Genomic DNA, 57,671 nt, shown 5'->3' on the forward strand with positions numbered 1-57,671 from the left:
GTCAATCTCGTCCTCCTCCAGTACCTCCTGACGCAACATCGGCAGCAGGTGGCGAGCGAACACGCAGAGCCGCTCCAATGATTCGTCATCAAAGGCGGTGATCTGGGAGACAAACTCATAGAACCGCACATAGCTGTTGAGATCTTTCTTGAAGAGATCCAGCTCACCCCGGGCTTCGGTCGCTTCTTTGACCCGCCGTTCGGCATTTACCTTGTCAGTCGCAGATCCCCCTTCCCGTTCGATGCGTTTGAGCATCTGGCGGCACTCCCGCACAGCCTCACTGGCCAGCTTGTAACGCTTGGTGAACCGCTCGACAGCCGGTTTGATATAACCGGGCAAGGCTTGCGCCCCGCGCTTGGGATCGAAATAGGCATCACTAAACGCCTCCACCTCACTCCAGGTAAAGATGCCCGTCGCTTTCAGCTTGTGGAACAGGTCATAAACCAGATTGGGATCGGAGACGGTATCGAGGGTGGCTGTCTCAAAATATTTCTGGAACTCCTCCAGCACATCCAGCGGGTCATTGACGAAATCGAGCACAAAAGTGCTCTCTTTACCGGGGTAGGTGCGGTTGAGCCGTGACAGAGTCTGAACGCAATCCACCCCTGTCAGCTTCTTGTCCACATACATGGCACACAGCTTGGGCTGATCGAAACCGGTCTGAAACTTGTTGGCCACCAGCATCACCTGATAGTCCTGGGTATCGAACGCCTTACGCATGTCCCGCCCATTGAGCTCGGGGTTCATGTTCCGCTCGTTAAAACTCTGCCCTTCTTCCTCGATATCGCCAGAGAACGCCACCATGGCACGAATAGCACCATAGCCTTGCTCCCTTACATACTTGTCAAACGCCAGCTTGTAGCGCACCGCCTCCAACCGACTCGAGGTCACGACCATCGCCTTGGCCTGTCCCCCCAGGAGAGTGGCCACGTTGGAGCGGAAATGCTCAACGATGATCGCCACTTTCTGACCAATATTGTGCGGGTGCAGCCGCACCCACTTGGATAGCCGGATGCGAGCATTCTTAGCGTCCACTTCCTGCTCTTCGCTACCAGAGATGGCCTCTTCTGCCTTCATGGCGAGTTTGTAGGCAAGCTTGTAATTGGTGTAGTTCTTGAGCACGTCGAGGATAAAACCCTCCTCGATCGCCTGACGCATGGAGTAAACATGCAATGGCTTGGGTTTGTTATCTGGGCCAAGCGGCATCGCCGGGTTCGCTGGGCGGCCAAACAGCTCCAGCGTTTTACCCTTCGGGTTGCCGTAAAGGCGAAATAGCTGATGTTCTGGCTGCCGCCACGAGCGGCCAGCGTCATGTTCATCACATCTTCGCCACTGAGCTCCTCTTCCACATCCAGCTGCTCGGCCATCAAGACTTCACGCAACTGGCGCGCAGTGCTGCCGGTCTGGCTTGAATGCGCTTCATCGGCAACCACCGCAAAGCGAGAGCCTTTCAGCGTGGTCGATTCCTGAATGGCCTTGAGTACGTGCGGGAAGGTTTGAATGGTGACGATGATGATGGGCGTGCCACTGGCCAGAGCCTCGGTCAGCTGTGCCGACTTGGAGCCATCTCCCTCTTCGCGGTTGATGCGGCTCACCACCCCATCAGCATGGTCAAACTGGGCGATAGTCTCTTGCAACTGGCTGTCGAGCACCGTTCTATCGGTAATCACTATCACCGAATTGAACAGCTTCTCCCCCTTATCCAGGTAGAGCGAGGCCAGCTGATGAGTCAACCAGGCAATGGAGTTAGATTTGCCTGATCCAGCCGAGTGCTGGACCAGATACTTCTGACCAGCCCCCTCCTGTGCCACCGTGGCCAACAAATTCTGAACCACTTTCCACTGGTGATAGCGAGGGAAGATCATCGTCTCTTTCTTGTTCTGCCGCCCCAGCTCATCCTCTTCCACCTTGACCTCAAGGTGCAGATAGCGGCTCAGTATCCGCAGGAAGTTATCCGGCTGCAGGATCTCTTGCCACAGATACCCAGTGGCGATGCCCTCTTCTCCATTCACTGACAAGGGCTGATCATTGCCCGCCCCACCCTCATGGGTGCCCTGATTGAATGGCAGGAAGAAAGTCGAGTCGCCCGCCAACTTGGTGGTCATCGCCACTTCGAACTGATTCACTGCAAAGTGCACCAGCGCCCCGCGGCGAAAACTCAGCAGTGGTTCATCACGCCCATTGGTCTTGGGCAAGCGATCTTCGCGATACTGCTTCTTGGCATTCTCCAGCGACTGCTTGAAGCAAGATTTGAGTTCCAGTGTCGCTACCGGGATGCCGTTCAAAAAGAGGGTCAGATCGATACGGCCATCATAGCCATGGGGGCTATAGACCAACTCGGGTACCACCCGCAACCGGTTGGCTTGATAACGAGCCAGCAACTCGGGATTCAAGTCATGATCCGGCTTGAAGCTGGCCACCTTGAGTCGATGGCCGCGATCTTCAATCTGATTACGCAGCAGCCACAGGGTTCCCCCTTCACTGCGTTTCAACTGGCGCACTGCACCATCCAGCAGATGACGTTCTGGTTGCTCGCCATAGGTCTTGCAGAACTTCTGCCACCCCTCAGGCTGGCTCTGTTGCACAAAGGCGATCAAATCTTCCGGGTAGAGAGCTCGCTCTTTGTCGTAATGAGCCGACTCACCCACCAGCCAACCCGAAGCGGCCAACTGCTCGATAATATAATTCTGAAACACAAGCTCCCTGGCTTTGGCATCCATACTCATCAGTTTTCCTCAAATGCTTTCATGATGAACGGTTTTGCTTTCTCCAAGTCATCCACAACCCTCAAGGTCAACTCCAAGTCACCGGTTCCCCAATGGCCAATGTCACTTACATCGCGACTGAATCCCTCTTCTATATCTACTGTCTTCGGATCGAGCTTAAGCAGCAGCTGCAGCTTGGGATCTTGTTTAGGTAGTACGATAACAGAGACGAAATTCTTAAGTCGCCTGAAGGCTCCATACAACTTGAGTTGTTTGTAAAGTACGTCATCCCCAAGACTGGATGTAAAATCCACAACCCCTTCATAGAGCAGCCTCAACGTTGGTGGCGCAAGCTCTAGCTGCTCGAGATGAGTCTTCATCCCGTAAACCCCTTTTTGCTTATCAACTCTAGTTTGAGCATTCTGCTCGCTTGCCTGGTATTTAACGAACTGACTTGATGCCGCTACCACGTTAACCAACTCAAGCATCAACAAATCCTCAGCAAACAACTTGTACCGTAGCAGCTCGATATTGCGGTTTATCTGCTGGACTGCATGCTCGTCATATTTGGTGAAATCACCGGCAATACAGAGTAATCGAGTACCTTCCCATTCGATACTTTCGGAGACAACTGATCCAAGCGTCTTCATCACCAGCAATTGAAACTCAGCCTGATGATCGAGTAACCAATCAAGGTAGAAGAGCCCTTGGTTGATGACATTCTCGTTGCTGTAACGCTTGTACTCGATAATTACTGGACAACCATTTTCATCGAGACCTAACGAATCGATACGGCCCTTATGGGTTTTACCTGTGTTGTATTCACTGGCTAGAAAACGAATCCCTAGAAAGGATTCCATGTGGTTTTCAATCAACTGCTGCAACTGTTTTTCGACCACTGCAGCCTTGCCCTCCAACTCGCTCACCCCCTGGTGGCCATAACGAAACAATTTGATGTCGCTCATGCGGCTACCTCATCCGCTGGCGGTATCCAGCCACGCAGATCTATCTTGCCGGTGACAGCTGCGGAAATCAGGGCTGTGCGGCGTTCTTGGAGAAGTGAATACTGTTGTTTAAGCTGGTTATTCAAACTATCAAAAGTACGCAATCTTGTTGTTACATACTTTAGGATACCACCCACTTCATCAATCGGAGGAAATGCAATGGGTAGTTCTTTAACCGTGCTTTGGCCAATATTCTGCATCGAATCGCTAGCACCAGAGGCAGATAACTCGATTTGACCTCTATAAGCTAAGGTGCCGAGTAATAAAGCTATAAACTCTGGGCTGACATCAGATGATAATTTAATACGATATAATTTATCGCAAAGTAAAAGCTGATCATAATCAGCATCAACGACCGCTGCACTACCCACTAACTCACGGGTATTCGCTCGCGACATCAATAACTGACCTTTTTTCAAACGATATTCTGCCTTAGGATCTAAATCTGCGGGTAACGCTTTATGTTCCCCCGCTCGGAATATGCCACCATTGACACAACCAACTTTCATCACACCAAATTCACCCATTTCAGCAAGGCGAGCCTCACATTGAGGTGACCAACCTTGCTCCATTGAAATAATGTGATGTTTAAGCCTCCGGATGTGCCAATGCTCTGGCACTTGACCGAGCCACTCAACACCGGAGTCTTTCATTGGAGCATCGGGGTTCATACCCTTGGTGACGGCGTGGGAGATCACCGCCTGCCGCTTCTCTTTGAGTAGCTCAATCAACCGTTGCTGCTGGACAATCAACCGATCAATCCGGGCGGTTTCGTAGTCGAGAAAATCGGATATTTGTTCGCATTCTGTCTCTGGAGGCAGAGATAACAACAAACTTGCGATCTGCTCAAAATTTAGCCCCTCTCGAGCAGCACCGGTCTGAGCATTATCAATTTGTGCCTTAGTTGGTTGTGCTTTCACAGCCCAAGAGACAAAACGAATAAGCTCACCTTTATTCAAACGAATAATACAAACATGCTGATTGACGTTTGCAGAACCGATTCCTAGCGGAACGATACATGTCCGGCCGATAGATGCCCCAGTAATATTTATCAATATGTCCATCGGCTTGACACGTGAATGTGCCATTTCAGTATCAACATCTGGAGTAATATGGACAACATCATCTAAACGCAAACCATCGTCATAAACATTTTGGCTTCGAAGAAAGGTAATACCTTCATCGACATATACTGTTGCACCACCAGATGGTGTCTTACCACTACCAATTTTTGTGGCCAAAAAACCCAGCTTTATGACTCGCCAATCAGTAGGCAAATACCCCAACCACTCAACCCCCGAATCCTTATATTCCGGATACGGCTGATACTTGGTCATATTTTTATTTTCGGCAGCTATCATCTCTGCTCTCCTTGTTGTAATACCTGTTGCCAGAAGGGATCTTGCTGCCAGTTCACCGGCATTCCCATATGGGCTAGGGAGATATGGGGGTATTTGGCAAATAGGGCGAGCAAACGAGATGACCAGGCACTATCCGGGCTAACTCTGGCCAACAGACTCTCGATGATCACCAGCAAAAAATAGAGACGTTTGCGACCATTAAGCTGTTGCTCAGCATTGACTTGCAGTCCCTCCGATACTGCAGCCAATCGTTCAGCACTCTTTCTCGGCCAAAGAGGGGCCGTACCGAGTTCCCGATTCCAGACGCGGCTATGGTGGGCACACCAGTTACGCAAATCTGAGAGCGAGCGAAACCAGGACTTCAACACGGTATAGGGCCAGCCGAAGTGACCAGAAATATCCTTTTGCACCTCAGGTGATAATAGATTGGCAAAGAGGCAGGAGATTTGAGCAAAGGTCAGCAGCTCCATCGCCATCCAGATTGGCGGCTCCTGTGGTGCATCTGGATATCGCTGCCTATAGTGAGCCATAAAATGTTCCATCTTATGACCCTGAGCTTTCTTTCTTAGCTCCGCCAACAACCAGCCGTGATCATAGCGACTATCAAACAGAGTCTGATCTAGATAACAGAATGGGTCCTTGTAATGGGTTGCCAACACTTCTGTTAACCGGGCTCGCAGTGCGACTTCCAACCGCTCAATCGCATCAAGCAGTAACAGGCGAAGCTCCCGATCAAACACATAGAGCTCAAGGACTTGCTCAAAATGAGTACCGTCGATAAAGCGATGTTCATCTTGATCCGGCCTGTAAAAAGGTCGGGTGTAGGCGCTGAGCCGAAAGTAACTGATATTGGCCAGATAGTGGCGAGCGCTTGCCTCATCAGTAATCAGGAGGCCGCGTTCGGCAAGCAAGGCCAACTGTTCATCCAGCGACAGAGGAGGTTTAGGGTAGCTGTTCACTGAAATCTCCAGCTCATTGCGACACTGTAAATTTCAGGCATAAAAAACCCGCCAAAGTGTGCATCGTTGAGAGGCATGGCGGGTGTGTTACCCGCGATACTAGATATCGGACGTCCGATAGTCAATCTCTTTGCGTCATATTGCGTGCTATTGCGCCCAACTGTGTCAGCTATATCTGAGTGGCCTGTATGAGTCGCCATCATGAATGCACCTCCGCCAGCAATTGCATAATCTCCTTGGCTACCGCATCCAGATCGGCATCGATGGCCGCCAGCTCGCGGGGCGGCTGGTACTTGTAGAAGTGGCGGTTAAAGGGGATCTCATAACCGACCATGCCAATCTGACCATCCAGCGGATCGGTTTTGCTGGTGTCGATCCAGGCATCCGGCACATGGGGTAGAACTTCTCGCTTGAGGTAGTCATAGATGTCCTCCCCTAGCGGCACATTCTCGTTATCCCGCAGATCCGGGTTGGCTTCCGGCTCCCCCTTGGCTTTACACACTTCGGCAGCATCGTCCTGCTCAGCAAGATGGCTCACCAGCAGCTTGAAGGCAGGAGCAGGCAGCTTGACCTCCCCCAGCAGCTTGGTCAGCTGCTTTTTGAACTTGTCGCGTGAGAGCAGTTTGGCCTCAGGAAACTGGCCCAAGGCAGTCAGGATGGTGGACTGCAAAGTGCCATCGAGCTTGGCCCATCCCTTGTCGGCAGTGAGGCTGGCAAGACGCTCGGCATCCTGCAGATAGAACGCCAGTTTAAGCGGTCGTTCAATGGTCAGACGACGATAGCCAAAGGCGGTGGTGGGGAAGATCTTGGCGATCGGGCTCTCTTCGTAGCGGCTATAGAGGCTAACGATCTCGCTTAACGCTTCATCGCTCAGCTGCTTGCGCTTGGAGCCCAACGATTTACGCATCGGGCTGTGCATATCGCTGGCGTTGATCAGCAGCACCTTGCCCTTACGCTCGGCCGGTTTGTGGTTGGAGAGCACCCAGATATAGGTGGCAATGCCGGTGTTGTAGAACATATCGGTGGGCAGGGCCACCAAGGCATCCAGCAGATCGTGCTCAAGGATATAACGGCGGATCTCGCTCTCGCCACTGCCCGCCCCACCGGTAAAGAGCGGTGAGCCGTTGAGGATAATCCCGATCTTGGAGCCCACACACTCGGCCGTGGGTTGCTGCATCTTGGCGATGAGGTGCATCAAAAACAGCAAGGAGCCGTCAGATACCCGTGGTAAGCCGGGGCCAAAGCGGCCGTTAAAGCCTTGCTTGGTCGCTTCATCTCGCACCTGCTTTTCGACCTTCTTCCAGTCCACCCCGAATGGCGGGTTGGAAAGACAATAGTCGAAACTCTTGTAGGGCAACTGGTCATCAGACAGGGTATTGCCCAGCTTGATGTTGCTGATCTCCTGCCCCTTGATCAGCATGTCGGCTTTACAGATAGCGTAGGACTCGGGGTTGAGTTCCTGGCCGAAGGTAGCCAGCCGTGCGGCGGGGTTCAGCTCGTGCAGATACTCCATGCCGCAAGAGAGAAACCCACCGGTCCCCGCCGTGGGGTCATAGATGGAGCGCACAATCCCCGGCTTGCCGAGCGCCTCGTCATCACCGGCAAACACCAGGGAGGTGGTGAGCCGCACGATATCGCGAGGGGTAAAGTGCTCACCGGCGGTTTCGTTGGAACTTTCCGCAAAGCGGCGGATCAGCTCTTCAAACACCAAACCCATGTGGTAGTTGTCTACCGCTTCCGGGGAGAGATCCACGTTGGCAAAGGAGCGAACCACCTTGTAGAGCAGGTCGGCATCTTCCAGCAGGTTGATGCTGGCATCGAAGTTGAAGTGCTCGAAGATCTCACGAGCATCCTTGGAGAAGGCCCGCACGTAGGCATCCAGGTTGTCACCCACATGGGTTTCACCCAGCTTGGCCAGTTCCAGCGGCGAACTGTTGTAGAAGGCGTGGCCGCTGGCATTGAGCAGCAGCTTCTCTTTGGCCAGCTCCGGCATGGTTTTGGTGGTATCCACCATAGCCAGCACCTGGGTCTTACTCGGTGCAAGCACACACTCAAGACGACGCAGCACGGTAAAGGGCAGGATGATGCGGCCATACTGGGACTGTTTGAAATCACCGCGAAGCAGATCGGCAACCGACCAGATCAGGCTAGCCAGGGAAGAGATATTGGTGGTCATCAGGATTCTCAAAATACGGGGAACTGCCGAGGCATATTCAGGACCAAACGGAAATGCGGGCAGTTTACCACAGGGGACATGGTGTTTTCGTGAGCCAGGCTGTTTGGTGAACCAATACCTCTCTTGCTTCTCACCGTCATCCATCGCCCCCTTTCGATACAGCAAGGTTCAAGGGCGCTCTGCAAATGATCACTCGTAACGGGACAAAGGATTTTGCATTTTGGGGGGGCAGTCGAAGAGGCGTGTGCGATCGCCCCTACCAGCAATCCCTTGCCAGGACTGGGCTTGCGGTGAATTAGGGGACTGGTGACTACAAAAAACGATCCTGGCTAGCCAGAAAAGCGATCGCCGAGAGCAGAGAAAAAGGATCGTTATGCAAAACGATCACTTTTAATAAAAACCTTTATTTTACTGTGTGTTACCACGATTTGTGACGCGAGTAAGCGATCCTGCTTTTGCATCAGAACCACTCTGCCAAAAGTGATCGCTTTACCGTATTTGGGGACGTAAGCTGGGCTGTAGCACAGCATTATCATTGGCTTATCACAACCACATGGCCACGCAGGGCAATAATGATCGCCTGTAACACAAAAAGTGATCATTTTAGGGATGATCACTCCGGGATGATTTCCAACTCCCAACCCCATGGCTCATTTGGTGAGCCCCTAGGGTATGAGGCGAAACGCCAACCCAACGGCTTCAACACTGTGTTCAAGCGACGGAACACCATCCTGTGATTTGAATGGCTCAGGTTGTAGAAGTCAGTCAGCTCCTCACAGGTCACGCCGGGATCTGTTGCGACGACCAGAATGTAGGCATGGTGCGGGTGCCACTCCATTGCAACGACAAGAGCAGCCAAGTGATTAATCGGCCCCAGCTTGGCTATGGCATGGTCTCGCTCTGCTCGTTCCATCAATCGACGGTTAGACTGCCCGACATTCCGAGCCCAGGCATTACGATACCGAAAAATGTCCTCAACTCCTGGCGCAGGTTTACATAATCGTTCTAACTTCTTGCGTTGGCGCTCTGCTCGTTTTTTCTCCTTTAGCCGCTGCTTTTCCTCTTCCGCTATGTCTTTGGCATACATCTTCAGAACTTCGTCGATCATTCGCTTCTGCTTCACGTTGGGCTTGGTGGATCATCATTGGCTTGGCCCGCTAATCCCCCTGAATTGTTTTACCGCTTTTTTGCTCCTACCCAGCCTACCTCCGTGGCAGGCCTTACCAAGACTGGCTTGAAACGTGTAGGGTTCAACATTCATTCCCTACCCATACCCTACCCCGGCAGCAAGATCTCATCCGTTTGGTTAATCAGAACAGCGTAGATTTGCAACCAAGCCAAATCAGCCATGACGGTAGGGATAAAGATGACCAGTAGGGTTTGGGTAGGGTTAGAGAATACTCACCCTACCTCTTTACATCCCTTGCCTGGCAAGGCTTTCAGCTGTGCCGGGTAGGGAGGGTAGGGTTTGTAGATGAAAGTCCTACGTATCATCAGGTACAGCGGCCAAGATCATCATTCTGTCATCACTGTTCCGTCATTACTGATCGGCATAGACAGCTTGGGGTAAGAACATCTCCGCTACCTCGGTCAACATAATGTTGGTTTGTGACTTGCCCTTGATCACCCTGCTGCAGTATTGGCGGCCATACTCTTTGGCTGCTGCCTTGAGCGCACGGCTAAAACCTTGAACTGATAGCGGGCGCCCCAGGCCGTGATACTCCATGAAGGCAAGGTAGGCATGATAGAGATAGCGCCGGGGTTCCCGTTTGATCTCCGGATTACCACCCATCATCAATCCCTTGGGTTCATCCAGAAAGAGCACCATCCCACAAAGGTCGATCACGGGGTCAGTGGCTCGTTTGATGGTCAAGGCGTCATCAGAGTTACGCTGTTCCAACAATAAATGACGGGCATTCTCCGGCTCAGCGAACTGGGCTAACAGATGGCGGATCACCACCGGCAACTCGGCGGCAATCTTGTCGCCGAGCAACGGGTCTTTATCCGCTTCGGCAACAACCCGGTCAAAGGTAAAGATCACCCTGCGCCTTGAAACTCCCCCATTGCGTTCAGTAATGACCATGGGTTCGTTATTGGTTGCCAGCACAACAGCCTGGATGACAGTGGCAAATTGTTTCTCATACTTCCCATCGATCTCGACCAGATCTCCCCCGGTAATCGCTTTGATCCCACTGCCATCACCTATGTATTTGGGCTGATCAGGCAGCACAATCAGCCGTTTATCGACAAACTGGTAGCGACTTTTAGCGTGGTCCAGTGAGGCCATGTTGCCGGAGCCAGTGTTCCGTTTTCCACCAGCTAACAGGATTGCCACATTGGCAAAGATGCTCTTGCCGCTGCCCCCCTCACCGGTAACCTCAAGGAATAGCTGCCAGTCATAACGGTTTGCCAGCACCATATAGAGGGCGGCATTGATGCGAGCCATCTTGGGGGCGTTGTTATCGGCGGCATGGCATAACCACCTAGTGAAGTTGGGGGCATCCCGATCGAGACATTCATCAACGAGCGGCGATGCATAGTTGATACCGTTATGCGTGAGCAGTCCATCACTAGGCGAATGTGGCCGAAACTGGCGAGTTGCCATGTCATAAACCCCATTAGCAAAGCCGATCAGCTCTTTGGTGGGCTGGCCCATGGTTGGGATCATCAGCTTCATCGTGGAAACTGTGGCGGCAATACCTTTGTCACTGAACGGAACGCCATGCTCGGTAAAGATGGCTGCCATTTCGCGGCGCAGCTCGGTATCTGTCCATGGCGTCCATAGGCTGCCGTCATAGCGATAGACACGCTCGGCCTCAAGGCTGATAGCAACTTGCCCCAATCGTTCGACCAGCAATACAGCCCGCTGACTAGCACTCATCTTGTCGATCATGGTGGCTGGCGGCTCATGCCCCCGTTGGGGCGGGTTCACTTCGATCTGCCAGAGTTCCTCTCCCTTCTGGCTGGCGTTTTGGTTTTGGCTGGAAGCCGGTATGGTGCTGGCGCTCATGATGGCCTCTTGTGTCTTACTCAGCCCATGAGCTTGGTGGTAATCGTTCCAGTCCCCGGCCTCTGGTGGAAATATTGCACGCCCGCCCACGGCCAGTGCTGCTTGCTCAGTCTGGTGCTTGGTAGTGCCATTACGCTGGCCTGTTGCATTATCCAAGTCGTGATCACCACAGATAATGATCTGGGCGTCTGAGTGCTGGCTTCTGGCAATCTCAGCCACGTTCATCAGATTGTTGGCTGTCATCGCGCAATAGACCGTTGCCCCTGTCGCCTGCTGGACTGATAGCCCGGTGGCGTAGCCTTCCACCACGGCCACCAGCGCCCCACCATCAATGCGATGGTATACACCAGCCTTACGGCAACCACCCAAGGTGTGTTTCAAACCATCTTCGTTGCGGATTAGCTCCACGTTCACCAGCGCCCCTGCATCATCGAGCAAGGGAATAATCACGCTACCGACAGGAAACTCCTCACCGTTTATCGTCTCCTTGGAGTTGCTCATCGAGATCTGGTGCCCCACAAAACCTTTCCTGGATAGGTAAGCACTACCACCAAACGAATGCGCGTTCATGATACGACTGGCGCGTTTTGCCGCCCTCTTGTATCCATGTTCCCTCTTTCGGGCTACCTCTTTGGCCTTGGCCTGTTGTTGCTGGTGGATGCGCTCCCGTTTGGCAGGATCTAGCCCACCGGCAGCCAACCCCACCATAGGCGCTATCAACTCGGCGGCCTCCTTGGGGCTCTTGCTCGTCACCCGACATACCAGTTCCAACCCATCCCCGGCGCCGCACTGGCTACAGATGAAAGTCCCTCGTCCTTCCTTGTCATCGAGTCGAAAGCGATCTTTGCCACCACAGGCAGGGCAGGGGCCATGCTTGCCATGACGCGGAATGTCGAGGCCAAGACCCGCCAGCAAATCCGGCCAGTGCCCTACAGCTGCGGCGGCCACATCAGAAACAAACCTTACAGTGCTCATACCTCGCCCCCAACCAGAGCGGCTACCAGCTCATTGAATGCCCGCTCGTCTAAGCCTGCCTTCATTTGGCGAGCATAGGGGCGAGTTACAACAGCCACGGCCCGTTGGCTTTGCTCTATAAAAACGGATCTCGCTTTTCGGCTGGTGAAGGCACTCAATACTCCGACACGGGAGCGTTTGCCGGTTCTGGGATTGGGTGGTCCATAGAAGGTTTCAGTCTGGCTATCAGCGGCCCATGCAAAATAGATCATCGCTTGCCCTCCGAGTCAGAAGAAAGAGCATGGATCTCGGCCAGCAAGCCTTGATGGCCTTTATGGATTAATAAGTGAACTTTCATGTTAAAATTACCTCGCACTCACTGGCTCCTTGGTCGCCAAACTGTCAGAGTCAGTGAGTAATCCGAAATGCCCTTACTGTCGCAGGTAAGGGCTTTTTTTCATGTTTTCCCCATGGGTTTGCACACCATGTTTGCCTATATCCGATAACAGATGGGTTCCCTGCGGTTTAATCATCCGTCGGGTGTTGTTCAGGCAGTCCACCAGCCATCCACAAGCTGAAGAGTTTGGTATTCACAAACATCCGCTTGCCGACAATTCGGCAGCAACGTTCTAAGCCGGGCTTCTCTGCTCGCTTCCAAAACATGGCCTTCAGTGTGGGATAGTTAAATTGGGGGTAGCGCTTGGGGATTTCGGTCACAGGCAGCCAGTTGTTTAGATCTTGACTGATTGCGATGAGGTTGAGGTCTTGCATACTGCTTATACTCCCTTTCCTATTGCTCTTAATGTTCTGCGGTTTGGTCGGGGAGTATTTAACGCGATGTGATAGGTTTTATTTTAGAACAGAAGTCAGCGAACTTCTGTTCTTGACTTTTATTCGTCTATTTGCTTAGCAGCACTGACGACGTTTGAGGGGGTTACCCCCCAGGCTTTGGCAATAAATTGAGTCCATTCCTGAGCCATCGTTTTTGTCTCACATTCTATTCCTAAGGCCATTAACTTAATCTTCGCGGCCTTTACTGCATCTGGCTGTGCCATTCGATTAATTGCTTCAATCTGGATATCACGCCGAATTGACGCGATTGAAATCTCTAAACTCGAGATCTCATCTCGATACCATTCATCATAAAGGTCATTACATTCCTGTTGGCAAAACAAGTCTGTGAGCCTGTCCTCCAAGGACTCCAACGTCATTTCCAGAGCAGTCTTAGGGCGCTCACTGGAACGATGACCCTGCCGGGTGTACTGCTTTCCCCAAGGCCTTCCCAGACACGGATTGATCAGCGCAATGTAGAGGGCTAATCTCATTACTGTATCTGCAAGCTCCCCCTCATTTATCTTTTTTAGCGGTACTTTAAAGCCCTTTCTCGGACCGAAACCTTGGTAATGCTCATAGGCCTCCACAGCTAACAATGGGATGTCATCTTGCTGGGGAGAAATTCTATTTCTCGTACAGATAGCAGCCACCAACTGATCCGCAGCACTAGGGTCAGTTACACTTTGCGCAAGGCAGCTCAATTCCAACTTGAGGCGTTCATCAGTCCACCCGATTTTCCTTAGCTTTGCGCTATACCCCATCGCCCTCTTAATCGCCTTCCGGGTGACCATCAGACGAGGAGTTTTATTTTCCCAGCTCCCAATATGACATTGGTCATTTTGGCTCTCGACCTCATCATCGGATGTTACTTTTTTTGCTGTGATATCGATTGATACAGAGTCTAATAATTGACCATCTTTTGTAATGGCCAGCCTCGGGCAGCCATTTGGGGAGAAGTATGGTATGCCCTCCTCCTCATTAACGATGATGGGTTCATCATCTGGTGATTTTTGCCATACAACCAAACCCTCCAGAAAATCACTGCTTATATATTGATCACTCATCTACTGTACCCCAGACAAACAAAAGCCCCCCGCATCAATAGATACGGGGGGCTAAGGCTAACATATTCAAAATATCTAGGCGGCAAGGCCGACTTGATTAACCACCCATCAGATTCCCAAATACCCGCTCTGTGAGCTTGGCCGTGTGGGCATTGCACAGATGGGAATATCTTTGAGTCATGGTGATCGACTTATGGCCTAACACCTCTGCGATCTCCAGAATGCTGGCACCATTCATCGCCAACAAGCTTGCACAGGTATGCCGAAGGTCATGAAAATGGAAATCAGAGAGCAACGCAGCTTTCTTCGCTGCCTGCCAGTGGTAGTCAAACTCGGTAAATGGTCGATTTAGGCCAGAGGGGTGAGGGAAAACAAAGCTGGCACCAATCTCGCGAAACTTTGAGAGCTCAGTAAGCAGATCAGCCGTCAGAGACAGAACCCTCTGACTACCATTCTTGGTCACCGCCAAATGAGCTGTTCGCGTGTTGAAGTTGATATCTGACCATTTGAGGCCTATCAGCTCGCCCCTCCGTGCTCCTGTGGTCAACGCCATATGAACCAACATATGAAGTCGCTCCCACTTGCTCGACTTGGTGGCCTTCATCAATCGAGCAAGTTCATCTGTCGACAAAAAGCGTGTGCGAGCATTGTCTTCCCGCTTCTGTTTCACTTCCAGGCAAGGGTTCACTTTGAGGTCATAGCGATCGCACATGTAGGCAAAAACCGCCGACAACGCCGCTTTGTACCGATTAAGAGTCGCAGGTGCTTTCCCTTCCGCCTCCAGAATCGAGATGGCGTTCTTGATCCGCTGGCGGTGGACCTTGTTCAACGTCTTGTCGCCGATATGCTCAGCCCACCAGCTCAGACGCTGGGGCACAGACTTGTCTCGTCCCTTGTGCTGTTCAAGGTACTCATGGATAGCTTGTTGAATGGTGGTACTGGTGAGGGTGACGTTGGTTAAGGCATCTGCCAACTCGTCAGATACAGTGATCTGAGCTAGGAACTGCTCTGCGTCTTTTTTGCGGGTAAAAACTTTGGATACGCGGTTGCCGTTACGCATGAACTGAACGCGATAGGACTTGCCGGTTTTTCGAGTCAGAACTTGGATGCTTGCCATTGGTTGAAACCTCTTGCACATATTTGCACATGAATGAGTGTTATCAACCGCAGAAACTTTGAGCAGGAGCGCTCTTGAGCGCTGTAACCTGTTGACCAAACAGGGAAAATAATGGTGCCCGGGGTCGGACTCGAACCGACACGATTATTCATCGGCGGATTTTGAATCCGCTGCGTCTACCGATTTCGCCACCCGGGCAACTGCGAGGGATTATACGAATGGTGCGATGCCATGCAAGGGGTTTTTCTATTGAACACGCTCGTTTGCTCATTTATTCAACGCCTTGCCGATGCAGGGTCAGTTACATAGAATGCCCGCATCATATTAATGGAATAAGAACGATGGCCAAGCGTAAACCAGTCCAACCCGCATCCACCTCCCACACAGTCCCCCACTACCCTTCGGCGGGCCTGTTGCGCCGACTCGGCGCCCTGCTCTATGACTATCTGGTAGTCATCTCCTTGCTGATCATCGCCGGCTTCATCGGGATGGGGGTGGCACACCTGCTGCTGGCAACCGGCGCGGCCACCCTGCCGGAAGGCAAAGATGCCTCCTGGCTGCTGACCAGCCCGATTTACAGTGCCTGGCTCGCCTTCATCATCTGTGGTTTTTACACCTGGTTCTGGACCCGTGCCGGTCAGACCGTCGGCATGCGCGCCTGGCGCCTGCGCATCCAGAATGCGGATGGCAGCAACATCCGCATCACCCAGGCCCTGATCCGGCTGGCGACGGCAGCATTCGGCCTCGGCAACCTGCTGTGCCTGTTCAACCGCAAGGCACCGCGCGCATTTCAGGACATCTGGTCCGAATGCGAAGTGGTAGTGCTCGGCAAACAGGAAAATCTGGAGATGCTGAACAAGTAATTGCAGGTCAACGCTGCAACGAAAGAGGGCACCAACAGGTGCCCTCTTTGCATTACCGCACAGCGTATTACTGCTTGCGACTGAGGATATAGAAAGAGATACCGCCAAACAGCAGACTGGGCGCGATGGCGGCCAGGATAGGCGGCACCGCATACACAAGACTGACGGGGCCGAACACCCGATCGCTCACGTAGACGGCAAAGCCGGTCATGATGCCCATCAGCATCCGCGCCCCCATGCTCACCGAACGCAGCGGGCCGAAGATGAAGGAGGAGGCCAGCAGTATCATGGCCACGACGGAGAGCGGCGACAGCAGCTTGCGCCACATCTCCAGCTTGTAACGCCCGGAATCCTGCTTGTTGGCATCCAGATAGCCGATGTAGTCGAGCAACCCGGCCACCGGCAGATTTTCAGGATTGATACTCACTACCCCCAGCTGCTTGGGGGTGAGTTCTGAAGTCCACTCCATCTGGGCCTGCGTCTCGCTCTGGATCTGCTTGGGATCGTCAAAGCGGGTGACCATGACCTGCTTGAGCAGCCAGTGGTGCTGTTCAAACACCCCTTCCTGCGCCTGGAGGATATCGATCAGCCTGCGCTCGGGCGTGAAGCGATAGAGGGTAATGCCGGTGAGGGCGCCATCGTTGCGCACCCCGTTGATGTTGACAAAGTTATTGCCATCGCGGGCCCACACCCCGTAGGCAGAGACCGTCAGTCGCCCCTCAGACAGGGCGCCCGCCTTGATATCATCCGCCATCCGCTTGGCGATGGGCGCCACATACTCACCCATCAAGCCCACCAGTATCATCAAGGGGATGGCAGTCTTGAGCGCCGCCATCACGATACTGATCTTGGAACGCCCCACCGCCTGCATCACAACCAGCTCCGAGCTGCTCGCCAACTGGCCCAGCCCGATGAGCCCACCCAGCAGGGCGGCCAGCGGGAAGAACTGAACCGCCTCCTTGGGCATGGAGAGCATGACGAAATAGAGCGCATTAATCATGTCGTAGTTGCCTTCCCCCACGGCTCTGAGCTGCTCAACATATTTGATGAGCGCAGCCAGCCCGACCAGGGTCAGTTGACACAACAGGATTGCCATGAAAATGACCCTGCCGATATATCTGTCGAGAATGCCAAACATCAGCCGAGATTCCTAAGTTGCAGCATCATACTGATTCGCCTTGAAATACTGTGCATAAAACAGGAGCGGTACCGCGCGGACCCATTTTGATATGCCTGTCGAGAATGCCAACCATCAACAGAGGCTCCTAAGTGGCAGCATCATGCTGATTTGCCTTGAAATACTGTGCATAAAACAGGAGCGATACCGCGCTGACCCATTTTGATATGCCTGTCGAGAATGCCAACCATCAACAGAGGCTCCTAAGTGGCAGCATCATGCTGATTTTCTTTTGAAATAGAGAGTTTTGATCCCGTTCCACCAGCTGGTGCCCTGCAGGTTGAGCGGCAGACCGATCAACAGCAGATAGGCCAGCGGCACCAGGAACATGCCCGGCCAATGAGGCAGGCGTCCGCTGTCGATGGCCGAGCGCGCCGCACTGAGCAACAGGAAGTAGGAAAGATAGAGCAAGATGGCAGGCAGCAGCTTGGCATAGCGCCCCTGACGGGGGTTGACCCTGGCCAGCGGCACCACCAGGAAGGTGAGCACCAGGATGGAGAGCGGCAACGACAGGCGCCACTGCAACTCGGCCATCATGCCGTTGTCCTGCGTACCCAACAGATCCAGAGTCGGCTTGGCAGCCGCCTTGCGGCTGGAGCGCTCCATCTCCTGCTGGCGGATCACCAGGCTGAACTCATCAAATTCGGAGATCTGGAACTGCTTGCTGCTGAAGTGGCCCTCGTAGCGGGATCCGTCCTTCAGGGTCAGCCACTGCAGGCCGTTCTCATCGACCGTCACCACCCCTTCCGTCGCCACCACCACAGAGGGCGGTTTGCCCTCCTGAGAGCGCTGCAGCACGAAGATCTTCTGCAGCCGGGAGCCCTTGTCGTTCAGCTCCTGGATGTAGACAACGAGCCGCCCCTTGTCGAGCTCCATGAAACGGCCCGCCTGCAGGAAGGAGATACCCGGATCGGCCTTGAATTCGTCGATTACCTGATACTCGCGCTCCTTGGCCTGAGGGGCGATCCAGCCGGTATTGAAAGCGGCGATGGCCGCGGTCAGCAACGCCAGCAGCATGGCGCTGTGCATCACAAAGCGGTGGCTTAACCCCACCGCATGCATCACAGTCATCTCACTTTCGGCATACAGGCGACCGTGAGCAAACAAGATGGCTAAAAACAGGCTGATAGGCAGCATCAACAGCGCCATATTGGGCAAGTTGAGCAGCAACAGGGTAGAGACCAGGCGTGTTGGCACCTCGCCATCGGCGGCATCACCGATGATCTGGATAAATTGTTGACTGACAAAGATAAGCAGCAGCACGAACAACACTGCCAGCTGGGTTTTCAGGGTTTCCCTGAACAAATATCGGAAAACGATCACAGTCATTCCCAAGTAAACTTGTGTTTTTAGTTGAATGCCTGAAAAATAGGGCCGTATATTGGATTTTTACCAGTTTGAACTGCGGAGCCTATGGCTGTTCGCTCCGCCTCTGATACCCCAACAAGCACCGCATTATTCAATAAAAGGTGCCTTTTGTCTTTAGGATGTAGGAGATTCCATGGAGTTCAGTGTAAAGAGTGGCAGTCCTGAGAAGCAACGCAGTGCCTGCGTCGTGGTCGGCGTGTTCGAGCCGCGTCGTCTCTCTCCGGTTGCCGAACAACTGGACAAGATCAGCGATGGCTACATCAGTTCGCTGTTGCGCCGTGGCGACTTGGAAGGGAAACCAGGCCAGATGCTGTTGCTGCATCAAGTACCAGGCGTGCTCAGCGAGCGCGTATTGCTGGTCGGTTGTGGCAAGGAGCGGGAACTCGACGAACGCCAGTACAAGCAGATCATCAACAAGACCATCACCACCCTGAACGAGACGGGTTCCATGGAAGCGGTCTGCTTCCTGACAGAACTGCACGTCAAGGGTCGGGATACCTATTGGAAGGTGCGCCAGGCGGTGGAAACCACCAAGGCGGGCCTCTACAGCTTCGATCAGTTCAAGACCAACAAGGCCGAGCCGCGCCGTCCGCTGCGCAAGCTGGTGTTCAACGTCCCGACGCGTCGGGAACTGACCATAGGTGAAAAAGCCATCTCCCACGGTCTGGCGGTGGCGAAAGGGGTGCGGGTCTGTCGTGACGTGGCCAACATGCCGCCCAACATCTGCAATCCGGCCTATCTGGCTTCCCAGGCTCGTCGTCTTGCCGATGCCTTCGACAACATCACCACCAAAGTGATCGGTGAGCAGGAGATGGCCGAGCTCGGCATGAACTCCTATCTGGCAGTGGCCCGTGGCTCCGACAATGAGGCCATGATGGCCATCATCGAATACAAGGGCAATGCCGATGCCAAGCCCATCGTGCTGGTCGGCAAGGGTCTGACTTTCGATTCCGGCGGCATCTCCATCAAGCCAGCCGAAGGCATGGACGAGATGAAGTACGACATGGGTGGCGCCGCCTCCGTGCTCGGCACCATGCACGCCCTGGCTCAGTTACAGCTGCCCATCAACGTCATCGGCGTGCTGGCCGGTTGCGAGAACATGCCAGGTGGCAACGCCTATCGCCCGGGTGACATCCTCACCTCCATGTCCGGCCAGACCATTGAAGTGCTGAACACCGATGCGGAAGGTCGTCTGGTGCTGTGCGATGCGCTCACCTATGTGGATCGTTACGATCCCGAGACCGTCATCGACGTGGCGACCCTGACCGGTGCCTGCATCATAGCGCTGGGCCACCACACCACGGGTCTGCTGGCCAACCACAACCCGCTGGCTCACGAGCTGCTCAACGCCTCCGAGCAAGCTGGCGATCGCGCCTGGCGCCTGCCGCTGTTCGACGAGTATCAGGAACAGCTGGAGAGCCCGTTTGCCGACATGGCCAACATAGGCGGTCGGCCCGCTGGCACCATTACCGCTGCCGCCTTCCTGTCACGCTTCACCAAGAAGTACAACTGGGCCCACCTGGATATCGCCGGGACCGCCTGGAAGAGTGGCAAGGATAAAGGCTCCACCGGTCGTCCGGTGCCCCTGCTGACCCAGTTCCTGCTGAACAGGGCTGGCGTGGATATCGAAGAGAAGGAGTAACTCCCCTGCTCCTTCCGATGGCTGCATCGGAAGCGCGGGAGTTGCCCAGTACCACAAGGAAGAGGCCCGCCTCTTCCTTGTTTCATTCTTGAATCAGTGAGTGGCAGGCGGGAAAACTCCCTGTCAGCCTCTTCGGCGGTCAATAGTCCGTCACCGCAAACGGGATCAACCTGATGAGCCAAGTGACCTTTTACCTGATGAGCGAGCCGGATGACGCGCAGGCCACCGCCGTCGAGCGGCTCGCCTGTCAACTCGTGGCCGATGGCTGGAGCGCGGGCCATCTCTACCTGCTGTGCGACGATGAGGCTCAGGCCCTGCGCCTGGACGAGCTGTTGTGGCAACTGCCACCGGAGCGCTTCGTGCCCCATCAGTTGCAGGGTGAGAGCGGTCAGGCACCGGTGGAGATCGGTCATCAACCGCCGAAGCGGCGCTATGCTCGCCTCATCAATCTGGCCAGTGCGACACCTTTGTTTGCAGGACACTTCGCTCAAGTGGTAGATTTTGTCCCCACTGATGAAACTCAAAAGCAGCAAGCCCGCGAGCGCTACAAGCACTATCGCCAGGCAGGCCATACCCTCGAAATGAGGGATCAGCCCGTCCTTGCCGCACCGGATCCAGCGCAGCCCTGACTGCAACCTATTGATCCAAAAAAAGAATCAACACCAGACTCCATCCATCCAGATTACGGCGAGACCATGGAAAAGACTTTTAATCACAACGCCATCGAACAGGCGCTCTATCAGCACTGGGAAACCCAGGGTTACTTCAAGCCCCACGGCGACACCAGCAAAGACTCCTTCTGCATCATGATCCCGCCGCCGAACGTCACCGGCAGCCTGCACATGGGCCATGCCTTCCAGCAGACCCTGATGGACACCTTGATCCGCTACAACCGCATGCAGGGCAAGAACACCCTGTGGCAATCAGGCACCGACCACGCCGGTATCGCCACCCAGATGGTGGTTGAGCGCAAGATCGCTGCAGAAGAGGGCAAGACTCGCCACGATTACGGCCGTGATGCCTTCATCGACAAGATCTGGCAGTGGAAGGAAGAGTCCGGTGGCACCATCACCCGCCAGATGCGCCGTCTGGGCGACTCGGTAGATTGGGAGCGCGAGCGCTTCACCATGGATGAGGGTCTCTCGAGCGCCGTGCAGGAAGTGTTTGTCCGTCTCTACGAAGATGGCTTGATGTACCGCGGCAAGCGTCTGGTGAACTGGGATCCGAAACTCAACACCGCCATCTCCGATCTGGAAGTGGAAAACCGCGAGATCAAGGGCCATATGTGGCACCTTCGCTATCCGCTGGCCAACGGCGCCAAGACAGCCGAAGGTCAGGATCACCTGATCGTCGCCACCACCCGTCCGGAGACCATGCTGGGCGATACCGCCGTGGCAGTGAACCCGGAAGACCCGCGCTACAAGGCGCTGATCGGCCAGCACATCCTGCTGCCGCTGGTGAACCGTCTGATCCCCATCGTCGCCGACGAACACGCCGACATGGAGAAGGGCACCGGTTGCGTGAAGATCACCCCGGCCCACGACTTCAACGATAACGAAGTGGGCAAGCGCCACAGCCTGCCGATGATCAACATCTTTACCTTGGACGCCCACGTGCGTGCCGAGGCCGAAGTGGTCGATACCAACGGCAACCCGAGCACCGCCTACGACGCCGCCCTGCCGGGCGAGTTCGCCGGTATGGAGCGCTTCGCCGCCCGCAAAGCCATCGTGGCCAAGCTGGATGAGCTGGGCCTGCTGGCCGAAATCAAGGATCACGTACTGCAACAACCCTACGGCGATCGCGGCGGTGTGCCCATCGAGCCGATGCTGACCGACCAGTGGTACGTGCGCGTGGCACCCATGGCCAAGACCGCCATCGAAGCGGTGGAAGATGGCCGCATCCAGTTCGTGCCCAAGCAGTACGAAAACATGTACTTCTCCTGGATGCGTGACATTCAGGACTGGTGCGTCTCCCGTCAGCTGTGGTGGGGTCACCGCATCCCGGCATGGTATGACGACGCCGGCAATGTTTACGTGGGCCGTGACGAGGCGGAAGTGCGTGCCAAGCACAGCATCCCGTCCGTGACCGTGCTGCGTCAGGACGAAGACGTGCTCGACACCTGGTTCAGCTCCGCCCTGTGGACCTTCTCCACCCTGGGCTGGCCGAACAACACCGAAGCACTCAAGACCTTCCACCCGACCGACGTGCTGATGAGCGGCTTCGACATCATCTTCTTCTGGATAGCCCGGATGATCATGATGACCATGCACTTCATCAAGGACGAAAACGGCCAGCCGCAAGTCCCGTTCAAGACCGTCTATATCACCGGCCTTATCCGTGATGAAGAGGGCCAGAAGATGTCCAAGTCCAAGGGCAACGTGCTGGATCCGCTCGACATGATCGACGGCATCTCACTGGAAGATCTGCTGGAGAAGCGTACCGGCAACATGATGCAGCCGCAGATGGCCGAGAAGATCGGCAAGCGTACCGCCAAGCAGTTCCCGGAAGGGATCGACGCGCACGGTACCGACGCCCTGCGCTTCACCCTGGCGGCGCTCGCCTCTACCGGTCGTGACATCAACTGGGACATGAAGCGCCTGGACGGCTACAACAACTTCTGCAACAAGCTGTGGAACGCCTCCCGCTATGTGCTGATGAACACCGAAGATCAGGATTGCGGTTTCTCTTCGCAAGGCAATGGCGGCGAGATGCAGTTCAGCCTGGCGGATCGCTGGATCCAGTCCCAGCTGCAAGTGGCCATCCGTGACTTCCGCACCGCGCTCGACACCTACCGCTTCGATATCGCGGCAGGCGTCTTGTACGAATTTATCTGGAACCAGTTCTGTGACTGGTATCTGGAGCTGACCAAGCCGGTGCTGGGCAAGGGGTCCGAGGCTGAGCAGCGTGCCACCCGTCACACCTTGGTGACTGTGCTGGAAACCCTGCTGCGTCTGGCGCACCCGATCATCCCGTTCATCACCGAGACCATCTGGAAATCGGTGGCACCGCTGACTGGCGTGCACGCAGACACCATCATGCTGCAAGCCTTCCCACAGTTCGATGCCGCCAAGGTAGACGACACCGCCATGGCGGATCAGGAGTGGGTGAAGGAGTTTATCGTCAGTATCCGCAACATCCGCGCCGAGATGAATGTGGCGCCGAGCGTTGCCTTGAACGTGCTGCTCAAGTGCGATGCCAAGGATAGCCAACGCGCCGGTGACAACGAGGCTTTCCTCAAGTCGCTGGCCCGTCTGGAATCCATCCGCGTACTGGCGGACGGTGAAGTGGCGCCCCTGTCAGTGAAGAAGCTGATCGGTGCCACCGAGCTGATGATCCCGATGGCCGGTCTCATCGACAAGGACGCCGAACTGGCCCGTCTGGCCAAAGAAGTGACCAAGCTGGTCGGCGAGTGCGCCCGCATCGAAGGCAAGCTCGGCAACGAGGCCTTCGTGGCCAAGGCGCCGGAAGCCGTCATCGCCAAGGAGCGCGAGAAGCTGGAAGAGTACCGCGCCCAGCTGGTGACCCTCGAGACCCAGCAGGCCGAAATCGCCGCTCTGTAAGGCAGCTGAGCTGCATGAAAAAGCCCCCCTGCAGCACAGGGTAATACAAGCCGGTTAAGGGCATGTGAGGCTCAGCCCGCGAGGGATAAGGGCAAAAGAGTGAGGGAGGCATCATGCCTCCCTCTTTTTATTGGATGCCAGTCAGGGCAAAGGTGTCAGCCACATTGACGCGTTAACCATGGCACAGTTCCTGTTATTCAATATTTCGGATATTCAGTCACAAAAATGGTTAACTGACTGGCATTCCCCTCCCGCAGGGGGCTTTTTGTTGCCATAAATCCCTTCTCACGGCCTTTCTTCGCCCCTTTGTACAAAATTAGCGAGCCAAATCACCTGCTTTCACAAGCACATCGCCCCCAAATTCATTACACTGCCAGCGATCTTTTCTACTCGGAGTGCTGTTGCAGTATGGAAATATTGATCCTGTTTGGATTGATTTTGCTTAATGGCGTATTTGCCATGTCGGAAATCGCCATCGTTACCGCACGCAAGGCTCGCCTCAGCAAGATGGCGAGCGAAGGCAGCGACTCAGCCGCCATTGCCCTCAAGCTGAGCGAAGATCCGACCCATTTCCTCTCCGCCGTCCAAATTGGCATCACCAGTATCGGCCTGCTCAACGGTATCTACGGCGAATCACTGCTAGCCCAACCGCTGGCCTTCTGGCTACAAGAGTGGGGCATGGCCGCCAAGAGCAGCAGCCTGCTCGCCACCGTGCTGGTCATAGTGGTGATCACCTACCTCTCCATCATCGTCGGTGAACTGGTGCCCAAGCGCCTCGGCCAGCTCAACGCCGAGCGCATCGCCTGTCTGGTGGCCCGCCCCATGCTGTGGCTGGCGGCCATCACCCGCCCCTTCGTCTGGCTGTTGTCCGCTTCCACCAAGGCCAGCCTGCGCATCCTGCGCGTCAGCCAGGAGGGCGGAGCGAACGTGACCCAGGAGGAGATCCACGCCATGCTGGTGGAGGGCTCCGAAGCCGGGATCATCGAAGATCATGAGCACACCATGCTGCGCAACGTGTTTCGTCTCGACGAGCGCAGCCTCTCCTCCCTGATGGTGCCACGCAGCGACATCCGCTATCTGGATCTCGCCCTGCCGCTGGAGGTGAACCTGCAACGGCTGGTGGAGTATCGCCATAGCTTCTTTCCGGTTTGCGATGGCAGCCTCTCGGATCTGGTGGGCATACTCAACGTCAACAAGGTACTGCACGCCTACATCAAGGGGGAACCCATCGATCTGGCGGCCCTGACCCAGGATGGCAGCCTGTTGCCGGAGACCCTCAATGGCCTGGAGCTGCTCAATCACTTCCGCGCCCACTCCGAGCACATGGTGCTGGTGGTGGACGAATACGGTGAACTGCAGGGGCTGGTCACCCAGCAGGATCTGCTGGAGACGCTGGCGGGTGACTTCCAGCAGGATAACAGCGATGACAACTGGGCCTTCCAGCGCACTGATGGCAGCTGGCTGCTCGATGGCCTCATTCCGCTGCCGGAGTTGAAGGACTGTCTGGGACTGGTTCGACTACCTGAAGAAGAAAAACATCACTATCACACCCTTGGAGGGCTTATCATGCTGCTCCTTGGCCGTGTTCCTCAGACCGGAGATTTGGTGGCTCTGGAGCAGTGGCAACTGGAAATTGTCGACATGGATGGTCTGCGCATCGACAAGGTGCTCGCCATGCCCTTGATCGATCAACCCAGCTAATTTACGCGGAGCTTGTGAGTATGGAGCAGTTTTACCAACTGGCTCACGCCTTTATGCATCAGGATCTGGCGACGCTGTCCGATCCCAAGATGGCCTTCATGGTCTGCGGCGTGTTGCTAACTTTTCTTGTGCTGGAGAACGGGTTCATCCCCACCGCCTTCCTGCCCGGCGATAGCCTGCTCATTCTGACGGGTGTACTCATCTATCAGGACGTACTCCCCCTTGGTATAGTGCCACTGCTGATCCTGGCCACCTTCGTCGGTACCTGGTTCGGCTATATGCAGGGACGCTTTCTGGGCCATACCCGCATGTACCATCGCCTGATGTCCCACATGGACGACAAGCACAAGGAGAAGGTGTTCTACCTGCTCAACAAATACGGCATCCTGACCCTGATCACGGCCCGCTACATCGCCTTCGTGCGCACTGTCTACCCCTACATTGTCGGGGCGACCGAGATCCCGCAGGGGCGCTTTCTCGTCGTCAATCTGGTCAGCTCCATCATGTGGATCACTCCGCTGGTGAGCCTGGGTTACTACCTGAGCCACACCAAGCTCGCGGCCAAGTACGAGTCACAGTTCCTCAGCATCATTCTTTACCTGCCGCTGGTGTTGCTGGTCGGTGGTATTGTCGCCCTCATCTGGCGCTGGCTGAGCAAAAGTAAAACCGTCACCCCACGGGATTGAGACAAATGAAAAAGGCCATCGCAAGATGGCCTTTTTTTATCGAAATAATGGCGAATTCCCCCTGATACCCTTGTAAAGCAGGGGTAAAAATGAGTGAATCTACCGCCTTTTTTTCGACGTGAACGGAGTCGGTAGTATGCGGTGTCGGGTTAGCGCAATGGCGCTGGTATATGCATTGGTTGGACTGCTGGGCTTGCCAGCAGCATTGGCTGCCCCCAACCCGGCCAAACTGCAGTTGCAATCGAGCAGCGCACTGGTGATGGACGTCAATACGGGCAAGACCCTGTATCAGAAGAATGCCACCCAGGTACGGCCGATCGCCTCACTCACCAAGCTGATGACGGCGCTGGTGGTACTGGATGCCCGTCAGGATCTCAACCAGACCCTGACCATAGATCAGAATGACAGGGATGCCATCAAGCACACCTATTCCCGGGTCCGCTTTGGCAGCAAGGTCAGCCGCCGCGATGCGCTGCACCTGGCACTGATGTCCTCCGAGAACCGGATGGCCTCGGCCCTGGCACGCCACTATCCCGGTGGACGCCCCGCCTTCATCCGCGCCATGAACAACAAGGCCAAGCAACTTGGCATGCGCAACAGCCGTTTCTACGACTCCACCGGCCTGTCGACGCGCAACGTTTCCACCGCCCAGGATCTGGCCAAGCTCATCTCTGCCGCCTATCGCCAGCCGCTGATCCGTGAATTCACCCAGGACACCGACAAGGAGATGCGTTTCAGCACCCCCGCCTACAGCCTGATGTTCAACAACACCAACCCGCTGGTGAAAAACCCGGACTGGGATGTTCGCCTCTCCAAGACAGGTTTCACCGACGAGGCGGGCCGCTGCCTGGTGATGCGCGCCAAACCCGACCGCCAGGAGCTGGCCATCGTGTTGCTCAACTCGGTGGGCAAACGCACCCCTATCGGCGATGCCAACCGCATTCGCAAGTGGCTGAAAAGCTGAGTTGCCAACCCTGAATTGGAAAAGGATGCTGCGGCATCCTTTTTTATTGTCCGCAGATCCGCACGTCGTCTCCGCACACCTTACGGTGCGCCGTCAGTGTGCCTCAGGATGAGACCGGGTACGATGGCCGACTTGGGTTGCTACCAGGCAAAAGAACGCCGCATGGTGCGATAGGGCAAGGAATTCAGCGGGATAGTGAGAGAGGAACAAAGGAGGCAATGCCTGATGGTACCCTGGTGCGGCGTGTCGACCTTCAGTCGCCGGATCCGGCCCATAAAAAAACAGCCCCGACCTGAGTCGAGGCTGTCTGTATGGTGCGCCCGGGAGGATTCGAACCTCCGACCACCTGGTTCGTAGCCAGGTACTCTATCCAGCTGAGCTACGGGCGCTCATCAACTTTTGGTACTGCTCAAAATGGTGCGCCCGGGAGGATTCGAACCTCCGACCACCTGGTTCGTAGCCAGGTACTCTATCCAGCTGAGCTACGGGCGCTCACAAACTTTTGGTACTGCTCAAAATGGTGCGCCCGGGAGGATTCGAACCTCCGACCACCTGGTTCGTAGCCAGGTACTCTATCCAGCTGAGCTACGGGCGCTCACAAACTTTTGTGTACTGCTCAAAATGGTGCGCCCGGGAGGATTCGAACCTCCGACCACCTGGTTCGTAGCCAGGTACTCTATCCAGCTGAGCTACGGGCGCCCTGATTTTAAACGATAAAAAAAGCTTACTTATCAGTAAGCCTTTTCCAAAGTGTCGACTTGCTGATGGTCAACACATGACTCTTGCTTGAGTCGTAATATGGTGCGCCCGGGAGGATTCGAACCTCCGACCACCTGGTTCGTAGCCAGGTACTCTATCCAGCTGAGCTACGGGCGCAAATGGCGGAGAAGGGGGGATTCGAACCCCCGATGCGGGTATAAGCCGCATACTCCCTTAGCAGGGGAGCGCCTTCAGCCTCTCGGCCACCTCTCCGTTTGCGGGGCTGATAATACTTCACAGGGATTTTTAGTCAAACACTTTTTTGGAGAAAAAAGTGCGTTAGCTCAGCATTTGGTCAAAGCGTGGAATATTCAAACAATATCAGTACTTATGCCGCAGTTTAGTACCTTGAAAGCCAATTCCCGGGGCACGGAAAAACAAAAGGCGACACAGAGGTGTCGCCTTCAAGCAGCTATCGATGCGGCTTAGAAATTCGGTTGGCCCGGAACTTTCTCGGCCTGTATCCGCTGGTAGATCTCTTCGCGGTGCACGGAGACCTCTTTCGGTGCGTTCACACCGATACGAACCTGATTGCCTTTAACGCCCAGTACGGTGACAGTCACTTCATCACCAATCATCAGGGTTTCCCCTACACGACGAGTCAAAATAAGCATTCGCTTGCTCCTGTAGCCTGTTTTGTATTTATATCGATATACGACATTATCTTACAAAGATACCGATATGGTAAATGGTTGAAACTAAATCAATCAGGGATTGTTCCCCAAGGGCTGCTCATGAGGCTCATTATCCAGCCCGAAAGCATCGTGCAACGCGCGCACCGCCAGCTCCAGGTACTTCTCGTCAATCACCACGGATATTTTGATTTCAGAGGTGGAAATCAACTGCATGTTGATCCCCTCCTCGCCCAATACCTTGAACATGGTGCGGGCGACGCCAGGATGATTCCACATGCCGACGCCGACGATAGACACCTTGGCTATCTCACCGTTGCCCTGCACGCAGGCGGCGCCCAGCTCGCTGGCAGTCTCCTCCAGCAAGGCGCGGGCCCGGCGATAGTCATCGCGATTGACCGTGAAGGTGAAATCGGCGGTGCCATCCCCCAGGGTGTTCTGCACTATCATGTCGACATCAATGTTGGCATCGCTGATCGGATTCAGGATCTGCGCCGCCACCGTTGGCCGGTCCGGCACCCCCAGAATGGTCAGGCTGGCCTCGTTGCGATTGAACGCAATCCCGGATACCAGGGGAGCTTCCATCCTCTCACCTCCATATGTGATTAAAGTTCCCTCTCCATCGACAAAGCTCGACAGTACCCGTAGTGGCACGCGGTATTTACCCGCGAACTCCACCGAACGGATCTGCAGCACTTTGGCCCCCAGGCTCGCCATCTCCAGCATCTCCTCAAAGGTGATGGTGGAGAGACGACGGGCCTTGGGTTCGATGCGCGGATCCGTGGTATAGACCCCGTCCACATCGGTAAAGATCTGGCATTCATCGGCCTTGATGGCTGCCGCTACCGCTACTGCTGTGGTATCCGAACCACCGCGTCCCAGCGTCGTGATGGCGTTATGCGTATCACGGCCCTGGAATCCGGCGATCACCACCACCTTGCCCGCGCCCAGCTCAGCCTGAACCTGCTCGGTATCGATGTGGCTGATGCGCGCCTTGCCATAGGCGGAGTCGGTATGAATACGGACCTGATCGCCGGTCATTGAGACCGCGGAACAACCGCGTTTGTTCAACGCGATCGCCAACAGCGCTATGGTGACCTGCTCACCGGTGGAAACCAGCACATCCATCTCGCGCCGGTTGGCATCCGGATCCAGCTGCTGAGCCATGCCCAGCAACCGGTTGGTTTCGCCCGACATGGCGGAGACAACCACCACCACGTCGTGTCCCTGGGCGCGGGTCAGTTGAACCCGCTCAGCCACCGCCTCGATCCGCTCCAGCGTGCCGACCGAGGTGCCGCCGTACTTCTGTACATAGAGTGCCACAGATCACCTCGCCCGATTACAGGCGCTCTTCCAGCCAGGAGTGAACAGATTGCAGTGCCGCAGGCACAGCTTCCGGCTGGGTACCGCCCGCCTGCGCCATGTCGGGCCGACCACCGCCCTTGCCGCCCACCTGCTGGGCCACCAGATTGACCAACTCACCAGCCTTGACCTTGCCGGTCAAATCACTGGTCACGCCGGCGATCAGGTTGACCTTGTCATCGCTGCTGGTTGCCAACAGCACGACACCGGATTTCATCTGATTCTTCAGCTCGTCCAGCATGCCACGCAGTGACTTGGGATCGGCCCCTTCCAGCGCTGCAATCAGCACCTTCCGGCCATTGATCTCGATCACCTGACTGAGCAGGTCGCTGCCAGCTTGAGCCGCCAGCTTGGCCTTGAGCTGCTCCAGCTCGCGCTCCATCATCTTGGACTTGTCCAGCATCTGGCGCACTTTATCGGCGATGGAGAACTGATCCCCCTTCACCAGCGCCGCTGCCTCTTCGATCTGCTCGCCCATCTGGTGCATGAAATCGATGGCACCCTTGCCGGTCACGGCTTCGATACGACGCACGCCAGCGGCAATGCCGCTCTCGGCGATGATCTTGAAGAAGCCGATGTCACCGGTACGCTTGGCGTGAGTACCGCCGCACAGCTCGGTGGAGTAGTCGCCCATGCGCACCACGCGCACGTCGTCTTCATATTTTTCACCAAACAACGCCATGGCACCGGCCGACTTGGCCGTTTCCAGATCCATCACCTGGGTGTTGACGTCATGGTTGGCACGGATCTGGGCGTTGACCAGCTCTTCGACCCGGCGAATGGTCGCCATGGTCAGTCCTTCGAAGTGGGAGAAGTCAAAGCGCATGCGCTCGGCGCCCACCAGAGACCCCTTCTGAGTCACGTGATCCCCCAGCGCCTGACGCAGGGCTGCGTGCAGCAGGTGAGTCACCGAGTGATTCAGGGCCACGGCCTGACGGCGCTCGCCATCGACCACGGCTTCGACCTCGGCCCCCTTCTCCAGGGTGCCCAGCTCCAGATACCCCTTATGAATGACGGCCTTGCCCGCTTTCTGGGTATCAGTTACGGCGAAGATGCCGTCATCCACCTTGAGGATACCGCAGTCACCCACCTGACCGCCGGACTCGGCGTAGAAGGGGGTTTCGGCCAGCACTACCACGGCTTCTTCACCTGAGATGAGGCCGTTCACTTCGACGCCATCCTTGTAGATGCCAACGACGGTCGTCTTCTGACTCAGCTGTTTGTAACCGGTAAACGGGGTCTCGAAGTCGAGCTTGAGCACCTCGTTGTAGTTCACACCGAAGCTGGAGGCCTCTTTCGCGCGGGCGCGCTGCTTCTCCATCTCGGCATTGAAGCCCTCTTCGTCGATACCGATCTCGCGCTCGCGCACCACATCGGCGGTCAAGTCAGCCGGGAAGCCATAGGTGTCATACAGCTTGAACACCACCTCGCCCGGGATAATCTTGGCATCGCCCAGGTTGGTCAGCACGTCTTCCAGCAGCAACAGGCCGCGATCCAGGGTGCGGACGAACTGCTCTTCCTCGATGCGCAGCACGCGCTCGACCAGCGGCAGCTGGGCGATCAGCTCGGCCGCCACGTCTTTCATCTGCACGGCCAGTTCGGCGGCCAGCTTGTAGAAGAAGACGTCGGTGGCACCCAGCTTGCGCCCGTGACGCACGGCGCGGCGGATGATGCGACGCAGCACATAACCACGGCCTTCATTGGATGGCATGACACCGTCCGCCACCAGGAAGGCGCAGGAACGAATGTGATCGGCGATGACGCGCAGGGACTGGTTGTTCAAATCCGTGGTTCCGACTATCTCGGCCGCTTTCTTGATCAGTGCCTGGAAGATGTCGATTTCATAGTTGGAGTGCACTCCCTGCATGATGGCGGAGATACGCTCCAGCCCCATGCCGGTATCCACGGACGGACGGGGCAGCGGTGCCATGGTACCGTCGGCCTGACGGTTGAACTGCATGAAGACCACGTTCCAGATCTCGATGAAACGGTCGCCATCTTCTTCCGGTGAACCGGGAGGGCCACCCCAGAGGTGATCACCGTGGTCATAGAAGATCTCGGTGCAGGGGCCGCACGGACCCGTATCACCCATCTGCCAGAAGTTATCGGAAGCAAACGGAGCACCCTTGTTGTCACCGATGCGCACTATGCGCTCGACCGGCACACCCATTTCGTTTGCCCAGATGTCGAAGGCTTCATCATCCGTTTCATACACGGTTACCAGCAGGCGCTCTTTGGGCAGCTTGAGGGTCCCGGTCAGGAATTCCCAGGCAAACCGGATGGCGTCCTGCTTGAAGTAATCACCGAAACTGAAGTTGCCCAACATCTCGAAGAAGGTGTGGTGACGAGCGGTATAGCCGACGTTTTCCAGGTCATTGTGCTTACCGCCAGCCCGCACGCAACGCTGGGCCGTGGTGGCGCGGTTATAGGCACGCTTGTCGGCGCCAAGGAATACATCCTTGAACTGGTTCATACCTGCGTTGGTGAACAACAGGGTCGGGTCGTTATGCGGCACCAGCGAGCTGGAGGAGACAACCTGGTGCCCCTGGGAGCGGAAATACTCGAGAAACGCTGAGCGTAACTCTGACGTGGACATATACATGGAAAATCCTGCTTGATTCGAATACGGACTTTTAACCGCATTAATGTAAGTTTTCTGCGGGGTAAAGTAAAACGTACCAGCCCGTGACGGGTGAAAAAGCGCGCATCACGCTGTGTTGGCAGACCAGGGAGGCAACCCTGCCGTTTTTACCGGTGAGATGGGGTCAGCAGCGGGAGAATTTTCAGGCTCGGCTCCGAAGGGTCAACCCCTCGGCGTCAGGTCGGCCATTCGGCCAGCCATGGCTGAATCGCAAGCGGGTGACGCTATGCTGCGCAGTCTTGGCACTCATGGCCTGCGCGGGCCAGGTGCCTGGCAAGGAGCCCGGTCAATGCAAGCACAGTGGAAGAAAGGACATACCCTGAGTCGTTTCAAGAGACGCTCCGGGCCGCGATGGCAAACCTCTCGACAGCCAGCGTGGTGAAGCCAGCCGCGATAGCCATGACAACGAGCCGCCCAGACACCCTCTTCAAGTCACTTTCTTCAAGTCACTTTCCTCACGACCCATTCAACCGTCAGTGGCAAACGCCACGCTAGGCACTCTGCTCCATCATGGCTGCGATGGCATAACGGGCCTGATCCTGGTTGAATCCGCGCCCTAGCAGATACTTGATCCACTTCATCCGCAGTTTGAAATCCCTCAGATCACTGACCCTGGCCCGTCGTTGCAACAACGCGAGTGCCAGCTCGAACCAGTCCAGCTCGGGTTGCTCGAAGGCGGCCTCTATCTGCGCATCACTCAGCCCCTTGCGGCGCAAATCGAAGCGGATCTTGATAGGCCCCTGCCCCTTGGTCGCACCGGCTCGTACTGCCATGGCGCCATAACGCTCGTCATCGACCCAGTGGTAGCCGCGACAATAGTCGAGCACAGCACTGATCACCTCGTCATTGAAATCCTGCTTGCGCAGCCGGTTGGCCAGCTCCGACTCGGCGCTCTCGCGGCGGGCCAGACTGCGCATGGCGAAGGCTTTGGCTGCGGCAAACAGCTCTTCGAAGGAGAGTTCAGGGGGCTCGCTGGGAGTAGATATATCAGCCATAAATGACAAGGCCGGGGGTTAGCCCGGCCTTCCTGTTATTCGAACTCTTGTTCGCTTTCGGCTTCGAGCTCGTCAGCCTCCGCCACCACCGGCTTCTCGGCCGGCGCATCACCGGAGAGCAGCAGTTCACGCAGTCTGGCTTCTACCTCGGCCGCCATCGCCTTGTTCTCGGAGAAGAGCTTCATCACGTTGGCCTTGCCCTGACCGATCTTCTCGCCGTTGTAGCTGTACCAGGCGCCGGCCTTATCGATCAGCTTGTGCTTGACGCCCAGATCCACCAGTTCGCCCTCTTTGGAGATACCAACACCGTAGAAGATCTGGAATTCAGCCTGCTTGAAGGGCGGGGCAACCTTGTTCTTGACCACCTTGACGCGGGTCTCGTTACCGACCACTTCGTCACCTTCCTTGATAGCGCCGATGCGACGGATATCCAGACGCACGGAGGCGTAGAACTTGAGCGCGTTACCACCAGTCGTGGTTTCCGGGCTGCCGAACATGACGCCGATCTTCATCCGGATCTGGTTGATGAAGATACAGAGGCAGTTGGCGTTTTTGATGTTGGCGGTCAGCTTGCGCAGCGCCTGGGACATCAGACGAGCCTGCAGGCCGACGTGGGAGTCGCCCATCTCCCCTTCGATTTCCGCTTTCGGCGTCAGGGCCGCCACCGAGTCGACGATGATGACGTCAACGGCGTTGGAGCGAACCAGCATGTCGCAGATTTCCAGCGCTTGTTCACCGGTATCCGGCTGGGAGATCAGCAGGTCGTCAACGTTGACGCCCAGCTTGGCCGCATAGATGGGGTCGAGGGCGTGTTCCGCATCGATAAAGGCACAAACCTTGCCTTTTTTCTGGGCTTCCGCAATCACCTGCAGGGTGAGGGTGGTTTTACCGGAAGATTCCGGGCCGTAGATCTCGACGATACGACCACACGGCAAGCCGCCGATGCCAAGCGCCACGTCCAAAGAGAGGGAACCGGTAGAGATGGCTTCGATATCCATGGTCTTGCTGTCGCCCAGACGCATGATGGAACCTTTGCCGAACTGCTTTTCAATCTGACCCAGCGCAGCCGCCAGTGCCTTCTGTTTGTTCTGATCCATGCCAATCTCCGCTGGAAATCGTGAGTAAGAAGTGAAGTTGGGCTAAGTATACTGTCTATTCATACAGTATCAAGCCCAATTTATCTGAGCAGGGCCAACAGACCCGACAAGGCCTGTCTCACTGCCTGCTGGCGTACCTGTCGCCGGTTCCCGTCAAAACGGGCCAGCAGGGAGTGATGACGACCACCGCGATCCACCCAGGCGAACCAGACTGTGCCGACCGGTTTGTCCTCTGTGGCACCACCGGGACCCGCGATACCACTGATGGCGACGCTGATGGAGGCCAACGAGTTCGCCAGCGCGCCGCGAGCCATCTCCAGCACCACGGCCTCGCTCACTGCGCCCTGTTCCCGCAGACTCTGCTCGCTTACCCCCAGCATCTGCTGCTTGGCCTCGTTGGTATAGGTCACAAAACCGCGATCGAACCAACCGGAGCTGCCTGCAATATCCGTGATGGCCGTGGCCACCCCGCCACCGGTACAGGATTCGGCGGTGGCCGCCAGCCAGCCACGCTGGCTCAGGGCCAGGCCCAGCTCGGTGGCGAGGTGCTCTATCTCTGCATCCAGTTTCATCCCGGCTCCTTCTGGTTCGCTCAAAGGGTACATTATGCGATCCCGATCCTGTCGCCCGCAACCGCCGCAGGGCAGAACCCGACCGCCCCCGTCGCGGCACTGATGTGTGGTGCTGGGGCCGCTTCGTGCAGGCGCAGCCTGCCAAGGCTTGCCTGCGGGGCTTGGGCTATGCGGGCAGCGCCATGGCAGCCATGCCTCCACTGCGGCGGCGCTTACGTGTAGAATGGCGCCATCAAGTTCAATGCTCATCACCGCAGACCCAGGCCCGCAGAGGCCCCTTCTGGAATAGAACATGACAGCACAACACCAAGCCAGCGGCGCCATTGGCTCCGCGCCCGGCGCCAATCTGAGCGCCCACACGCCCATGATGCAGCAGTACCTTGGCCTCAAGGCCGAGAACCCCGAGATCCTGCTGTTCTATCGCATGGGCGACTTCTACGAGCTGTTCTATGACGATGCCCGCAAGGCCTCCCAGCTGCTCGATATCTCCCTGACCAAGCGCGGCCAGTCGGCGGGCACCCCAATCCCCATGGCGGGGGTGCCCTATCACGCCATCGAAGGCTACCTGGCCAAGCTGATACAGCTCGGTGAATCCGCCGCCATCTGCGAGCAGGTGGGGGATCCCGCCACCAGTAAGGGACCGGTGGAGCGCAAGGTCATTCGCATCATCACCCCGGGCACCGTCTCCGACGAGGCGCTGCTCTCGGAGCGACAAGACAACCTGATCGCCGCCGTCTACCACGATGGCCGCCGCTTCGGTTACGGCACCATGGATATCGGTTCGGGCCGCTTCTTCATCAACCAGTTCGACAAGGAAGAGACGTTACTGGCGGAGCTGCAACGCACCAATCCGGCGGAGCTGCTCTATCCCGAATCCTTCGCGTTTTTACAGCACGTCGAGGGTCGCCGTGGTCTGCGTCGTCGCCCCGAATGGGAGTTCGAGCTCGGCACCGCCCGCACCCTCTTGTGCCAGCAGTTCGGCACCCAGGATCTGGTCGGCTTCGGGGTCGACAAGAGCGAGACTGCCCTGTGCGCCGCCGGTTGCCTGATGCAGTACGTCAAAGATACCCAGCGCACCGCCCTGCCCCACATCCGCAGCGTGCGCCTCGAGCAGCCTGATCACGCTGTCATCATGGATGCCGCCACCCGCCGCAATCTGGAGCTGACCCAGAATCTGGCGGGAGGGTATGAAAATACCCTGGCCGAGGTGCTCGATCGCACCGCCACCCCCATGGGCAGCCGTTTGCTCAAGCGCTGGATCCACCAGCCGATCCGCGATCGAGTGATCCTGAAAGGTCGCCAGAGCACCATCCATACGCTTATCGAGCAGAACCTCTACGATGAGCTGGGCAACCTGCTGCGTCAGGTGGGCGATGTGGAGCGGGTGCTGGCCCGTCTCGCCCTGCGCTCAGCCCGCCCGCGCGACCTCACCCGGCTGCGGCAGGCGTTTGCCCAGCTGCCCGAGCTGCAGCGCCTGCTGGCGGATAACCAGCACGAGGCGGTGCAGCAACTGGCAGAGCGCGCCAGCACCTTCCCCGAATTGCTGAGCCTGCTGGAGTGTGCCGTGATGGAGGTGCCACCCGTGCTGATCCGCGATGGTGGCGTCATCCGTGACGGCTTCAATCAGGAGCTGGACGAGTTGCGGGATCTGGCCAACGGCGCCACCGCCAGCCTGGCCCGCATCGAGGAGCGCGAGAAGGCGCTGACCGGCATCAACACCCTCAAGGTGGGCTACAACAGGGTGCATGGTTTCTACATCGAGGTGAGCCGCGCCAACAGTCATCTGGTACCGGCCCACTACATCCGCCGCCAGACCCTCAAAAACAATGAACGCTACATCATCGACGAGCTTAAAAAATACGAGGATAAGGTGCTCACCGCCCAGGCGCAGGCGCTGGCACTGGAGAAACGGCTCTACGAAGAGCTGCTCGACACCCTGCTGCCCCACCTCGGCGATCTGCAGGAGTCCGCCGCTGCACTGGCGGAGCTGGACGTGCTGGCCAACCTGGCGGAGCGGGCCGAGAGCCTCGACTACCGCTGCCCGGCCCTGATCGACGAAGATCAGATCCTGATCGAGGCGGGCCGCCATCCTGTCGTTGAACAGGTGATGAGCGATCCCTTTATCGCCAACCCCATCCGGCTTGAGCGGGATCGCCGGATGCTGATCATCACAGGCCCCAACATGGGGGGTAAATCCACCTATATGCGCCAGACCGCGCTGATCGTGCTGCTGGCCCATATCGGTGCCTTCGTACCCGCCGACAGCGCCCGCATCGGCCCCATCGACCGTATTTTCACCCGGATCGGGGCGTCGGATGATCTGGCATCGGGCAGATCCACCTTTATGGTGGAGATGACAGAAACAGCCAACATCCTCAACAACGCCACCGCCCGCAGTCTGGTGCTGATGGACGAAATTGGCCGCGGTACCAGCACCTACGACGGGCTCTCGCTGGCGTGGGCCTGCGCCGAGCAGCTGGCGAGCAAGATTGGCGCCTACACCCTGTTTGCCACCCACTACTTCGAGCTGACCCGGCTGCCGGAGCTGATTGAGGGGCTGGCTAACGTCCATCTGGACGCGGTCGAGCACGGCGACACCATCGCCTTCATGCATGCGGTGCAGGAGGGAGCGGCCAGCCGCTCCTACGGCCTGCAGGTCGCGGCGCTGGCGGGGGTGCCGAAATCGGTGATCCAGCAGGCCCGGCACAAGCTGGCAGAGCTCGAAAGCGCCACGCCCCTGCCTGCTGGTGAAATACGCCCGACGCCGGTGACGCTGGCGCCTCAGCCCCATCCGGTGGTGGAGGAGTTGGAGGCGGTGCGCCCGGACGAGCTCACCCCCCGCCAGGCGCTGGATCTGCTCTATCGCCTCAAGCAGATGCTCTGATCGGCCGCTGAGCACAGGAAATAGCAATGAAAAAGGGGAACCTCGCGGTTCCCCTTCTGTTTTGCACTATTTGCCACTGCGTTATCAGGCCGGGCCTATGCGATCCGGCAGGCTCAGAGTGGCCGAGCCGGGCTGACGCTTGAGCTTCTGCCGGTACGCGAACGGGTGCTGACTCTCCTGCTTTGCAGGCCCCAGTGGAAGACGGCGAGACACATGGCGATCTGGGCCGCCTGCGTGGTCATGCCTTGGTGATACAGAGGCTGCCCTGCAGGTGGTTCATGGGCGCAGCGACACTCCAAAAGCCCATGCCGGCGCTAAACAACATGGAAAACCAGGCAAAATAGCCGGACTCCGGTACCTGAGCGTCGTCACCCAGCCGTATGCTGCCGAAACGGTTGAAGCGAACAACAGGAACAGGGTGACGACCGTGAACGCCGTCATGGCCATGGTCGGGTTGCGGCCTTTCAATCGCCCTTTGGTTGCGCTCGTCGGGATAGAGGTGGACCAGCACATAGGCATAACGTCATTCGCTCACCAACTCCTTCAGGTTGAAAGTACCAATCTCGCGGCAAGAGAGGGGAAGCTCACCATCATGGTGGTGCAGCTTGAGGAGGTGGGTCTGCGTCACAGGGGGGCTGATAATGTACGAAAACTGCGGTATCAGGCAGATAGCAAGGCACTCATCCCCCCGTAGATCGGCAACCAGAGACTTGATATCCAGATTGTTATTGATCATCTTGCGCCTCAAATATCGGGTTAAAATCCGGACAACGGCGGACAACCCAACACAAAAATCATTAGACCAAAAACAATATTGACCCGATGAGGAATTAGGCGGAAAATTTTGCGCCTCTCAACAGCCCCCCAATGACTCAGGTCCCATGGAAAAACATGATGAAGTGCTGGTCGCACTGCGCCAGATTATTCGTGCCATCGATATGCACTCCAAGCGCTTGATCAAGGAAGCCGGGCTGACATCGCCACAGCTCTTGCTGCTCAAGGGGATCAACGAACTGGGGCAAATATCCATGCGCCAGCTGGCGGATCACACCAACATGAGCCAGGCTACCGCGACCACCATTATGGACCGTCTCGAGAACCGCCAATTGGTGCAACGAATTCGCAGTGAAACCGACAAACGCAAGGTTCACGCGACACTCACTGACGCAGGCCGCGCACTGCTGGCCCAGGCGCCCACCCCGCTGCAAGAGAGCTTTATCCAGCGTTTCCAAGCGCTGGAAACCTGGGAGCAAGGGCTGTTGCTCTCCTCCCTGCAGCGTATCTCGGCCATGATGAATGCCGATGGCATTGATGCCGCCCCCGTGCTGAGCGTCAGACCGCTCACCGAAGAACGGGCATGAAAAGGGAACAGGCAGAAAAAAAGCTCCCGACGGGAGCTTTTTTTCTATGGGGATTTTGTCTACCTATCCCGTAGCGGTATCACTCCTCCAGGCTGATGCCTATGTTGGAAACACCGTCCTGGGCCGCAAATACCCTGATTGCCAGGATGCGGTCGCTGTCACGCTCGTGGGCTACCCGCTTGAGCAGCTCGACCTGAAACTCCAGCTCGGCCTCGATGTACTCGTGCTCGTAGAGTTCCTCTTCTGTCATGTCGCGCTCTTCCAGCATCTCGATGAAACCGGCCACAGTTCCCACTGAGGCATGGCTGGCGTCTTCGGCTTCTTCGCCGACCCGGCAGATCACCGAGTTGTAGGCACAACCCAGCGCCACGCAGGCATCCAGCGCCGGATAAGCACCGTAGGATTCAAACTTGTTGGGCTCCGGAATGTAGACTTCAAACGCTTCCAGGATAGCCCCCAGATTGACGCGGGATCCCTTTACCGTCAGGTAGTTCCACATCTGTTCCAGCGCGTTGCGAAACGCCTTCGCATCACCGAAGCCGGATGCTTGGGTAAACAGCGCATAGTTGGGGTACATGCGCTCTGCCAGCGCCAGGGTGTAGACGGTCTGTTGCCAAGGCTGTAGCTCGGCCAGTCGCTTATAAAACTTGTCACCAAACACTGGAGTCGGATCCTTTGCAAAATGTGGGGCAGATTGTAGCCCACGAGGGGCCGCACGAAAACGAAAAAGCGGCCCGGTCGACTAGCTTGTCCGATCAACTCGGGTAAGATGAAGACAAAGCGGCCTCTCTCCCGCGCCGTAAATCTGATAAGGAACAAGAGTATGAGTCAACGTACCCTTCTTTTACTCAGCCAGGACAACGCGCACTACGAGCGCCTGCTCAAGGCCGCCCATCTCCCCCATTTACGCATTCTGAGAGCCGACAACCAGAGCGATGCCGAGAAACTGATCGGGGAGGCCCACATACTGATGGCCGAGCCTGCGCGGGCCAAGCCGCTGCTGGCCAGGGCCAACAAGCTGAGCTGGTTCCAGTCAACCTATGCCGGGGTCGACGTGCTGCTGGATGCCAGCAGCCGACGCGATTATCAACTCACCAACGTGCGCGGTATCTTCGGCCCGCTAATGAGCGAGTATGTGTTCGGCCACCTGCTCAGCCTGATGCGTCAGCTACCGCTCTACCGGGAGCAGCAGAAACAGCGGCTGTGGCAAAGCCACCCGTACCAGGGGCTCAAGGGGCGTACCCTGCTGATCCTGGGGACCGGCAGCATAGGCCAGCACCTGGCCCACACCGGTAAGCACTTTGGCATGAAGGTGCTCGGCGTCAGCCGCAGCGGCCGTGAGCGGGCCGGTTTCGATCAGGTGTATCAGTTGCCGGCGCTGAACAAGATGCTGGCCCAGGCCGACGTCATCGTCAGTGTCCTGCCCGCCACCCGCGAGACCCATCATCTGTTCACTGCATCCCGTTTCGAGCATTGCAAGCCGGGCGCCATCCTGTTCAACGTCGGTCGCGGCAATGCCATCAACGAAGGCGATCTGCTGACCGCCCTGCGCACCGGCAAGCTGGGTATGGCGGTGCTGGACGTGTTCGAGCAGGAACCCCTGCCCGCCGACAGTCCGCTCTGGGGCCAGCCTAACCTCATCATCACCCCGCACAACAGCGCCTACAGCTTCCCCGATGATGTGGCCCAGATCTTCGTGCGCAACTACATTCGCTTCATCGACGGTCAGCCGCTGGACGGCAAGATAGACTTCGACAAAGGTTACTGATCCCGCCCATGACACCAATGAAAAGGCCCTGCCAATGTGGCAGGGCCTTTTTCTATTCGGCTGGAAACCGGCGTCAGCCTGCCTCCATCTCCTTGCGATAGCTCTTCACCTTGGCAAGGAACTGACGTTTGGCCTTGCCGGAGAGCGGCTCCGCCATCGGCAACTTGACCTTCATGGGATCGACCGGGCGGTTGTTGATCCGCACCTCATAGTGCAAGTGGGCACCGGTGGAACGGCCTGTGTTACCGGAGAGCCCAATCTTGTCGCCCATCTTCACCTTCTGACCGGTTTTCACCAGCAGCTTGCTCAAATGCAGATAACGGGTCATCAGGGTACGGCCGTGCTTGATCACCACATAGGTGCCGGCCAGCGGGTGGCTGGTCGCCTTGATCACGACGCCGTCACCCGTCGCCATCACGGGCGTGCCCACCGGCAGGGCAAAGTCAGTGCCCTCGTGAGGACGAACCTGACCTGTAATCGGGTGGCGACGACTCGGGTTGAAGCTGGAGCTGACCCGATAACGGCTATGGGTCGGATAGCGGCGGAAACCGCGCTCCAGGCTGTTACCCTGACCGTCATAGTAGTTGCCATCTTCCGACAACCAAGCCGAGATGCCCTGCCCCTGATTGAACACTTCGACCCCCAGCAACTGGGTGTTGCCCGTGCTCTTGCCCTCGACCGTCTCCTGACGGACCAGCACTTTGAACTTGTCGCCCTTTTTCAGATCCTTGGCGAAATTCAACCGCCACTGGAACAGGTTAGCGATCTTCTGGATGTGGTTGGCCGGGATCCCCGCATTACGGGCACTGACATAGAAACTGCCGTTGATGACGCCTTCATAACTCTTCTGCTGCCACTGCACCTCTTCATTGAGCATGTTGGCGCTGTAGGTGTCATCGGTGCGTTCCAGGATCAGGGTCTGCTTGATATTCAGACGAATCTTCATCTGTTGCAGTATGTTGTCCTGATCGATCAGCAACTCGATAGTCTGACCGGGTTTGAGGCGGGCCAGATTGTTTTTGCTATCCGCATCCAGCACCTTGTAGAGAGTGGTGGTCGAAAGCCCCAAGTTGTTGAAGATGGTGGTCAGGTTTTCACCGTTGCGCACCCTGTAGTCCTGCCACTGGGGAGTGGCGTCGGTCGGGATGTCATCTTCCGGGAGCGCGGCTTCCACCAGCTCATGATCCGGGATGTCGTTAAAATCCGTATTGTCTTCGTTGGTTGCCGTACCGTTAGTGGCAATGGGCAACTCCAAACGCAATGGCCGCTCCAGGATGTCACCTGGCGCTGGCAATATGGCTACCGCTGACAGTGTCATCGCTGTGAGCAGTAACATGGCGTAAAAATGCTTGCGGGGAACCGGGGGTTCCCAATTGGCAGCCTGTGCTACCAAGGGACGGAGACGTTTCATCCGCTATCCTGTCATTAGATCCAAGGGTGTTAGTCGTCAGTCTGTTTACTACAAAACTGTATAAAACTGACTGTTTGACCTAAATACTCACAATTAGTTCATAGCAATCTGCATGAACCTCACATTTTATGCATAACATTCCCCTATGGGCAGAAATGATCGTCTTTTTTAACCATTTTTTCCTATTTTTAAGAACCGGGTCCGATTGTGCTTGGCCCAAGGTTTCATGATGTTGTGATAACTTTTCCATGGAGTGGATATGTCGTTAGCAAAACTGTTAAACCGAATCATCCTGATCCTGTTCGTGATCGGTGCCGCCCTGCTGTTCATGCTGGAAGTCACCACGGTACGCCAATCCATCCTCGACCAGATGTCGGCCAACCTGGAAACGGCCATCACGGCCCTCGGCCTGGTGCTGCAAGGCACCCTGCTCAACGATGACAAGGTGCTTGCCGAAACCATAGTCAACGCCATGTTCGACGGCGGCTTCGTCAGCTCGGTCACCCTGCTGGACCCTGACGGTCAACTACTGTTCCAGAAGGTCTTTCACACAACACTGCAGAATGTGCCGAGCTGGCTCCCTTCTGTTATCGACATGCCGCCGGTCAAAATTGAGCAGGAGTTGACCGATGGCTGGCGCATGCTGGGCACCCTCACCCTGGAAGGGCACACGGGCTACGCCTATCAGCACCTGTGGAATGCCATCAGCCGCACTGGCCTTGCCCTGCTCGCCGGCCTACTGGTGTTCACCTTGGTGATCTCCTGGGTATGCGGCCGCCTACTGCGCCCCCTCGAGCTTATCAACCAGCAACTGGTCAGGATCCGCAAACGCCAGTTCAGCGGCAATCTGGATTCTCCCTGGCTGCAGGATCTCAAGGAGCTGGTCATCTCGGTCAACCAGCTGGTCTCGGAGCGCAAGCGGGATCTGCTGCAACAGCGGCTCAAGATCACCCAGCTCGGCAAGCAACAGGCGCCGACAATCGCTCAACCCCTGCAAGATGTGACGGAAGGGGAAGACGGCATGCAACAACAGCATTTTTTCTCCACCCAGGGCAGCATCCGTCTCTACAGCCGCCTCATTCCCACCCTTACTCCCTCGCCGGAGAGCTCCCCGGATCAGATCCTGCACCTGCTCGACCTCTGGTTGCACCATCCGGTGGAGGGGCTGCAACTGCCCCTCAGCCTGCTCAATCATGCTGACTGGGCGCAATTCGTCCCGCTGCTGGCCAAGGGCAGAGGCAAGACCCTCGACTGGCGCTGGGATCTGGCAAGCTTCCCACCCCTCGGGGAAGCACGGCTCGCCACCTTGCAGGAGCAGGGCATCGAGATGGCGTTCAGCGCCATCCCCATGACCAACGACACCTTCAATCAGCTCGACCCCATCAACCCCGTCTTCATCAGCTGCCAGCCAACCCAGGCTCCCCTTTACTGGAATCTGGTGGCTCAATGCCTGCACAGTGCGGGCTACACTCTGCTGGCAGAAGCCAGCGAGATCCAGGATATCGACACCCTGCGCAGCTGGGGCATAGACGGTTACTCCAGCAAGGAGATCTCATGAACAAACTCGGGTTGTTACTCGCCCTGCTGTGGCCGCTGCCGCTGCTGGCCAGCCCCCTGCTCATCGCCACCGGCGGTGAGCAGGGGATTTATCATCAGGTCGCCAAAGAGTTCTGCCGGCTGGCCAACAAGAGTGACCCCGAGCTGCAATGCAAGCTGCAGGTCACCTCAGGTACCATCGAGAATCTGCACCAACTACAGTCAGGGCAGATACCCTATGCCCTGGTGCAATCGGACTGGCTCTATCAGGCCAGCCGAGGCCTCGGGCCCTATGCCAGCCAGCCGCAACCCGAACTGAGAGCCATGTTCGCTACCCACGCCGAGCCTTTCACCATAGTGGTGCGGGCAGATGGCGACATCACCACGCTGACACAGCTCAAGCTGGCGCCCATCGACATAGGGCTGAAAAGCTCGGGCACTCGCCAGACGGCCCTGGCCCTGTTCAACCTGTTGGGAGCAAAAGAGCAGGATCTCGATCTGAAGAGCGTAGGCAATCTGGCGGAGGCGCTCTGCAGCAAGCAGATAGATGCCTACGGTCTGGTAATGGGACACCCGAACCGGATCGTGCTCGATACCACCAAGCGCTGTGCCATCCGCTTTCTGCCGATCGAGGGAGAGACTCGGGATCAACTGCTCAAGGGGATCAAGTACTACCAGCGCAGCCAAGTGCCTGCCCGCATCTATCCCGACAACCTGAAGGCGACCCCCACCTTCGCCATCGCGGCCACTCTGGTGACCAATGCCGCCACGCCTGAGGCGGAGGTCTACCGACTGACCAGGGCCATGTTGTCCCAGCAGACCAGCTTCAACGAGCAGACCTATGGTTACGCCAACCTGTTTCACAAGGCCCGTAACAAAACAGGCCCGGTGCTGAGCATCGAACAGCATCCGGGCGCGGCAAAATATTTCGAAGAGTTGAAAGCGGCGGGAAAACTATAACTGGCGACGGGGGGAGCGCAGTTGCTCGCTGGAGAAACGGGTCTTCATCGATGTCCACTGCGCCAACCTATCGGCACTGCCCGCCAATGTGCCTTCACGGCGCGACTTCATGATCCAGATGCTCTTTGCATCGAAGCTGTAGACGGGGATGAGATCAGTTCGCTGACTGCCGGGCAGGATCCGGCTGTTGATGTTGTCGAGCACCAGCGGATCGGATTTGGGCGTTGGAAAATAAAGCGTCACCATATGAAACTGGTTGTACTTCACCGCCTTGACATAAGCCAGCCGCAGCTTTTTCTCTTCAACCCCCAGCTCCATCAGGGTGTAGTACTTGGAGATGCTGTAATCTTCGCAGTCCCCCCCGCGAGCACCAATAAACTCCAATGGATTGGCCCAATAATCCTCATCACCCCACAATCTGGGATCATCGCTGTAGGTCAGGTTATTGAAGTAGTTGTTCACCAGCTCGATCTTCTGCTGATCCGTGGTACCGGCACGGGGCGTGAGCAGGCGGGAAAACGCCTCGGCACGCTGGATCGCCCTGCCGCCATAAACCTCCTGCAATTTGGCCCTCAACTCGGGGCTGGCGATGTATTCGGAGAGACGGGACGCTTGCACGCTGGCACAGAGCAGCGCCAGCGTGCAGGTGGGAATGAGCAGCCATTTCATATTTAACACTCCATGTCAGATGCTGGAGGTCAGTATAGTTGGCGCAGGCCACCCTATCAGGTGAACCAAAGAGAGCTCAGCGGCACTGGGCGAAGGCGTCAGCCAACTGTTGCATGAACTGCGGGTAGCCATCCGCACCAATCGGGACCTGCTCACCCACCTCATCCAGCAGCAATACCTTGGCGCCGGTATTGCGGGCCACCGACTCAATCACGGCAGGGGAGAATTGCGGCTCGGCGTAGATGCAGCTTGCCTGTTTCTCCTGCAGCGCCTTGCGGATCTCTACCAGCGTCTTGGCGCCGGGACGGCGTTCCGGGTTTACGGTAAAGTGCCCCTTGGAGCTCATTCCGTAGTGACGTTCCCAGTAGCCATAAGCCTCGTGGAACACGAAGTAGCCCTTCTGGTTCACCGCCTTCATCTGTTCAGAGATGAGCTTGTCCTTGGCCGCCACCTTGGCCTTGAAGGTCAGCAGGTTGGCGCGATAACGTTCGGCATTGGCGGGATCCTGGGCACTTAGCGTTTCACTCAGCGCACTGGCGATAACCAGTGCCTGGGTCGGCCCCAGCCAGATATGCGGATCTACCCCTTCGTGATGATGCCCCTCGTGTCCATCGTGATCATGACCCTCATCGGCATGCTCTTCGTGCCCTTCCTGCTTGGCGTAGTCGAACAGCGGCATCCCCTCAACCCGGGTAAGCGTCAGCACATGGGGATGCTTGGCCAGCGGTTTGGCCATGAAGCCTTCCAGCTCGGGGCCGACCCATACCACCAGATCGGCACCCTGGATGCTGCGGATATCGGAGGGGCGCAGGGAGAAGTCGTGGGGAGAGGCGCCGGTCGGCAGCAGTACTCTGGGCTCACTCACGCCATCGGTGATCGCAGCTGCGATAAAGCCGAGAGGCTTGATGGTGGTCAGTACCTCGAGGGCACGGACAGGCAGGCTCACTGCCAGCAAGGCAGTGATAAGTGTAAGAATTCGCATAGAGATCTCGTCAGGAAGTGAGTGTGTGATAATATAACAAACCAACGCTGTTGTTATATTATAACTCTCACAGGCTGTAAACCCCGGAGCTGTCATGACCCAACTGGTGGAGCTGAAAGAGGTCTGTCTTTCGTTCGACGGACGATCCGTGCTCGACAAGGTCTCCTTTACCCTGAATAAAGGCAAAATCACTACCCTGGTCGGCCCTAACGGGGCGGGCAAGAGCACCCTGAGCAAGCTGGTACTGGGCCTGCTCACTCCGGATACCGGCGAGATCCGGCGCCGTCGCGATCTGCGGGTTGGCTATGTACCGCAACGCCTCTATCTGGATCCCACTTTGCCGCTGACGGTGCGCCGCTTCCTGCAACTGGGCAAGAATGGCCGTCTATCCATCGAGGAAGCGCTCAATCGGGTCGGCGCCCAGGGGTTGCTGGATAACCGGATGCAAAAGCTCTCTGGCGGCGAGATGCAGCGAGTGCTGCTGGCACGTGCCCTGCTGGTCAAGCCAGAGCTGCTGGTGCTGGATGAGCCGGTGCAGGGGGTGGATATCAACGGTCAGATCGAGCTCTATGCCCTCATCAGCACGCTGGCGGCCGAGTTCAACTGCGCCGTACTGATGGTCTCCCACGACTTGCACCTAGTGATGGCCAGCACCCACGAAGTGATCTGCCTCAATCGCCACGTCTGCTGTCACGGCGAGCCGGAAAGCGTGGCACGCCATCCCGAATTTGCCCGCCTGTTCGGGCGCCCTGAACAGGAAGTGCTGGCAGTCTACACCCACCATCATCACTGCGACGGCGAACACCATCATCATAATGAGCAGGCCCCCGTCATCCGCCTGCCGTCTCGCAATCAATAAGCGCAGCTAAGGACATTCAAGTGGACAGCTTTCTGTTATATGCCCTCACGGCCGGCCTCGGCATCGCCCTGCTGGCCGGGCCCCTTGGCAGCTTCGTGGTGTGGCGCAAGATGGCCTATTTTGGTGACACCCTCTCCCATGCCTGCCTGTTCGGCATAGCACTCGGCATACTGCTGCAGGTGAATCTGACCCTGGCGGTGGTGGTCTGCTGCCTCGCCATGGCCATGCTGCTGGTGATCATGAGTCGCAACCAGCAGGTGGCGACCGATACCCTGCTCGGCATCCTGGCCCACAGCGCCCTGTCGCTTGGCCTGGTCACCTTGAGTTTTATGGATAACGTGCGGGTGGATCTGATGGCCTACCTGTTCGGCGACCTGCTCTCGGTACAACCGGTGGATCTGCTCTGGATCTACGGCGGTGGCGCCCTGGTCCTGCTCACCCTGTGGCGCCTGTGGGATCCCCTGCTCTCCATGACCATCTCGGAAGAGCTGGCTCGGGTGGAAGGGATCCGGGTCGATGTGCTGCGCTGTGTGCTGATGCTGCTGATCGGGCTGGTGATCGCCGTGGCAATGAAGTTTGTCGGGGCGCTGATCATCACCTCGCTGCTGATCATTCCCGCCGCCACCGCCCGCCGCTTCAGCCAGACGCCGGAGCAAATGGCGGGCTTTGCCGCACTGATCGGCTGTCTCGCCGTGCTGGGCGGCCTCAGCCTCTCCTGGCATCAAGACACGCCGGCGGGCCCTTCCGTGGTGGTCTGCGCCACCGGCCTGTTTATCCTGAGCCAGTTCAAGAAAGCCTGATAAGCCAAGCGGTTATAGCGCCATGCTCTGGCGCGCCTCCATCATCAGCCATTGGCGCAATCGACTGATGGCGGGCTCATGGGCCCGGGATCGCTTGCAGGTAAAGTAGAAGGCATCCCCCGTCTCCAGCTGGTGAACCGGCAAGGCCACCAGCTGGGGATCATCGGGCCGCAGCATGTAGTCGTTCACGAATGCCACCCCCTGATCCCAGGCCGCCGCCTCCATCGCCAGCAGCACATGGCTGAAGTGGTGCATCCGTGCCTCATCCGGGATGACCAGACCGCCAGCCTTGGCCCAGCGCTGCCAATCCTCTCCCCGCGCCTTGTAGATGGACTGCACCGACAGAAGCGGCAGCTGCCAGATGGCCTGTGGCCACTCCCCCTCCAGCTGTTGCAACAGGCGTCGGCTGCAGACCGGGAAAAGCCGCTCCTGATAGATGAGATCGTGGCAATAACCGCGGCCATGGGGCGACACCGTGATGAAACAGTCCGCCACCCGATCGGAGAGCTCGGGATCTTCCGCCACCATCTCCAGGCTCAGATCCAGCTCGGGGTAGAGCTGACGCAGACCCGCCAGACGCGGGATCAGCCACTTCACCGCGAACGAGCTGTAGACCGCGAGTCGCAGCCGCATCTCGCCACCGCCGCGCAGCTGTTCGCTGCTCTGGGCGATCTGGCCCAGCCCAGCGGCTATGCCTTCAAAGTAAACCTCCCCCTGGGCGGTCAATGACAACAGCCGCCCCTGACGCAACAGCAGCCGTTCCCCCAGAAAATCCTCCAGCAGGCGGATCTGGTGGCTGACCGCACTCTGGCTGACGTTCAGCTCGAGGGCCGCGCGAGAAAAACTGAGCAGGCGGGCAACCGCTTCGAAATATTGAACCGCGCGCAGGGGAGGCAGCTTCATTATCCAAAATTCTCATAGATGGTGATTTTTTATCATTTTACTGGATAACTGACCCCACGCTACCCTGCCCTCATATAACATCGGAGGTGGTATGAATGCAGTCGGGATCGGCATCCTCTATCTGGTGCTGGGCAACATGGTGGCGGTCTTTTCCGATGCACTGGTCAAGGTACTGGAGCCGAGCCAGCCCGTGTTCCAGTTTGTCTTCTTTCGCCAGCTCTCAGCCGCCATTCTGCTGATGCCCTGGCTGCTCTGGTCATGGCGTCGCAATCCGCCGGTAGCCATCAAGTGGCACCTGCTGCGGGCCCACATCTGGGCGGTCGGCGTCTGCCTGATGGTGGTCGCCCTCACCCGCTTGCCGCTCGCCACCGCCAACGCCCTCTTCTATGCGGCCCCCCTGATGATGGTGCCGCTGGCGGTATGGATGGCGGGGGAAGCGATCTCACGCCAGAAGGTGCTGACCGCGCTCATCGGTTTTATCGGGGTCTTGATCGTACTTCGACCAACCGAGGTGAACTGGGCCGCGCTGGCCGCGCTCGGGGTCGCGCTCTCCATGGCACTCAACAACTTGCTGATCAAGCGGATCCCGCTCAAGCAGCCCATCGCCCAGACCCTGTTCTTCACCAACGTGCTGAGCATGCCCTTCATACTGGCGCTGGCACTGTGGGAAGGGGGCGACTGGCAGTGGCAGATGTGGTGGCCCGCCTTCGGCTCATCGGCGCTGATCATGGTCTATGCCGGCTTGTGCGTGGTGGCCTATCGCAAGGCAGAGGCAAGCAAGATCGCCTCGGCGGAATACACTGGCCTCTTGATGGCGGTCGCCATCGGGGTCTGGATGTTTGACGAGCAACCGGGTCTGCCGCTGCTGCTGGGGTGCCTGTGCATCATCATCCCGCTGGTTGCCATGGCGCGCAACAAACCAAAACCGCTGACGGAACCTGCGGTCTGACACAGAGGCCAATACTAGGGTCGCACCAGCAAGGGGGCGACCCTTTGTTGCAGATGAGGGATCACCTCCTGCTCGAACCAGAGGTTCTTCTTGAGCCAGAAGGTATTGCGGGGAGACGGGTGCGGCAACGGCAGCCAGCCGGGGCCATAGTCAGCCCAGCTGCGCACCGTCTCGGTGAGCGGCCCCTTGGCTGCCCCCCGCAGGTAGTAGGCTTGCGCATACTGGCCGATGAGCAGGGTCAGCTCAATATTGGGCAGCAGCATCAACACCTTGTCGTGCCAGGTGGGCGCGCACTCGGGTCTGGGTGGCAGATCGCCGGATTTTCCCCTGCCGGGGTAGCAGAGCCCCATCGGCATGATGGCGATGCGGGACTCGTCGTAGAAAGTGGCCTTATCCACGCCGAGCCAGTGACGCAGCCTATCGCCAGAGGGGTCATCCCAGGGGATGCCGCTGGCATGAACGCGGGTACCTGGCGCCTGGCCGATGATCAGCAAGCGGGCGCTCTCGGCGCCACGGATCACCGGGCGTGGCCCCAGTGGCAAATGAGCCTCGCATAACCGGCAGGCCCGGATCTGTTCAAACAACGTATCGAGTCGGTTCATGCCCCGATAGTAACAGGATTTCCCCCTCTATCCTGCTTGTGAAAGTCTCAGAGGATACTTATCATGCGACCACAAATGTTTAATTTAATAAACGGAGAGAGATGAAGAACTGGATGGGCACCGGCAGCGCGGCCCTCTCATTCGTGCTGTGGGGCATGCTGCCCCTCTATTACCAGTTCATGCCAGAGGTCAACATGTGGGAGCTGCTCTCCCACCGGGTCCTCTGGTCGGCGGTACTGCTGGGAACCCTCTTTTCCCTGCTCGGCTACCGGGTGCCCTGGGCACGCCTGCGCAGTGAACCCCGTCAGCTTTGCCTCATACTGCTGGCGGGCCCGGTCATGTCCATCAGTTGGTGCATGTTTACCTGGTGCCTGACCACGGGTCAGGTGCTGGCCACCAGCCTCGCCTTCTTCATGACTCCGCTGTTCAATATCGTGTTCGCAGTCCTCTTCCTCAAGGAGCGGCTCACCCCGCAAAAACATCTGGCGGTCGCCCTGGCACTGGCGGGGCTGGCCTACATGCTCTTCTCCTACGGCCAGCTGCCCTGGTTCTCCCTCATCATGGGTGCCAACTTCGCCTTTTATGGCCTGCTCAAAAAGAAGGTGCACTACGATGCTGGCGTCAGCCTCTACCTCGAAGCCCTGGTCCAGCTGCCGGTTGCTCTGCTGATCATCGGCTGGCTTGCCCTGAACGGCATGAGCCAGTTTATGTCCGGTGACTGGGCCGAACGGCTGCTGCTGATGGGCAGCGCCCCCGCCACCCTGCTGCCGGTGGGCCTGTTCTGCTACGCCGTGGCACGCACCCGCATGAGCACTGTGGGGCTGCTGCAATATATCGAGCCCAGCCTCGCCTTCCTGCTCGCCATCTTCTGGTTTGGCGAGACGGCGGATCCGGTGAAATCGGTGGGATTTGCCTTCGTCTGGGCGGGTCTGCTGGTGAGCCTGCTACCACTGCACCGGCTCAGGCGCGGTGCCGGCAACCCAGCTCAGGGTCTGCCACGATAGGATTCCAGGATAGCGTGCCACGCGGGATCCATGTCCATCTGCCCGGCGATGTCGTTCAGCCGGGCATGGAGATCGGCACGGGATTTGGGAACCAGAATATGGCGGGTATAGCTGGATTGGGGAAAGGGCGAGATGAACAGCTTGCCCTCATAAGCGTCATTGATGAAGAAAGACAGCGCCGAGCCCGGCACCAGGGTCACATCAATGCGGCCCCGTATCAGCAGGCTGAAATTGGTTTTGACCTTCTTGGCATCGTGGCGTACCAGCTCGCCCCGGGCCACAGCATCATCGATGCCTTGATAGCGATAGCCCTCTATGCCACCGAAGATCAGCCCCTTGAGTGAATCCGGGCCGCGATAGGTGACGGGTCTGGCCGCGCTGGAGATGAGCTCGTTGGTGTCGCGCATCACAGGGAAGGTCCACAGATAACGTTCGTGCTGGGGATCCCCCACCCAGACAGGATTGACCCAGGCCACCAGACCGTCGAAGCCAGGATCCGACATCTCCAGCGCCAATCTGGCCCGATTCACCAGCCAGAGTTCAAGCCTGGGTTCTCCGCCGAGCCTTTCATTGAGATACTTGACCAGATCCCGGCTCAGTCCCGTCTTCTCCCCTGTCATGAAAGGTGGATGCTGATGGTAATCATAGAGACGGATCGTCTCACCCAGAGCCGGGACCGACAACAGGCACCACAACCACAACCAGACTCGCATCGCACCTCCTTGGACTGCTCTTGAGTTTGGCACAGACAGATCGAATGAGAAACGCAGCGATGGACACAAAACCGACCAGCTCACCCCCACCCGGCCAATGGTCCCTCTATCTGGTGCGCACCGCAGCCGGCCTGCTCTATACGGGTATCAGCACGGATCCGATCAGGCGGTTGCGCCAGCACCAGAGCGGCAAGGGATCCCGCGCCCTGCGCGGCAAGGGGCCACTCACGCTGGTCTGGCAGCAGAGGGTGGGCGACAAGGGGGCGGCACTGCGACTCGAATACCGCCTCAAACAGCAGAGCAAGGCCTTCAAGGAGCGCCTGGTACGAGAACCGGATGGCTGGGCCGACTGGAGTCAGCCTTGGCTGGCAGCGATTGACCCGGCAATGAAGAGGCCACAAAAAAGGCCACTGCGAGCAGTGGCCAAGGAAGGATCCGATAGCAGGGAGGCTTAACGGTAGGTATTGGGTTGCTTGCGCCGGTTGCTGATGAGCCAGCACACCACCAGCAGCACCAGCAACCAGGGCGCCAGCTTGATGATCAGAGCGAACATGCCGGCCAGCGCGCCAAACAGCACAAAGAGACCGCTCACCAGCAGCATGGCCAGCACGGTAAACCCCGCCAGCGCCATGGCCACCAACACCAGCATCAAGACAATAAATTCCAGCATGTTCTGCTCCTCGCAGGCTTCTCTTGCCGGCTGAATGACCCCAGGGTCAATCCAGCCAGCGCTTCAATTCACGATGGGGTGGCATGATCAGCACCGCCAGCAAATAGGCGGCCAGGGTCAGTGGCGGCATCAGGATCAGGGCAATCAGCGCCACTATCCGTACCGTCACCCTCGAGAGCCCCAGCCGGTTGGCAATACCGGCGCAAACCCCGGTCAACTTGCGATGAGCAAGGTCCTTCGGCCAGGGCGTCATGCTTATGCCCCCACCTTCTGACCCTTCAGCCGGGCCAGTTCGCGCTCAATCTCGTCGTTCAATTCCAGCTCGCGGAACTGGGCCTCCAACGAAGGATTCTGCCCCAGGGTCGCCGCCTCCAGCTGAGCTTCCAGCTGATCGACCCGGCCTTGAAAACCGTCGAAACGCGCCATCAGCTCATGCATGCGCTGGTTATCGACCTGGGCACGGGCCCGGATCCGGCTATGGGCGGTCTGTTCGCGCAGGGTCAGCATCTTCTGCTTCTCGCGGGCTTCGGTCAGCTTGGCGGCCAGTCGCTCGCTGTCGGCGGTAAGCTGGGCCAGCACCTCGGCCACCCGGACCTTGTCCTGTTCCAGCTGGTCACATTTTTTAGCCTCGGCCAGTTTTTCAGTGAGGGCGGCACGGGCCAGATCCTCACGTCCCTTCTGGATGGCGAGCTCGGCCTTGGCCGACCACTCCAGAACCTGGTGTTGCAGCGCCTGCTGGTGGCGTTCCAGCTGCTTCTGCTCGGCGATGACGCGGGCGGCTTGGGTTCTCATCTCGACCTGCACCTGCTCCATCTCTTCGATCATCAGTCGCAGCATCTTCTCCGGCTCTTCACTCTTGTCGAGCAAGCTGTGCAGGTTGGCATTGATCACGTCGGTCAGGCGGCTAAATACGCTCATGGTCTGGCTCCTTGTTCATGGGGATGGCTATCTCTTCCCATAGCATTACAAGAGCCGTGCCAAGAAAATTTATTGTTGCTTTACAACTAGATGGGGATTTATCGGCAAGATGCAAGCAGGGTTTTCTGGTGAAATTTGCCAACAAAGTGGTGATTTTAACCAACAAAAAAGGGAGCCAGCGGCTCCCTCTATGTCGTCTTCCGTTCAGAGTCAGGCGGCTTGATGGCGACCCAGCTTGCTGTCCAGTTCGACCAGCTTGGCTTCCATCTGTGCACGGCAGTTGTCAGACAACTCGCGAATACCGGCTGCGCCATGCTCCTTGCTGCACACGGGCGGCAACATTTCCAGCAGCACTTCACCATTGTCCCAGCGGTTCAGGTCGATCTGGCCAAAGTAGCTGGAGCAAACGATGGGCACCACGGGCACCTCGGCCTGCACGGCGGTGTGGAAGGCGCCAGCCTTGAACGGCAGCAGGCCACGCCCCTTGGAGCGAGTACCTTCCGGGAACATCCAGATGGAGGTGCCATGATTCTTGATGCGATCCACCACCTGGCCTATGGTGCCGATGGCACGGGAGCGGTTGGAGCGATCGATCAGCACGTTGCCTGAGAGCCAGAAGAGTTGGCCGAAGAAGGGCAGCCACAGCAGACTCTTCTTGCCGACCGCCACCACGCCGGGCATGACAGCACCTGTCACGGTGAAGATGTCGAAATTGCTCTGGTGATTGCAGACGTAAACCGCCGGGCCGAGCGACTTTACCTCGTCCGGTATGGTTACCTTGACCTTGAGCCCGAGCAGCGGGCAGATCGCATGGTACATGCGGGCGAAAACAAAGACGTTGTTGGGATGACGCGGACGCACCAGACAGAGCAACAGACCAAACACGAACCAGAAAACGAGCAGCAGGGTAAGCAGCAGCACACGGGCAAGTTTGAGCATCGAACACCTCGGATTTTAACTTGGCGCAGTATACTGGTCCCCCTTTTAGCGAACAAGCGTTCGCCAAACAGAACCGCCCACCCCGATGTGCACAGATGGTCGCATCGAATTCTGCTGACTTGCTCCTGTCATGGTTGATCGATAGGATATGCACTATTCAACAGGGTAGGGCTAGCATGATTTTGCGACAACGCGTGGCGACAAGACTCCTGCTGCTGGTCTGCATTCTGGTGCTCAACTGTGCGGCCCAGCCGCTGGCCCGGCTGGCTCAACTCGATCAAGCCCTCAGTTGCCAGGTTCAACTCCTCCCCTCTTCCGGTGTCGATGCCGACGATGCGCAGCCAGCGACGCCTCAGCCAAGCAGTTGCCAGCTCAATGGCAAGTGGCTCAGTGCCGCCAGCCTGCTCTGTGTCGAACAGATCTTCTTTGCCATCGCCTTCGTGATTGCCCTGCTGGCGCCGTTGTCGCGGCGCTCGCCTGCCTTGCCCCCCCCTCGCAACATATCTCCGCCTGAACGGCGACTACATCTTACTTTCTGCGTCTGGCGAGAATGAGTTAGCGGCGGTTATCTACCCCTGACTTTCATTTTCAAGAGACAACAATATGACAAAAATCATCAAGACTGCCCTGTTGATGGGCGGCCTGCTGTGGCAATCCATGGGATTGGCCAGCGATACCGGCTGGCTTGTCAGCCCCCAGAATGATCACGCCAGGGTGCGGCTGCAAGCCGACACCCGCGATCCCGCCCAAACTCGCGTGCTGCTGAGCCTGGAGCTCGAATCCGGTTGGAAGACCTATTGGCAGAACCCGGGAGAGGGCGGCATCGCCCCTGAAATATTCTGGGATGACCCTCAACCCGCGCAGCAGTGGTACTGGCCCGTGCCGGAGCGATTTGACGTCAGCGGCATCTCGGCCCAGGGCTATCGACAAGCCGTCAGCCTCCCCATCAGCCTGACCCACAGCCGCCGCGAGGCGCTGACGGGCACACTGCGCCTTTCGACTTGCAGCAACGTCTGCATCCTGACCGACTACCCCTTTACCCTCGCAGTCGATGGCACTACGCCAGAAGGGTTCGACTTTGCCTACGCCCAGGCGATGAGCAAGCTGCCACAAGCCATGCCGGGCAGCGTCACCCTCAAGGCTGGTTATCAGCAAAACCAGCTGCAATTGACCGCCGACAACCCGCAAGGCTGGCAGGAACCGAAGATTTTCCTCCAGCGGCTGGAGGGCGCCGAATTTGGCAAACCCGAGCTGGAGGTGCAAGGCAACACCCTGATCGCCCGCATTCCGGTGAGCGATGGCTGGCAGGGCGATGCGCCCGACATCCGCGCCCAGCAACTCGGGTTTGTACTGGCCAACGGTGAACAAGCCTGGCAGAGCGAGCTCAGCATAGGTGACCCGCTGACCCTGCCGAGTCAGGGCCACTCGCTGTTCTGGCTGCTGGGCGCCGCCCTGCTGGGTGGCCTTATCCTCAATCTGATGCCCTGCGTGCTGCCGGTGCTGGCACTCAAGCTGGGGTCGGTATTGCAGCTAACAACCCGTGAGCGCCGCCCGGTTCGTCTGCAATTTCTGGCGGCCAGTGCTGGCATCCTGGTCTCTTTCTGGGCGCTGGCACTCATGAGCACACTGCTGCGCGCCACCCAGGGAGCGGTCGGTTGGGGTATCCAGTTCCAGAGCGTCTGGTTTATCGGCTTCATGGTGGTGGTCACCCTGCTGTTCTGCGCCAACCTGCTGGGGCTGTTCGAGTTAAGGCTGCCGAGCAACCTCACTACCCGCCTCGCCACCACGGGTGGCAACAGCCTGGGCGGTCACTTCCTGCAAGGGTGCTTTGCCACCCTGCTGGCCACACCCTGCTCGGCGCCCTTCCTCGGCACTGCGGTCGCCTTTGCGCTCGGGGCACCGCTCGGTCAGCTCTGGCTCATCTTCACCGCGCTTGGCCTTGGCATGAGCCTGCCCTGGCTGCTGATCGCCGCCTTCCCCCGTCTTGCACTCTGGCTGCCGAAACCGGGCCGCTGGATGGGGCGCCTGCGTATGCTGCTCGGTCTGATGATGCTGGGCTCCAGCCTCTGGCTGCTCAGTCTGCTCGGCAACCATGTCGGCCACTTCTGGATGCTGATCCTGATGGCGCTGATGCTGGCCACCCTGCTGCTGGCCGTCGTGTGGCGCCATGGCATGCGGGGTGTGACCCTGGGACTGGCCCTCACCTGTCTACTGGGTGGAGCCCTGCTGCTGGGCGGCGCCTTTACGATGGAAGGAAAACCCCAGCGAGATACCGTCAACTGGCAGCCCCTCTCGGAGCAAGCCATCCAGGACGCGCTGGCGCAGAACAAGCGGGTCTTTGTCGATGTCACCGCCGACTGGTGCATTACCTGTAAAGCCAACAAATTCAACGTGCTGCTGCGAGATGATGTGCAAAAAGCCCTGAGCGCCCCCGACGTGGTGGCCCTGCGCGGGGACTGGAGCCGCCCCTCTGCCAGCATCGCTGACTTCTTGCGCCAGCGTGGCAGCGTGGCCATTCCCTTCAACCAGATCTACGGGCC

General features: G+C 57.5%; 50 protein-coding genes, 7 tRNA genes and 2 pseudogenes (2 of these 59 running past the window's edge). 19 read left to right on the forward strand and 40 right to left on the reverse strand.

What is annotated here, in order from left to right; all coding sequences use genetic code 11:
- From WJM78_RS17770 to WJM78_RS17825, 12 genes are all read right to left on the reverse strand, one after another.
- A protein-coding gene (locus WJM78_RS17770) for a type I restriction enzyme subunit R domain-containing protein (protein WP_339010843.1) crosses the window boundary here: on the reverse strand, positions 1 to 1,158 show its 5' portion. 468 nt of this gene lie to the left of the window's left edge; only the first 1,158 of its 1,626 coding nucleotides appear in the window; its start codon is at positions 1,156 to 1,158; its stop codon lies beyond the left edge, outside the window.
- Positions 1,074 to 2,696 (reverse strand): type I restriction endonuclease, encoded by a 1,623-nt coding sequence (locus WJM78_RS17775; RefSeq protein ID WP_339010844.1) that lies wholly within the window; start codon positions 2,694 to 2,696, stop codon positions 1,074 to 1,076. The genes WJM78_RS17770 and WJM78_RS17775 overlap by 85 nt, the downstream gene beginning before the upstream one ends.
- 29 nt (positions 2,697 to 2,725) lie before the next feature.
- Positions 2,726 to 3,670, reverse strand: a complete 945-nt coding sequence (locus WJM78_RS17780; protein WP_339010845.1) for a DUF5655 domain-containing protein — start codon at positions 3,668 to 3,670, stop codon at positions 2,726 to 2,728.
- Positions 3,667 to 5,070: a restriction endonuclease subunit S gene (locus WJM78_RS17785; RefSeq protein WP_339010846.1), complete on the reverse strand. Its 1,404-nt coding sequence runs from the start codon at positions 5,068 to 5,070 to the stop codon at positions 3,667 to 3,669. Before WJM78_RS17785 ends, WJM78_RS17780 begins: the two co-directional genes overlap by 4 nt.
- A complete protein-coding gene (locus WJM78_RS17790) occupies positions 5,067 to 6,029 on the reverse strand; it encodes an Abi family protein (protein WP_339010847.1) in 963 nt (320 codons plus the stop codon). The genes WJM78_RS17785 and WJM78_RS17790 overlap by 4 nt, the downstream gene beginning before the upstream one ends.
- A 199-nt stretch (positions 6,030 to 6,228) precedes the next feature.
- A complete protein-coding gene (locus tag WJM78_RS17795; RefSeq protein ID WP_339010848.1) occupies positions 6,229 to 8,205 on the reverse strand; it encodes a class I SAM-dependent DNA methyltransferase in 1,977 nt (658 codons plus the stop codon).
- 613 nt (positions 8,206 to 8,818) lie between these two features.
- Positions 8,819 to 9,313 carry a hypothetical protein gene (locus WJM78_RS17800; protein WP_339010849.1) on the reverse strand — a complete coding sequence of 165 codons (495 nt, stop codon included), beginning with the start codon at positions 9,311 to 9,313 and terminating at the stop codon, positions 8,819 to 8,821.
- Between the two features lie 432 nt (positions 9,314 to 9,745).
- The gene (locus WJM78_RS17805) at positions 9,746 to 12,190 is read right to left on the reverse strand and encodes a primase-helicase zinc-binding domain-containing protein (RefSeq protein ID WP_339010850.1); all 2,445 of its coding nucleotides are present in this window, start codon (positions 12,188 to 12,190) and stop codon (positions 9,746 to 9,748) included.
- Positions 12,191 to 12,694: 504 nt separating this feature from the next.
- Positions 12,695 to 12,940, reverse strand: a complete 246-nt coding sequence (locus WJM78_RS17810) for a hypothetical protein (RefSeq protein WP_275919550.1) — start codon at positions 12,938 to 12,940, stop codon at positions 12,695 to 12,697.
- A 119-nt stretch (positions 12,941 to 13,059) separates the two neighbouring features.
- Positions 13,060 to 14,067, reverse strand: a complete 1,008-nt coding sequence (locus tag WJM78_RS17815; RefSeq protein WP_339010851.1) for a hypothetical protein — start codon at positions 14,065 to 14,067, stop codon at positions 13,060 to 13,062.
- A 97-nt stretch (positions 14,068 to 14,164) separates the two neighbouring features.
- Positions 14,165 to 15,184: a site-specific integrase gene (locus tag WJM78_RS17820; protein ID WP_339010852.1), complete on the reverse strand. Its 1,020-nt coding sequence runs from the start codon at positions 15,182 to 15,184 to the stop codon at positions 14,165 to 14,167.
- Positions 15,185 to 15,296: 112 nt separating this feature from the next.
- Positions 15,297 to 15,382: transfer RNA gene (locus tag WJM78_RS17825), tRNA-Leu, on the reverse strand.
- A 143-nt stretch (positions 15,383 to 15,525) separates the two neighbouring features.
- Between WJM78_RS17825 and WJM78_RS17830 the strand changes: the two genes are divergently transcribed.
- Positions 15,526 to 16,047, forward strand: coding sequence for an RDD family protein (locus WJM78_RS17830; protein ID WP_042035231.1), 522 nt, complete (start codon positions 15,526 to 15,528; stop codon positions 16,045 to 16,047).
- Between the two features lie 67 nt (positions 16,048 to 16,114).
- Here the strand turns inward: WJM78_RS17830 and lptG are convergent, their stop codons facing one another.
- On the reverse strand, positions 16,115 to 17,185 hold the full coding sequence (lptG, locus tag WJM78_RS17835) for an LPS export ABC transporter permease LptG (protein ID WP_042035233.1): 1,071 nt from the start codon (positions 17,183 to 17,185) through the stop codon (positions 16,115 to 16,117).
- Between the two features lie 255 nt (positions 17,186 to 17,440).
- Positions 17,441 to 18,553: an LPS export ABC transporter permease LptF gene (lptF, locus tag WJM78_RS17840; protein WP_275931278.1), complete on the reverse strand. Its 1,113-nt coding sequence runs from the start codon at positions 18,551 to 18,553 to the stop codon at positions 17,441 to 17,443.
- Positions 18,554 to 18,725: 172 nt separating this feature from the next.
- Here lptF and pepA point away from each other — a divergent pair, with 172 nt between their 5' ends.
- The 6 genes from pepA to pbpG all read left to right on the forward strand — a co-directional run bounded on the left by pepA (position 18,726) and on the right by pbpG (position 27,145).
- Entirely contained in the window at positions 18,726 to 20,234 is a 1,509-nt protein-coding gene (pepA, locus tag WJM78_RS17845) for a leucyl aminopeptidase (protein ID WP_042035237.1), read from the forward strand.
- A 173-nt stretch (positions 20,235 to 20,407) separates the two neighbouring features.
- Positions 20,408 to 20,863 carry a DNA polymerase III subunit chi gene (locus tag WJM78_RS17850; protein ID WP_212512742.1) on the forward strand — a complete coding sequence of 152 codons (456 nt, stop codon included), beginning with the start codon at positions 20,408 to 20,410 and terminating at the stop codon, positions 20,861 to 20,863.
- A gap of 66 nt (positions 20,864 to 20,929) precedes the next feature.
- Entirely contained in the window at positions 20,930 to 23,794 is a 2,865-nt protein-coding gene (locus WJM78_RS17855) for a valine--tRNA ligase (RefSeq protein WP_275931277.1), read from the forward strand.
- 408 nt (positions 23,795 to 24,202) lie between these two features.
- Positions 24,203 to 25,495: a hemolysin family protein gene (locus WJM78_RS17860; RefSeq protein ID WP_042035240.1), complete on the forward strand. Its 1,293-nt coding sequence runs from the start codon at positions 24,203 to 24,205 to the stop codon at positions 25,493 to 25,495.
- Positions 25,496 to 25,515: 20 nt separating this feature from the next.
- Positions 25,516 to 26,181: a DedA family protein gene (locus tag WJM78_RS17865; protein ID WP_042035242.1), complete on the forward strand. Its 666-nt coding sequence runs from the start codon at positions 25,516 to 25,518 to the stop codon at positions 26,179 to 26,181.
- 136 nt (positions 26,182 to 26,317) lie between these two features.
- On the forward strand, positions 26,318 to 27,145 hold the full coding sequence (gene pbpG / locus WJM78_RS17870) for a D-alanyl-D-alanine endopeptidase (RefSeq protein ID WP_042035244.1): 828 nt from the start codon (positions 26,318 to 26,320) through the stop codon (positions 27,143 to 27,145).
- Positions 27,146 to 27,457: 312 nt separating this feature from the next.
- Here pbpG and WJM78_RS17875 read toward each other — a convergent pair.
- The 12 genes from WJM78_RS17875 to WJM78_RS17930 form a co-directional block, all read right to left on the reverse strand.
- Positions 27,458 to 27,534: transfer RNA gene (locus WJM78_RS17875), tRNA-Arg, on the reverse strand.
- Positions 27,535 to 27,560: 26 nt separating this feature from the next.
- A tRNA-Arg gene (locus tag WJM78_RS17880) sits at positions 27,561 to 27,637 on the reverse strand.
- A gap of 26 nt (positions 27,638 to 27,663) precedes the next feature.
- Positions 27,664 to 27,740: transfer RNA gene (locus tag WJM78_RS17885), tRNA-Arg, on the reverse strand.
- 27 nt (positions 27,741 to 27,767) lie between these two features.
- Positions 27,768 to 27,844: transfer RNA gene (locus WJM78_RS17890), tRNA-Arg, on the reverse strand.
- 100 nt (positions 27,845 to 27,944) lie between these two features.
- Positions 27,945 to 28,021, reverse strand: a tRNA-Arg gene (locus WJM78_RS17895).
- A 3-nt stretch (positions 28,022 to 28,024) separates the two neighbouring features.
- Positions 28,025 to 28,117, reverse strand: a tRNA-Ser gene (locus tag WJM78_RS17900).
- A gap of 212 nt (positions 28,118 to 28,329) precedes the next feature.
- Complete coding sequence (csrA, locus tag WJM78_RS17905) at positions 28,330 to 28,518, reverse strand: carbon storage regulator CsrA (protein WP_026456466.1); 189 nt, start codon at positions 28,516 to 28,518, stop codon at positions 28,330 to 28,332.
- A gap of 93 nt (positions 28,519 to 28,611) precedes the next feature.
- The gene (locus WJM78_RS17910; RefSeq protein ID WP_339010853.1) at positions 28,612 to 29,859 is read right to left on the reverse strand and encodes an aspartate kinase; all 1,248 of its coding nucleotides are present in this window, start codon (positions 29,857 to 29,859) and stop codon (positions 28,612 to 28,614) included.
- A gap of 16 nt (positions 29,860 to 29,875) precedes the next feature.
- Positions 29,876 to 32,500, reverse strand: coding sequence for an alanine--tRNA ligase (alaS, locus tag WJM78_RS17915; RefSeq protein ID WP_339010854.1), 2,625 nt, complete (start codon positions 32,498 to 32,500; stop codon positions 29,876 to 29,878).
- Positions 32,501 to 33,030: 530 nt separating this feature from the next.
- The gene (locus tag WJM78_RS17920) at positions 33,031 to 33,534 is read right to left on the reverse strand and encodes a regulatory protein RecX (protein ID WP_339010855.1); all 504 of its coding nucleotides are present in this window, start codon (positions 33,532 to 33,534) and stop codon (positions 33,031 to 33,033) included.
- 35 nt (positions 33,535 to 33,569) lie between these two features.
- Entirely contained in the window at positions 33,570 to 34,631 is a 1,062-nt protein-coding gene (gene recA, locus WJM78_RS17925) for a recombinase RecA (protein WP_108537505.1), read from the reverse strand.
- A gap of 80 nt (positions 34,632 to 34,711) precedes the next feature.
- On the reverse strand, positions 34,712 to 35,203 hold the full coding sequence (locus WJM78_RS17930) for a nicotinamide-nucleotide amidohydrolase family protein (protein ID WP_339010856.1): 492 nt from the start codon (positions 35,201 to 35,203) through the stop codon (positions 34,712 to 34,714).
- A gap of 292 nt (positions 35,204 to 35,495) precedes the next feature.
- Here WJM78_RS17930 and mutS point away from each other — a divergent pair, with 292 nt between their 5' ends.
- Positions 35,496 to 38,087 (forward strand): DNA mismatch repair protein MutS, encoded by a 2,592-nt coding sequence (gene mutS / locus WJM78_RS17935; RefSeq protein ID WP_422388421.1) that lies wholly within the window; start codon positions 35,496 to 35,498, stop codon positions 38,085 to 38,087.
- 84 nt (positions 38,088 to 38,171) lie between these two features.
- Here the strand turns inward: mutS and WJM78_RS17940 are convergent, their stop codons facing one another.
- The 3 genes and pseudogenes from WJM78_RS17940 to WJM78_RS17950 all read right to left on the reverse strand — a co-directional run.
- Complete coding sequence (locus WJM78_RS17940) at positions 38,172 to 38,300, reverse strand: hypothetical protein (protein ID WP_287147080.1); 129 nt, start codon at positions 38,298 to 38,300, stop codon at positions 38,172 to 38,174.
- A pseudogene (locus tag WJM78_RS17945) lies at positions 38,273 to 38,600 on the reverse strand (BCCT family transporter); the annotation flags it as partial. The pseudogene WJM78_RS17945 and the gene WJM78_RS17940, both read right to left, overlap by 28 nt.
- 13 nt (positions 38,601 to 38,613) lie before the next feature.
- Positions 38,614 to 38,820: pseudogene (locus WJM78_RS17950) on the reverse strand (hypothetical protein); the annotation flags it as partial.
- Between the two features lie 148 nt (positions 38,821 to 38,968).
- Here WJM78_RS17950 and WJM78_RS17955 point away from each other — a divergent pair.
- Entirely contained in the window at positions 38,969 to 39,448 is a 480-nt protein-coding gene (locus WJM78_RS17955) for a MarR family winged helix-turn-helix transcriptional regulator (protein WP_042035257.1), read from the forward strand.
- 79 nt (positions 39,449 to 39,527) lie between these two features.
- Here WJM78_RS17955 and WJM78_RS17960 read toward each other — a convergent pair whose 3' ends face one another.
- Positions 39,528 to 40,109, reverse strand: coding sequence for a YjaG family protein (locus WJM78_RS17960; RefSeq protein ID WP_339010857.1), 582 nt, complete (start codon positions 40,107 to 40,109; stop codon positions 39,528 to 39,530).
- Between the two features lie 162 nt (positions 40,110 to 40,271).
- On the opposite strand from WJM78_RS17960, the gene WJM78_RS17965 reads away from it, so the two are divergent.
- A complete protein-coding gene (locus WJM78_RS17965; RefSeq protein WP_108536615.1) occupies positions 40,272 to 41,216 on the forward strand; it encodes a D-2-hydroxyacid dehydrogenase in 945 nt (314 codons plus the stop codon).
- Positions 41,217 to 41,289: 73 nt separating this feature from the next.
- Here the strand turns inward: WJM78_RS17965 and mepM are convergent, their stop codons facing one another.
- Positions 41,290 to 42,627, reverse strand: a complete 1,338-nt coding sequence (gene mepM, locus WJM78_RS17970; RefSeq protein ID WP_108536616.1) for a murein DD-endopeptidase MepM — start codon at positions 42,625 to 42,627, stop codon at positions 41,290 to 41,292.
- Between the two features lie 259 nt (positions 42,628 to 42,886).
- On the opposite strand from mepM, the gene WJM78_RS17975 reads away from it, so the two are divergent.
- Together WJM78_RS17975 and WJM78_RS17980 are read left to right on the forward strand one after the other, a co-directional pair.
- Positions 42,887 to 44,185 carry a LapD/MoxY N-terminal periplasmic domain-containing protein gene (locus WJM78_RS17975; RefSeq protein ID WP_339010858.1) on the forward strand — a complete coding sequence of 433 codons (1,299 nt, stop codon included), beginning with the start codon at positions 42,887 to 42,889 and terminating at the stop codon, positions 44,183 to 44,185.
- Positions 44,182 to 45,123 carry a TAXI family TRAP transporter solute-binding subunit gene (locus tag WJM78_RS17980; RefSeq protein WP_339010859.1) on the forward strand — a complete coding sequence of 314 codons (942 nt, stop codon included), beginning with the start codon at positions 44,182 to 44,184 and terminating at the stop codon, positions 45,121 to 45,123. The genes WJM78_RS17975 and WJM78_RS17980 overlap by 4 nt, the downstream gene beginning before the upstream one ends.
- Here WJM78_RS17980 and WJM78_RS17985 read toward each other — a convergent pair.
- Both WJM78_RS17985 and znuA read right to left on the reverse strand, forming a co-directional pair.
- Entirely contained in the window at positions 45,118 to 45,792 is a 675-nt protein-coding gene (locus WJM78_RS17985) for a transglutaminase-like cysteine peptidase (RefSeq protein ID WP_042035266.1), read from the reverse strand. The genes WJM78_RS17980 and WJM78_RS17985 overlap by 6 nt on opposite strands.
- Before the next feature lie 76 nt (positions 45,793 to 45,868).
- Positions 45,869 to 46,774, reverse strand: a complete 906-nt coding sequence (gene znuA, locus WJM78_RS17990; RefSeq protein ID WP_212512732.1) for a zinc ABC transporter substrate-binding protein ZnuA — start codon at positions 46,772 to 46,774, stop codon at positions 45,869 to 45,871.
- Positions 46,775 to 46,868: 94 nt separating this feature from the next.
- On the opposite strand from znuA, the gene znuC reads away from it, so the two are divergent.
- A complete protein-coding gene (gene znuC, locus WJM78_RS17995) occupies positions 46,869 to 47,633 on the forward strand; it encodes a zinc ABC transporter ATP-binding protein ZnuC (protein ID WP_042035270.1) in 765 nt (254 codons plus the stop codon).
- A 20-nt stretch (positions 47,634 to 47,653) separates the two neighbouring features.
- Entirely contained in the window at positions 47,654 to 48,433 is a 780-nt protein-coding gene (gene znuB / locus WJM78_RS18000; protein ID WP_339010860.1) for a zinc ABC transporter permease subunit ZnuB, read from the forward strand.
- Positions 48,434 to 48,445: 12 nt separating this feature from the next.
- Here znuB and WJM78_RS18005 read toward each other — a convergent pair whose 3' ends face one another.
- On the reverse strand, positions 48,446 to 49,336 hold the full coding sequence (locus tag WJM78_RS18005; protein ID WP_042035274.1) for a LysR substrate-binding domain-containing protein: 891 nt from the start codon (positions 49,334 to 49,336) through the stop codon (positions 48,446 to 48,448).
- A 91-nt stretch (positions 49,337 to 49,427) separates the two neighbouring features.
- Here WJM78_RS18005 and WJM78_RS18010 point away from each other — a divergent pair, with 91 nt between their 5' ends.
- Positions 49,428 to 50,285, forward strand: coding sequence for a DMT family transporter (locus tag WJM78_RS18010; protein ID WP_042035277.1), 858 nt, complete (start codon positions 49,428 to 49,430; stop codon positions 50,283 to 50,285).
- 14 nt (positions 50,286 to 50,299) lie between these two features.
- Here WJM78_RS18010 and WJM78_RS18015 read toward each other — a convergent pair whose 3' ends face one another.
- Positions 50,300 to 50,887, reverse strand: coding sequence for a uracil-DNA glycosylase family protein (locus tag WJM78_RS18015; protein ID WP_339010861.1), 588 nt, complete (start codon positions 50,885 to 50,887; stop codon positions 50,300 to 50,302).
- 101 nt (positions 50,888 to 50,988) lie between these two features.
- Between WJM78_RS18015 and rarD the strand changes: the two genes are divergently transcribed.
- Positions 50,989 to 51,891: an EamA family transporter RarD gene (rarD, locus tag WJM78_RS18020; protein ID WP_108536624.1), complete on the forward strand. Its 903-nt coding sequence runs from the start codon at positions 50,989 to 50,991 to the stop codon at positions 51,889 to 51,891.
- Here rarD and WJM78_RS18025 read toward each other — a convergent pair.
- Entirely contained in the window at positions 51,873 to 52,604 is a 732-nt protein-coding gene (locus WJM78_RS18025) for a transporter substrate-binding domain-containing protein (RefSeq protein ID WP_339010862.1), read from the reverse strand. The genes rarD and WJM78_RS18025 overlap by 19 nt on opposite strands.
- 44 nt (positions 52,605 to 52,648) lie before the next feature.
- On the opposite strand from WJM78_RS18025, the gene WJM78_RS18030 reads away from it, so the two are divergent.
- On the forward strand, positions 52,649 to 53,059 hold the full coding sequence (locus tag WJM78_RS18030; protein ID WP_212512728.1) for a GIY-YIG nuclease family protein: 411 nt from the start codon (positions 52,649 to 52,651) through the stop codon (positions 53,057 to 53,059).
- Here WJM78_RS18030 and pspG read toward each other — a convergent pair.
- The 4 genes from pspG to WJM78_RS18050 all read right to left on the reverse strand — a co-directional run bounded on the left by pspG (position 53,056) and on the right by WJM78_RS18050 (position 55,131).
- Positions 53,056 to 53,274 (reverse strand): envelope stress response protein PspG, encoded by a 219-nt coding sequence (pspG, locus tag WJM78_RS18035; protein ID WP_042035286.1) that lies wholly within the window; start codon positions 53,272 to 53,274, stop codon positions 53,056 to 53,058. The genes WJM78_RS18030 and pspG overlap by 4 nt on opposite strands.
- A gap of 46 nt (positions 53,275 to 53,320) precedes the next feature.
- On the reverse strand, positions 53,321 to 53,527 hold the full coding sequence (locus WJM78_RS18040) for a PspC domain-containing protein (RefSeq protein ID WP_042035287.1): 207 nt from the start codon (positions 53,525 to 53,527) through the stop codon (positions 53,321 to 53,323).
- 2 nt (positions 53,528 to 53,529) lie between these two features.
- A complete protein-coding gene (gene pspA, locus WJM78_RS18045; RefSeq protein WP_275931231.1) occupies positions 53,530 to 54,192 on the reverse strand; it encodes a phage shock protein PspA in 663 nt (220 codons plus the stop codon).
- Between the two features lie 210 nt (positions 54,193 to 54,402).
- On the reverse strand, positions 54,403 to 55,131 hold the full coding sequence (locus WJM78_RS18050) for a 1-acylglycerol-3-phosphate O-acyltransferase (protein WP_042035290.1): 729 nt from the start codon (positions 55,129 to 55,131) through the stop codon (positions 54,403 to 54,405).
- Positions 55,132 to 55,307: 176 nt separating this feature from the next.
- On the opposite strand from WJM78_RS18050, the gene WJM78_RS18055 reads away from it, so the two are divergent.
- The gene (locus WJM78_RS18055) at positions 55,308 to 55,685 is read left to right on the forward strand and encodes a hypothetical protein (protein WP_042035292.1); all 378 of its coding nucleotides are present in this window, start codon (positions 55,308 to 55,310) and stop codon (positions 55,683 to 55,685) included.
- Positions 55,686 to 55,734: 49 nt separating this feature from the next.
- On the forward strand, positions 55,735 to 57,671 hold the 5' portion of the coding sequence (locus tag WJM78_RS18060) for a protein-disulfide reductase DsbD family protein (protein ID WP_339010863.1). Its footprint extends 106 nt past the window's final position; only the first 1,937 of its 2,043 coding nucleotides appear in the window; its start codon is at positions 55,735 to 55,737; its stop codon lies off the right edge, out of view.

Origin of the sequence: Aeromonas popoffii (assembly GCF_037818705.1) — a bacterium.
Lineage (GTDB): Bacteria > Pseudomonadota > Gammaproteobacteria > Enterobacterales > Aeromonadaceae > Aeromonas > Aeromonas popoffii.

Coding starts and splice junctions, on each gene's coding strand:
- WJM78_RS17780 (WP_339010845.1), bottom strand. CDS start 3,670: ATGAGCGACATCAAATTGTTTCGTTATGGCCACCAGGGGGTGAGCGAG.
- WJM78_RS17785 (WP_339010846.1), bottom strand. CDS start 5,070: ATGATAGCTGCCGAAAATAAAAATATGACCAAGTATCAGCCGTATCCG.
- WJM78_RS17795 (WP_339010848.1), bottom strand. CDS start 8,205: ATGACCACCAATATCTCTTCCCTGGCTAGCCTGATCTGGTCGGTTGCC.
- WJM78_RS17800 (WP_339010849.1), bottom strand. CDS start 9,313: ATGATCGACGAAGTTCTGAAGATGTATGCCAAAGACATAGCGGAAGAG.
- WJM78_RS17805 (WP_339010850.1), bottom strand. CDS start 12,190: ATGAGCACTGTAAGGTTTGTTTCTGATGTGGCCGCCGCAGCTGTAGGG.
- WJM78_RS17810 (WP_275919550.1), bottom strand. CDS start 12,940: ATGCAAGACCTCAACCTCATCGCAATCAGTCAAGATCTAAACAACTGG.
- WJM78_RS17815 (WP_339010851.1), bottom strand. CDS start 14,067: ATGAGTGATCAATATATAAGCAGTGATTTTCTGGAGGGTTTGGTTGTA.
- WJM78_RS17820 (WP_339010852.1), bottom strand. CDS start 15,184: ATGGCAAGCATCCAAGTTCTGACTCGAAAAACCGGCAAGTCCTATCGC.
- WJM78_RS17830 (WP_042035231.1), top strand. CDS start 15,526: ATGGCCAAGCGTAAACCAGTCCAACCCGCATCCACCTCCCACACAGTC.
- lptG (WP_042035233.1), bottom strand. CDS start 17,185: ATGTTTGGCATTCTCGACAGATATATCGGCAGGGTCATTTTCATGGCA.
- lptF (WP_275931278.1), bottom strand. CDS start 18,553: ATGACTGTGATCGTTTTCCGATATTTGTTCAGGGAAACCCTGAAAACC.
- pepA (WP_042035237.1), top strand. CDS start 18,726: ATGGAGTTCAGTGTAAAGAGTGGCAGTCCTGAGAAGCAACGCAGTGCC.
- WJM78_RS17850 (WP_212512742.1), top strand. CDS start 20,408: ATGAGCCAAGTGACCTTTTACCTGATGAGCGAGCCGGATGACGCGCAG.
- WJM78_RS17855 (WP_275931277.1), top strand. CDS start 20,930: ATGGAAAAGACTTTTAATCACAACGCCATCGAACAGGCGCTCTATCAG.
- WJM78_RS17860 (WP_042035240.1), top strand. CDS start 24,203: ATGGAAATATTGATCCTGTTTGGATTGATTTTGCTTAATGGCGTATTT.
- WJM78_RS17865 (WP_042035242.1), top strand. CDS start 25,516: ATGGAGCAGTTTTACCAACTGGCTCACGCCTTTATGCATCAGGATCTG.
- pbpG (WP_042035244.1), top strand. CDS start 26,318: ATGCGGTGTCGGGTTAGCGCAATGGCGCTGGTATATGCATTGGTTGGA.
- csrA (WP_026456466.1), bottom strand. CDS start 28,518: ATGCTTATTTTGACTCGTCGTGTAGGGGAAACCCTGATGATTGGTGAT.
- alaS (WP_339010854.1), bottom strand. CDS start 32,500: ATGTATATGTCCACGTCAGAGTTACGCTCAGCGTTTCTCGAGTATTTC.
- WJM78_RS17920 (WP_339010855.1), bottom strand. CDS start 33,534: ATGGCTGATATATCTACTCCCAGCGAGCCCCCTGAACTCTCCTTCGAA.
- recA (WP_108537505.1), bottom strand. CDS start 34,631: ATGGATCAGAACAAACAGAAGGCACTGGCGGCTGCGCTGGGTCAGATT.
- WJM78_RS17930 (WP_339010856.1), bottom strand. CDS start 35,203: ATGAAACTGGATGCAGAGATAGAGCACCTCGCCACCGAGCTGGGCCTG.
- mutS (WP_422388421.1), top strand. CDS start 35,496: ATGACAGCACAACACCAAGCCAGCGGCGCCATTGGCTCCGCGCCCGGC.
- WJM78_RS17955 (WP_042035257.1), top strand. CDS start 38,969: ATGGAAAAACATGATGAAGTGCTGGTCGCACTGCGCCAGATTATTCGT.
- WJM78_RS17965 (WP_108536615.1), top strand. CDS start 40,272: ATGAGTCAACGTACCCTTCTTTTACTCAGCCAGGACAACGCGCACTAC.
- mepM (WP_108536616.1), bottom strand. CDS start 42,627: ATGAAACGTCTCCGTCCCTTGGTAGCACAGGCTGCCAATTGGGAACCC.
- WJM78_RS17975 (WP_339010858.1), top strand. CDS start 42,887: ATGTCGTTAGCAAAACTGTTAAACCGAATCATCCTGATCCTGTTCGTG.
- WJM78_RS17980 (WP_339010859.1), top strand. CDS start 44,182: ATGAACAAACTCGGGTTGTTACTCGCCCTGCTGTGGCCGCTGCCGCTG.
- WJM78_RS17985 (WP_042035266.1), bottom strand. CDS start 45,792: ATGAAATGGCTGCTCATTCCCACCTGCACGCTGGCGCTGCTCTGTGCC.
- znuA (WP_212512732.1), bottom strand. CDS start 46,774: ATGCGAATTCTTACACTTATCACTGCCTTGCTGGCAGTGAGCCTGCCT.
- znuC (WP_042035270.1), top strand. CDS start 46,869: ATGACCCAACTGGTGGAGCTGAAAGAGGTCTGTCTTTCGTTCGACGGA.
- WJM78_RS18005 (WP_042035274.1), bottom strand. CDS start 49,336: ATGAAGCTGCCTCCCCTGCGCGCGGTTCAATATTTCGAAGCGGTTGCC.
- WJM78_RS18010 (WP_042035277.1), top strand. CDS start 49,428: ATGAATGCAGTCGGGATCGGCATCCTCTATCTGGTGCTGGGCAACATG.
- WJM78_RS18015 (WP_339010861.1), bottom strand. CDS start 50,887: ATGAACCGACTCGATACGTTGTTTGAACAGATCCGGGCCTGCCGGTTA.
- rarD (WP_108536624.1), top strand. CDS start 50,989: ATGAAGAACTGGATGGGCACCGGCAGCGCGGCCCTCTCATTCGTGCTG.
- WJM78_RS18025 (WP_339010862.1), bottom strand. CDS start 52,604: ATGCGAGTCTGGTTGTGGTTGTGGTGCCTGTTGTCGGTCCCGGCTCTG.
- WJM78_RS18030 (WP_212512728.1), top strand. CDS start 52,649: ATGAGAAACGCAGCGATGGACACAAAACCGACCAGCTCACCCCCACCC.
- pspG (WP_042035286.1), bottom strand. CDS start 53,274: ATGCTGGAATTTATTGTCTTGATGCTGGTGTTGGTGGCCATGGCGCTG.
- WJM78_RS18040 (WP_042035287.1), bottom strand. CDS start 53,527: ATGACGCCCTGGCCGAAGGACCTTGCTCATCGCAAGTTGACCGGGGTT.
- pspA (WP_275931231.1), bottom strand. CDS start 54,192: ATGAGCGTATTTAGCCGCCTGACCGACGTGATCAATGCCAACCTGCAC.
- WJM78_RS18050 (WP_042035290.1), bottom strand. CDS start 55,131: ATGCTCAAACTTGCCCGTGTGCTGCTGCTTACCCTGCTGCTCGTTTTC.
- WJM78_RS18055 (WP_042035292.1), top strand. CDS start 55,308: ATGATTTTGCGACAACGCGTGGCGACAAGACTCCTGCTGCTGGTCTGC.